The organism is Desulfovibrio sp. An276, from assembly GCF_002159665.1.
Taxonomy (GTDB): domain Bacteria; phylum Desulfobacterota; class Desulfovibrionia; order Desulfovibrionales; family Desulfovibrionaceae; genus Desulfovibrio; species Desulfovibrio faecigallinarum.
On sequence record NZ_NFJC01000022.1, the window covers coordinates 1 to 52586 of the forward strand.

The 52586-nt window shown below is 55.3% G+C and carries 43 protein-coding genes; 17 read left to right on the forward strand and 26 right to left on the reverse strand.

Annotation, left to right across the window (positions count from 1 at the left end):
- On the forward strand, nt 1-185 hold a 185-nt coding region (locus B5F76_RS15150; protein ID WP_204218366.1), incomplete at its 5' end, for a hypothetical protein.
- Nucleotides 186-219: 34 nt separating this feature from the next.
- Nucleotides 220-1917, forward strand: coding sequence for a sensor domain-containing diguanylate cyclase (locus B5F76_RS09555; protein ID WP_087353760.1), 1698 nt, complete (start codon nt 220-222; stop codon nt 1915-1917).
- Nucleotides 1918-2013: 96 nt separating this feature from the next.
- On the opposite strand, the gene B5F76_RS09560 is transcribed toward B5F76_RS09555, so the two are convergent.
- The 5 genes from B5F76_RS09560 to B5F76_RS09580 all read right to left on the reverse strand — a co-directional run bounded on the left by B5F76_RS09560 (nt 2014) and on the right by B5F76_RS09580 (nt 8080).
- Nucleotides 2014-2790, reverse strand: coding sequence for a tRNA1(Val) (adenine(37)-N6)-methyltransferase (locus B5F76_RS09560; RefSeq protein ID WP_087353764.1), 777 nt, complete (start codon nt 2788-2790; stop codon nt 2014-2016).
- A gap of 3 nt (nt 2791-2793) precedes the next feature.
- Nucleotides 2794-4923, reverse strand: a complete 2130-nt coding sequence (locus B5F76_RS09565) for a peptidase U32 family protein (RefSeq protein WP_087353768.1) — start codon at nt 4921-4923, stop codon at nt 2794-2796.
- Nucleotides 4924-5001: 78 nt separating this feature from the next.
- Nucleotides 5002-5787: a DsbA family protein gene (locus B5F76_RS09570; RefSeq protein WP_087353771.1), complete on the reverse strand. Its 786-nt coding sequence runs from the start codon at nt 5785-5787 to the stop codon at nt 5002-5004.
- Nucleotides 5788-6095: 308 nt separating this feature from the next.
- Nucleotides 6096-6800: a hypothetical protein gene (locus B5F76_RS09575; protein WP_087353773.1), complete on the reverse strand. Its 705-nt coding sequence runs from the start codon at nt 6798-6800 to the stop codon at nt 6096-6098.
- Entirely contained in the window at nt 6800-8080 is a 1281-nt protein-coding gene (locus B5F76_RS09580; protein WP_087353775.1) for a sulfite exporter TauE/SafE family protein, read from the reverse strand. Before B5F76_RS09580 ends, B5F76_RS09575 begins: the two co-directional genes overlap by 1 nt.
- A gap of 684 nt (nt 8081-8764) precedes the next feature.
- Between B5F76_RS09580 and B5F76_RS09590 the strand changes: the two genes are divergently transcribed.
- Together B5F76_RS09590 and B5F76_RS09595 are read left to right on the forward strand one after the other, a co-directional pair.
- A complete protein-coding gene (locus B5F76_RS09590) occupies nt 8765-10303 on the forward strand; it encodes an MFS transporter (protein ID WP_087353781.1) in 1539 nt (512 codons plus the stop codon).
- A gap of 304 nt (nt 10304-10607) precedes the next feature.
- A complete protein-coding gene (locus B5F76_RS09595) occupies nt 10608-11381 on the forward strand; it encodes a ParA family protein (protein ID WP_087353784.1) in 774 nt (257 codons plus the stop codon).
- Nucleotides 11382-11387: 6 nt separating this feature from the next.
- Here B5F76_RS09595 and B5F76_RS09600 read toward each other — a convergent pair whose 3' ends face one another.
- Nucleotides 11388-11927 carry a hypothetical protein gene (locus tag B5F76_RS09600; protein ID WP_087353786.1) on the reverse strand — a complete coding sequence of 180 codons (540 nt, stop codon included), beginning with the start codon at nt 11925-11927 and terminating at the stop codon, nt 11388-11390.
- Nucleotides 11928-12018: 91 nt separating this feature from the next.
- Between B5F76_RS09600 and B5F76_RS09605 the strand changes: the two genes are divergently transcribed.
- Entirely contained in the window at nt 12019-12990 is a 972-nt protein-coding gene (locus B5F76_RS09605; RefSeq protein WP_087353789.1) for a ParB/RepB/Spo0J family partition protein, read from the forward strand.
- A 226-nt stretch (nt 12991-13216) separates the two neighbouring features.
- A complete protein-coding gene (locus B5F76_RS09610) occupies nt 13217-14005 on the forward strand; it encodes an MBL fold metallo-hydrolase (protein WP_087353792.1) in 789 nt (262 codons plus the stop codon).
- A gap of 71 nt (nt 14006-14076) precedes the next feature.
- On the opposite strand, the gene B5F76_RS09615 is transcribed toward B5F76_RS09610, so the two are convergent.
- From B5F76_RS09615 to B5F76_RS09660, 10 genes are all read right to left on the reverse strand, one after another.
- Complete coding sequence (locus tag B5F76_RS09615) at nt 14077-14556, reverse strand: Lrp/AsnC family transcriptional regulator (protein ID WP_204218367.1); 480 nt, start codon at nt 14554-14556, stop codon at nt 14077-14079.
- Between the two features lie 4 nt (nt 14557-14560).
- The gene (locus B5F76_RS09620; RefSeq protein WP_087353796.1) at nt 14561-15865 is read right to left on the reverse strand and encodes a transcription antitermination factor NusB; all 1305 of its coding nucleotides are present in this window, start codon (nt 15863-15865) and stop codon (nt 14561-14563) included.
- On the reverse strand, nt 15865-16845 hold the full coding sequence (gene fmt / locus B5F76_RS09625; protein ID WP_239407014.1) for a methionyl-tRNA formyltransferase: 981 nt from the start codon (nt 16843-16845) through the stop codon (nt 15865-15867). The genes B5F76_RS09620 and fmt overlap by 1 nt, the downstream gene beginning before the upstream one ends.
- The gene (gene def / locus B5F76_RS09630) at nt 16818-17339 is read right to left on the reverse strand and encodes a peptide deformylase (RefSeq protein ID WP_087353879.1); all 522 of its coding nucleotides are present in this window, start codon (nt 17337-17339) and stop codon (nt 16818-16820) included. Before def ends, fmt begins: the two co-directional genes overlap by 28 nt.
- 186 nt (nt 17340-17525) lie before the next feature.
- Nucleotides 17526-19388, reverse strand: a complete 1863-nt coding sequence (aspS, locus tag B5F76_RS09635; protein WP_087353802.1) for an aspartate--tRNA ligase — start codon at nt 19386-19388, stop codon at nt 17526-17528.
- 11 nt (nt 19389-19399) lie between these two features.
- Nucleotides 19400-20638 (reverse strand): histidine--tRNA ligase, encoded by a 1239-nt coding sequence (hisS, locus tag B5F76_RS09640; RefSeq protein ID WP_087353805.1) that lies wholly within the window; start codon nt 20636-20638, stop codon nt 19400-19402.
- A gap of 193 nt (nt 20639-20831) precedes the next feature.
- Nucleotides 20832-22223 carry an amidophosphoribosyltransferase gene (purF, locus tag B5F76_RS09645; RefSeq protein ID WP_087353808.1) on the reverse strand — a complete coding sequence of 464 codons (1392 nt, stop codon included), beginning with the start codon at nt 22221-22223 and terminating at the stop codon, nt 20832-20834.
- 64 nt (nt 22224-22287) lie between these two features.
- Nucleotides 22288-24753: a DNA gyrase subunit A gene (gene gyrA, locus B5F76_RS09650; RefSeq protein WP_087353812.1), complete on the reverse strand. Its 2466-nt coding sequence runs from the start codon at nt 24751-24753 to the stop codon at nt 22288-22290.
- A gap of 53 nt (nt 24754-24806) precedes the next feature.
- A complete protein-coding gene (gyrB, locus tag B5F76_RS09655; protein ID WP_087353816.1) occupies nt 24807-27215 on the reverse strand; it encodes a DNA topoisomerase (ATP-hydrolyzing) subunit B in 2409 nt (802 codons plus the stop codon).
- Entirely contained in the window at nt 27215-28372 is a 1158-nt protein-coding gene (locus B5F76_RS09660; RefSeq protein ID WP_162608792.1) for a DNA polymerase III subunit beta, read from the reverse strand. Before B5F76_RS09660 ends, gyrB begins: the two co-directional genes overlap by 1 nt.
- A 1976-nt stretch (nt 28373-30348) precedes the next feature.
- Here B5F76_RS09660 and B5F76_RS09670 point away from each other — a divergent pair.
- The 3 genes from B5F76_RS09670 to B5F76_RS09680 all read left to right on the forward strand — a co-directional run bounded on the left by B5F76_RS09670 (nt 30349) and on the right by B5F76_RS09680 (nt 34668).
- Nucleotides 30349-32256 carry a peptidylprolyl isomerase gene (locus B5F76_RS09670; RefSeq protein WP_162608793.1) on the forward strand — a complete coding sequence of 636 codons (1908 nt, stop codon included), beginning with the start codon at nt 30349-30351 and terminating at the stop codon, nt 32254-32256.
- A gap of 193 nt (nt 32257-32449) precedes the next feature.
- The gene (gene glmS / locus B5F76_RS09675; RefSeq protein ID WP_087353829.1) at nt 32450-34276 is read left to right on the forward strand and encodes a glutamine--fructose-6-phosphate transaminase (isomerizing); all 1827 of its coding nucleotides are present in this window, start codon (nt 32450-32452) and stop codon (nt 34274-34276) included.
- A 146-nt stretch (nt 34277-34422) separates the two neighbouring features.
- Nucleotides 34423-34668, forward strand: coding sequence for a hypothetical protein (locus tag B5F76_RS09680; protein WP_087353832.1), 246 nt, complete (start codon nt 34423-34425; stop codon nt 34666-34668).
- A 9-nt stretch (nt 34669-34677) separates the two neighbouring features.
- Here the strand turns inward: B5F76_RS09680 and cls are convergent, their stop codons facing one another.
- From cls to B5F76_RS09730, 10 genes are all read right to left on the reverse strand, one after another.
- Nucleotides 34678-36093 carry a cardiolipin synthase gene (gene cls / locus B5F76_RS09685; RefSeq protein WP_087353835.1) on the reverse strand — a complete coding sequence of 472 codons (1416 nt, stop codon included), beginning with the start codon at nt 36091-36093 and terminating at the stop codon, nt 34678-34680.
- Nucleotides 36094-36158: 65 nt separating this feature from the next.
- Nucleotides 36159-38486 carry a hypothetical protein gene (locus tag B5F76_RS09690; RefSeq protein WP_087353837.1) on the reverse strand — a complete coding sequence of 776 codons (2328 nt, stop codon included), beginning with the start codon at nt 38484-38486 and terminating at the stop codon, nt 36159-36161.
- A gap of 138 nt (nt 38487-38624) precedes the next feature.
- The gene (locus B5F76_RS09695) at nt 38625-39401 is read right to left on the reverse strand and encodes a tetratricopeptide repeat protein (RefSeq protein WP_087353840.1); all 777 of its coding nucleotides are present in this window, start codon (nt 39399-39401) and stop codon (nt 38625-38627) included.
- 128 nt (nt 39402-39529) lie between these two features.
- Entirely contained in the window at nt 39530-40117 is a 588-nt protein-coding gene (locus B5F76_RS09700; protein ID WP_087353844.1) for a tetratricopeptide repeat protein, read from the reverse strand.
- 2 nt (nt 40118-40119) lie between these two features.
- Nucleotides 40120-40266, reverse strand: coding sequence for a CcmD family protein (locus tag B5F76_RS09705; RefSeq protein ID WP_087353847.1), 147 nt, complete (start codon nt 40264-40266; stop codon nt 40120-40122).
- Nucleotides 40267-40321: 55 nt separating this feature from the next.
- Complete coding sequence (ccsA, locus tag B5F76_RS09710) at nt 40322-41032, reverse strand: cytochrome c biogenesis protein CcsA (RefSeq protein WP_087353851.1); 711 nt, start codon at nt 41030-41032, stop codon at nt 40322-40324.
- A complete protein-coding gene (locus B5F76_RS09715) occupies nt 41032-41706 on the reverse strand; it encodes a heme exporter protein CcmB (RefSeq protein WP_087353854.1) in 675 nt (224 codons plus the stop codon). The genes ccsA and B5F76_RS09715 overlap by 1 nt, the downstream gene beginning before the upstream one ends.
- Nucleotides 41700-42362 carry an ABC transporter ATP-binding protein gene (locus tag B5F76_RS09720; RefSeq protein ID WP_087353857.1) on the reverse strand — a complete coding sequence of 221 codons (663 nt, stop codon included), beginning with the start codon at nt 42360-42362 and terminating at the stop codon, nt 41700-41702. Before B5F76_RS09720 ends, B5F76_RS09715 begins: the two co-directional genes overlap by 7 nt.
- Nucleotides 42359-44281, reverse strand: a complete 1923-nt coding sequence (locus tag B5F76_RS09725) for a heme lyase CcmF/NrfE family subunit (RefSeq protein ID WP_144268455.1) — start codon at nt 44279-44281, stop codon at nt 42359-42361. Before B5F76_RS09725 ends, B5F76_RS09720 begins: the two co-directional genes overlap by 4 nt.
- Nucleotides 44282-44360: 79 nt before the next feature.
- A complete protein-coding gene (locus B5F76_RS09730; protein WP_087353863.1) occupies nt 44361-44783 on the reverse strand; it encodes a cytochrome c maturation protein CcmE in 423 nt (140 codons plus the stop codon).
- A gap of 715 nt (nt 44784-45498) precedes the next feature.
- On the opposite strand from B5F76_RS09730, the gene B5F76_RS09735 reads away from it, so the two are divergent.
- The 8 genes from B5F76_RS09735 (at nt 45499) to B5F76_RS09770 (ending at nt 52388) form a co-directional block, all read left to right on the forward strand.
- Nucleotides 45499-46293: a cytochrome c3 family protein gene (locus B5F76_RS09735; protein ID WP_239407015.1), complete on the forward strand. Its 795-nt coding sequence runs from the start codon at nt 45499-45501 to the stop codon at nt 46291-46293.
- A 19-nt stretch (nt 46294-46312) separates the two neighbouring features.
- Nucleotides 46313-47566: an electron transporter RnfC gene (locus B5F76_RS09740; protein ID WP_144268456.1), complete on the forward strand. Its 1254-nt coding sequence runs from the start codon at nt 46313-46315 to the stop codon at nt 47564-47566.
- A complete protein-coding gene (locus tag B5F76_RS09745; RefSeq protein ID WP_087353866.1) occupies nt 47563-48519 on the forward strand; it encodes an RnfABCDGE type electron transport complex subunit D in 957 nt (318 codons plus the stop codon). Before B5F76_RS09740 ends, B5F76_RS09745 begins: the two co-directional genes overlap by 4 nt.
- Nucleotides 48520-48530: 11 nt before the next feature.
- Entirely contained in the window at nt 48531-49100 is a 570-nt protein-coding gene (rnfG, locus tag B5F76_RS09750; protein WP_342633809.1) for an RnfABCDGE type electron transport complex subunit G, read from the forward strand.
- 9 nt (nt 49101-49109) lie between these two features.
- Entirely contained in the window at nt 49110-49796 is a 687-nt protein-coding gene (rsxE, locus tag B5F76_RS09755) for an electron transport complex subunit RsxE (protein WP_087353871.1), read from the forward strand.
- A 3-nt stretch (nt 49797-49799) separates the two neighbouring features.
- Complete coding sequence (locus tag B5F76_RS09760) at nt 49800-50378, forward strand: electron transport complex protein RnfA (protein ID WP_162608794.1); 579 nt, start codon at nt 49800-49802, stop codon at nt 50376-50378.
- Nucleotides 50379-50509: 131 nt separating this feature from the next.
- A complete protein-coding gene (rnfB, locus tag B5F76_RS09765) occupies nt 50510-51388 on the forward strand; it encodes an RnfABCDGE type electron transport complex subunit B (RefSeq protein WP_087353873.1) in 879 nt (292 codons plus the stop codon).
- Between the two features lie 10 nt (nt 51389-51398).
- The gene (locus B5F76_RS09770; RefSeq protein WP_087353876.1) at nt 51399-52388 is read left to right on the forward strand and encodes an FAD:protein FMN transferase; all 990 of its coding nucleotides are present in this window, start codon (nt 51399-51401) and stop codon (nt 52386-52388) included.
- Nucleotides 52389-52586 lie beyond the last annotated feature (198 nt).

The window sequence follows — 52586 nt, forward strand, 5'->3', positions numbered from 1 at the left end:
AATTATTATACCCCCCCCCCCCCGAAAAATTTATTGTATTTTTACAAGCAATATTTAAAATTTTTATGTTTTTGACAGGATTTGCTATTGACAGATCCCATAAAAAGGTTGGAAAAAAGCGCCATCAATATCATGTCACCACACTTTGGCCTCCCCCTGCCTTATACTCCTTAAACTTTCGGTAGCACATACAGTTCACTCTTCTTCCGCTATTTTGCCATGAAAACTCTCGCAGCAAAACCTCGCGTCATTCAGCTGTCTGCCCCGGATCTCACCTATGAATGGGATGTCCGCAACAATATCATCTTTCTCACGAAAGGTATAAGGGAAAAACTGCACCTTGGCCCAGCCCCTGTCATTTCCAGGGAAGAGTTCACAAAACACATTCCCATAGAAAATTCGGAAGCCAGGGAGAATGTGCTTAGGGAAATGCTTACAGGCAACAGTATCGCTATACAGGAACTTGTCTATCCCTTTGATTCTGTCATCCTGCATTCCTACCTTTTTGTCGTGCACAGGGAAGCCAACGGAGCGGCACGTACGATCATCGGCAATGTCTCAATCCAGGAAGAAGTTTCCTACACTCCATCCTACTCCTGCGACGACAAGGTTTTGCTCCACGGTTTTCTGCGCTACGACGTAAAAAACAGGACAATTACTCTGGACAGCAACTGTGCAGCCCTTCTTGGGTACGAGGAGACAACACCCAAGAATATCAGCCTTCTTGAATTTCGCGCCATGGTCAATCCCGAGGATCTCAATGGCCTGGTTTTGCGTGCACAACTCATCTTTGAGCACAACCAGTGGGGCAACGACTTCGAAGACATCCTACGCCTGCGCAGACAGGATGGCACAGAAGCGCGCTTTCTTCTCCATATTTCCATCCTGGCGCGCAATGAACGTCGACAGGCTACAGAAGTAGTCGGCAGCCTGCGCATAGTAGACGAATTCACCCACCCGGTGCGCAATACCAACCTCATTCAGGCAATCAGCGCATCTGGAGATGGCCTCTGGGACTGGGATGTTGTTCACAACACCGTTTCCTATTCTCCAAGATACCTGTCCATGCTCGGCTATACCCCGGAGGAGTTTCCTGCTGTTCCCGAAAGCTGGATGAACAGTATTCATCCGGATGATGTAGAGCGGACAGTGAGTATGCAGCTTCTGGTCATCGACTCGCCCCAAAACGGTGACAGCTTCGAGTGTTCCTACAGAATGCGCCGCGCAGATGGCACTTACGCTTGGATACTGGGCAGGGGCTATGTCTCCCACAGGGATGCCAACGGCAAGGCCACCAGACTGGTCGGTCTGCACACGGACATTACCACTCCCCAGGGAAACAGAGCCAGACTGGAAGATGCCGTGAACACCGATTCTCTCACCGGTGCCCACAGTCGCTGGTACTTCAACTCGGAAGTTCAGCGTGTCGAGCAGGCCCATATTCGTCCCGCAAGCATACTTGTTTTCGATCTCGACGGCCTGAAACTTGTGAACGACTACCTGGGACATGATTGTGGTGACCGCATGATCAGGGAGTTTGCCGCACTGTTGCGCCAGAACGTGCGGTCTTCGGATTGTGTAGCCCGCATGGGCGGAGATGAATTTGCCATCCTGCTCCACAGATGCCCAAAAGGAAAGGCACGGGAAATCATGGAAAATATCGCAAAGGACGTGGCAAGACACAATCTGCATCCGGACGCCATTCCCCTGCATGTCTCCATGGCGGCAAGCACTGCCAGCTGTATGGACACGACGCTTCTGGACACCATAGTAGATGCGGACAAGGAAATGCTGCGTTACAAGCACCTGCGCAGAAAGACAACGCTCAAGTCCATCAAGGACTACATCGAAAGGTACACATGCCAGCTGGTCACCCTGGACATCGAACGCTATCAGGGCAACCTGGCTGACAAATAGTCCTTCTCAATCATTTAAAGACAAATGACGGGGCTCATGTTTGATCTTTTGTCTTGTGTTTCACGTGAAACTTTTTGTCTCTTTGCTGCACAAGCATCAGCGCAGCCAGGGGCAGAAGGCATGCGCAGAGTCGGTTGCCTTCTGCGTGCCCTGCGCGTCTCTTTCATAGAGAACAAGGTCCGGCAGTATGACGCAGTCCGCTTTGGCGTCTTTTTTTGCCTCGCAAAGAACCCTTGTTGCCTCTCGATTGGCAAAGGGGCGCATTACTTTCAGGGTACGCAAGCCAAAGCCCCCTGATTTCAGGCAGGACACAAGATGGGAAAGCCTTTGCGCTGGATAGATCACAAAAAGCCTGCCATGGTGCACAAGAAGCTCTCTAGCTGCCCTGAAAAAAAGTTCCAGGCTGTCGTGTCCCCTGCGGGCGCCTTCGTTGAGGGCCTTGTCGGACACAAGTCCGCTCCCAGCTTCCCAGTAGGGAGGGTTCATCAACACAATATCGCACAAGGGACGAGTATACGGCATGCGCTCCACAAGATCATGGCAAAAAAAGGTGCTGCGCTTTGAAAGCCCAAGAAGAGCGCCATTTTCCAAAGCGCAGTCTACAAGCTGTCTTTCCCTGTCCACACCCAAGACCTTTGCCTTCTCCAGCAAAAGGCAAAGCCCAAGGGAGGAGGCCCCGCAGCCGCAGCCAAGATCGGCAGCTGCAAAAAGTCCCCTGCTCTCAAGGCCAAAAGCCTGATTGCGCAGGGGATTTTTGGGCATTGCCGGATGCCTTGCCAGGGTTTCCCTGACAAAACAGGGAAGCAGAAGGGCGTCCAGTGCAAAGCGCATGGAGCCCTGCGGCTGCTTCAGACCATTCGGAAATGTGTGCATGCCTTATAAAAGAGGATTTTCCCAGTTGAAGAGGCCAGGCCTTGGCTGCCTTGGCAGACTCTGGGGCGGCCTTTCCTGCAGGGTCACGGAAAAGCTGTAACCGGCCTTTTCTAGTTCCGGGCGCTTTTCGGTCAGATCCATTTCCCAGCCAGGATAGAGCCACACATTCTGGCCGTATTGCCTGGCCCAGAAAAGCTCACCCTTGGGAGAGGCGAAGGGCTCGTTCAGGCGCACGCCCAAGGCACCAAAACGACTGATGCCCACAGGCCACGATCCTTTGAGAACGTACCCCAATGGCAAAGCACTCAGGCGGGGAAGAGAGAGCATAAGCTCCCTGTTGAGTTCCGGGGAAACGATGGCAGCCTTGAAGCCCATGTCGGCGTAGAGAGCAATGGCGCGGTCGTTTGCTATGTTGCAAAACGGCCCTGCCACAAGAAAGGCGTTTTCGTCCCCGCGCATCTTCTCGTCAAAGAGACCCAGCTGCCAGGGAGCGTTCAAGACAAAGGTTCTGGCCCCTTCCCTCCACAGGCGCACAATCATGCGCTGATAGTCCTTTTCCTCCTCTGTCCACAAAACAGGGGGCAGCCACCAGCCAAAGCGCCGCACTGCTGTTCTGGAAAGCTCTGCGGACTTGGGGGTGAGCCACAGACAGGAGAGGAAGTTTCTGGCCCCCCTGGTTTCCTTGCCCTGGGGCAGGCTTGCGTGCACTGTCATGGCAGGCACATAGACCTTCTTGCAGGGCGCAAGAGGGGCAAGATCGACGTCCACATTTGTTGTTCTGCGTTCCGGCAGGCTCTCAAGCCTTGCCTTCCACTCGGAAAGTATGCGTTCGAGCTCCACTTCCCTGCGATCTATGAGGTAGACGGCAACTCCTGCCTTGGGCGTCTTGTGTCTTGGCACGCGCAAATAGTAGGTCCCGCCCTTTGGCGTCTGGCGAGTGACAGGGAGGGTCGAATGCCAGCGCTCGTCCTCTATCCCTATGCGCAGATAATCGTGCACCTTCAAATCCTGAAAGGGTTTCACGCAAGGTACACCGTTGGCTGCTATGGCAACCTTGCCAATGAGCAGGCCAGAGCTTGTCTGGCCTGAGGGATTGACTGGCACAACCTGTCTTCCGGGCAGGAAGCGGGCATGGGTTGCTGGGCGCCCGAGGGCCATTTCCAATATGCCCACTGCCATTTTCCTGGCCTTGCTGTCCGTGGGGTTGTCACGCAATATGCGGTAGGCAGTCACGGTGTGGTAGACGTAATGGGGGCCCTTCTTGCGTCCCTCTATTTTCCAGGAAATCAGATGGGGAACGCCAATGAGCGTTTTTGTCAGCACATCCACTGACAGGTCTTCGCAGGAAAAATAACGGCCGGACTGGTTCTTGCCCACTCTTGCGTCATGTCCCCTGCCCCTGGTCTGCGCACCCTGCCTTCTGAAGCCTTCCTGGCCCTTTCTCTCGTCCTGCTGCCTCTGCTGCTGAGCCTGCAGGATTTCCGGCCCCTGCGCGTACACCCTGCGACAGGGCTGCACGCATCTGCCGCGCAAACCGCTCTTGCCGCCCATGTAGCTGGACCAGTAGCAGCGTCCGGAAACACAGTAGCACAAGGCACCGTGCACAAAGCTTTCCAGCTCCAGATCCTCAGGACAGGATTCGGCCATAAAGCGAATCTCATCGATGTTGAGCTCGCGCGGGAGCACAACCCTGTTGGCCCCAAGCTCGCGGGCAAGGACAAGCCCTGCCGGATGGGTCACGTTGGCAAGGGTCGACAGGGTTATCGATCCTGTAAAGCCTACGTCCCTGGCTACCTTCAGCATGGCCAGATCCTGAACGATGATGGCGTCGCAACCAACCTGATTTTCAAGGCGATACAGAAGTCGTGCTGCAGCCTCCACCTCGTTGTCCTTGATCAGATTGTTCATGGCAACTGTCACCCTGGTCCCGTTTTCATGGGCAAGGTCCGTAAGCCGTGAAAGTTCTGTCAGTCCGAAATTCTCGGCCTGCATACGGGCAGAAAACTGCTTGAGCCCCAGGTAGATGTTGTCTGCGCCTGCAGCAAGGGCAGCCAGAAAGCAGGATGTGTCCCCTGCGGGAGCAAGGATTTCCGGCCTGTCACAGGTAGGTCTGGGCAAATCTGGTCTTGTCAAGGGTATACCTCGTTATGGCGGAACAGCACGTGTTCCAATAAGCGTCTTAAAGCCAGGGAACAAGGGAAGGGAAAAGGTCTAACGGTTCAGCTCTATTTCAATGGCCCTGCGAAACATGTTGATGGGTACGGCCCCGCGTATGACCAGGTTGTTGACAAGGAAGCAGGGTGTTCCCTCTATGCCGAGCCTGTCTGCATCATCGAGATCTTCCTTCAGGATCCTTGCCACAAGCTTCTGCCTGCGGGCGCTGTCCATCTTCTTCATGTCCACGCCGATTTCCATGGCGGCCTCGCGCAGGTATTCCTCTCCCTTGCCTATGAGCTTGTCGTAATTGTCAAAAAGCAGGCGATAGAATTTCCAGGCCTTTTCCTCGCTCTGCTGGGAGATGGCCACAAAGTACTGCGAGGCAAGCCCCGCTATGCCCTGGGGATCCAGGGGCATGTTCTTGAAGACAAAGGAGACCTTGCCGGAATATTCCTTGATCAGCTGCTCCACTGTCCTTTCCGCCCTGCGGCAATAGGTACAGGTGAAGTCCGAGAAGGCAACTATCTGCACCTTGGCGTTCTTTAATCCAACCCTGGGACGATTTTCCGTCTTGACGTCCTTGGGAATTTTGGCGTCCTGGGCCCACTGCTTCTCAAGATTGGAAAGCTTCTTGCTGTCCGATCCCATCTGGGCAATGTCAAGAACTGTCTCGCAATGCTCCCTCAAGAAATCCAGGAGCACTTCCGGATGCTCGCGCAAAAGCTCCTCAAGAGCCGGCCTAAGATCCTTCGGGCTTATTTCCCCAGCCTCTGCCCTGGCCGGCGTAGCTGCAAAAAGGGACAGGGCCAGAAGGGTCGAAAGGGCAAGCTTTCCTCTCATCAGTCTCTCCTATGTGGGCAAAACCAGGGATCTGTCCCGTGGCAATTGTTTTTCGCGTATTTTCCTGACCAGCACCTTCTTCTCTCCCTTGCAGTCTTCACTCCCCTTTTCGATCCACGAAAAAAAAGAAGAAAAACGTGCAATAGAACAGGGGTGTTGAGCCTTGGAGCAGGACTGGATCAAGAGAGATACGTACAAAATCAGCCCCTGTCAAAGGTTTTGCAAACCTGAAAAAGGCTCAACACAAAAGGCCCCCGCACACGCAGGGGCCTTCAAAAAAATCGGAAAGTCAGGGAAATTGCCTGTTTCTACTTGTGCATGCTCAGGCCAATGCCTTCAAACAGTTGGAATATGCCAAAGCCATACCAGAGGGTATAGAGGATGTAGAAGACAAGCATGCCTACGATCAGAGGAATATGCTCCTTCACCTTGGTAATTTCTATCATGTAGAAATTGTTGCCTGGCTCAAGAGCCTTCTTCAGGGTCACGTCGACAATCTTTGCGTACTCTATGTGTCCCTGCTTCTGCAGTTCCTGAATTGCGGGATGCAGAAGGGACCACCAGCACTTAGCCACCTGCAGGGCAGGCATTCTGTACTTTTCCTCAATGGGCTTGTGCTCGTTGTAGTAGAGGGTATCGCCCACGTCGGCAGCAGCGTTGAGGATGCTTCCAAGATCACCCTTGAAATGCAGGCGACCTTCCTTGTCGTAGTTGGCCTCGGCACCGACAATGCTCAGCACGCGGGCCGCACCATAGCTGTACTTGTGTTCCAGGGGAACATTGACTTCTATTGTCTTGCCTTCCACAGCGTCGATTTCCTTGCGAACTTCGGGAAGGAAGTAGGAGGAGCCCTTGGCAAGGGAGTTGAAGACGGAATCTGCAAACTGCAGGCCGGTCAGCCTGTTGCCATAATTATCGTGCAGCATGGGGAACAAGAGATAAATGCACACTGCAAAAAAGGAACCGACCATGACTATGCCGGCCACAAAGTGTTTTCTGCTGCGAATCAACATTAGCTGCCCTCCTCTCTAAGCTTTTTGATGTTCAGGACAAACTTGCTGATCACCCAGAAACCGAAGAAGGCAACAACAGCCCAGAAGATGATGTTGCCGACAAATTCGATACCGTTGACAAGATTGGCTGGCAGGGAAATCACTTCCATTTCGACCAGCTTCTTGGGAAGGGTGGCAACTCTGTTCACAAAGCCTGCCAGAATGGACATGGCGTAGAAGCCACGGATCTGCGCGCCCTTGACGACCTTGGTGGTGAGAGCGCCAATCTGGATTCCGAGGAGGGATCCGAGCAGCATGCCGACGGCCAGAGTGTAGAACACGTAGCCGTAGATGGCGTACTGGCCCACAGCGGCAAAGCCGGCGGTGAAGATGATCTGGAAAATATCCGTACCCACTGTCGTCATGGCGGACACGCCAAATACGTAGACGAACATCGGGAAGGTGACAAAACCGCCGCCCACGCCCATGATGGCTGCGAGCATGCCCACAAAGACACCGCCAAGGGCGATGATCCAGGCGGAAATGCGACGTCCGCCGGGCACTGCCTGCTCGTCAAATGTGATGGTGGGAGGAATGTGCAGGGACTGCAGCTTGAGAGAAATGGCCGTCCTGTTGGCTGTGGCAGGATTGGAGTCTGTGGGCGCCTTGGGCTTGTTCTTGGGCACAATCCTGTTGGTCAGGCGCAGATAGTCGTACAGCGCATAGAAGCCGAGGAAGCCCAGAAGAAGTGCGTAGATGACCGTGATGAAGACGTCCGAGAGGATGGGGCTGAAATTGTAGAGCCCCTTGTTGATGGCGCCACCCACAAAGGTGCCGAAGATGGAACCGACCAGGAAGGCCATGGCCAGACGCACGGACACGTTGCCCAGCTTCTTGTGGATGGTTGTGCCCATGATGGCCTTGGCAAAGATGTGAAAGAGGTCAGTACCCACAGCCAAGATACCCTTAACGCCAACTGCCATCAGAGCGGGTGTGATGATGAAGCCACCGCCTGCACCAATACAGCCGGTGATAAGTCCTGCAGCCACACCTACTGCTATGGACGTAAGAAAGATGCTCGTGGTGTAGAAGGAGGGCGCATAGGCTGCCTTGCCTCCGAGCATCTCGTGTTCAAAGTAGGCCTCTGCACAGCAAACTGCCAGGATCGGCACTGCCAAGGCCAGGACGATAAGAAGTTTTTTTCGGTTTTTCAGGATGGAAGTCGATGCTTCCAGATCCCAACGGGCATAGGCTTGCGATCCCGCCAGGAGAAACTCGTACAATTGTCTGCCAATGCTCATGAAAACCCCCTTGCTTGTTGCGCATCTCCACATGCGCATTTCTTCACACAAAAAGGAAGAAACAGTTTCGTCTACCATGTGAACTTTTTTCTGTGAACCCCCTCAAGAAACAATGAAGTACTCTCTCGGGCAGCATAAATTTTCCCAGACTCGGCATCACAGCACAAAAAAATTTGTGATCACGGAATATTATATTTTTAACACATAGCTCCCCAAATATGGAAAAAAACTTTTTGCGCGATTGTAAATTTTCCGACCAGAAATTTTGACACTATCTTGCCTCGAACATGCGCAGCAGACACTGTTTGTAAATTTATACATAAATTACAAAGCATTATAAGATTTACACAGTGTAATATCGGATATTTTTTAACACACATTAGAGAAATTTTTCACAAATAAGAAAAATATGATTTCTATGCTTGTATTTTACCCTGCAAAACTAAAGACTACCTGATTTGCACAGAGCCAAACCCGCACTTCATGCAAACGGGGACTGGCAAAGCGCTCCTTTTTGTGAAAAACTTCCTTCTGTTGCCTGGCAAGTCAAGCGACTGCAAAAAAAATGTTTCCTGGCGTTTGCGACAGAGACGGCAGTGATACAGGACAACAAATCTCTGTTTCACGTGAAACAGTGCCGGACATGGGGGATCGGCAGGCTTGGTATCCACAAGGGAGGCGCACATGCCAAAAGAGATTGAGGCTCAACACATATTTGTCCCGGCCCTGGGCATTTTCCTCGGCGTCGCCCTAGTCATCATTGATTCGACCCTGGTCAATGTTGCCCTGCCTGTCATGGCAAGGGAGCTGCATATAAGCGACGGAGCAGCCACGTTCTTTGTTCAGGCCTACCAGATTGTGCTTCTTATCCTGCTCTTTCCGGCTATTGCCCTGTCACCCCTGGTCGGCTGCAAGCGTTTCTTCCTTTGCGGCATAGCTCTCTTTGTGGCTGCGTCTCTAGGTTGCGCACTTTCACGAACACCTAGCAGTCTCTGCCTTTTCAGAATCCTGCAGGCTGTGGGCGGATCAGCCATGCTGAGTGTCAATATTGCCCTCGTAGAACGCGTCTTCAAAAAAGACAGGCTTGCCACAGGCATAGGCTTCAATACGGCCACCATATCCATATCCATTATCATCGGCCCTGCCCTGGGTGGCTTCATGCTCACGCACGTGTCCTGGCCCTGGCTCTTTGCGATCAATTTGCCTCTGGGGCTTTTGGCCCTGCTTGCTGCATGGAAGCATGTGCCTGGTGAACAGAACACCCGACTTGCGCGGGAGCATCTGCGGGAGTTTGCCGTCATCCTTGGCCTCTCGATTCTGCTCTTTGCAGGCTTCCTTGCCTCTCTCGGTGTCTTTTCCTGGGGACTTCCCTGGCAGATCCTGCCAGGCACACTGCTTCTCCTTTTGTGTGGTGCAAGGCTCCTCGTACGACAGCAACGCGTTGGCAGTCTCGTTCTCTTTCCGGAGCATGTCCTCTTGAACAAGCCCTTTTTGTTCTCTCTTCTTGTCACAATTGTCTGTTTCATGGCCCAGTCGGGAACAGTTCTTGCCATGCCCTTTGCCTTCATGGAGGGACTGGGCTTTGATATACAGGACACAAGTCTTTTGCTGGTTGCCTGGCCTGCCCTGCACAGTGTGACTTCGCTTGCGTCAGGGAAGCTGGGCAAACTTGTTCGCAGGGGAAACAGGGCTGTCCTGGGCATTATTCTTGGCGCTTGCGGGATAGTGCTTTTTGCCTTTGCGCCAGACGCTTCCATCAGGCGTCTTGCGGCAGTTGTCGCCCTGTGCGGACTGGGATACGGGCTTTTTCGGCCACAAAACTCGACAGCCATGCTCATTCTTGCCTCTGCCGGCATGCTTCTTTGCACGGCAGGAATACTGCTGCTTGCCCTTGTCCCAGCCCCTTCCTTCTGGCGCATGGCCTCCATTGTCGCCCTGTGCGGACTGGGATACGGACTATTTCAGGTGCCAAACGAGACAGCAACGCTCATGTTTGCCGACGCCTTCGACAGGGCAAGAACAAGCTCGCTTATTTCCTTTTGCAGAACGCTGGGCCAGACCCTGGGCACCATGGTTACGGCAGGCTGTCTGCTCAAGGCCCCCTTCAACCTGGAACTCCCCTTCCTGCTTGCTGCCCTTGCGGGAGGCATGGGCGTCCTTCTCTCTCTTGTGCGCGCAGTGAAGTACGGAAACGTTCTGGACAAGGGTGCCCCGGGAAATTGATGGGATCTTTTCAGGAAAAGTGTTGTTTTTTGTCCGAAAACTTGAAAAAGGCCACAAAAAATGTACAACAAGTGCCCGCATAGCACAAAAAACAGGCGCTCGGCTGTCTTGACCAGCCCTGGGCTATTGCTTAGGAATGGGTTTGGCGTCCCATTGTTTCACGTGAAACAATGGGGACACAGCTCTCCCCGTCTCTCTGCTCTTCCTGGGGAAAACTTTCCACAAAGCGAAGAGAGCCAAAAACAGCAAGAAAAATACGGAGCAAAAGCTTGCAATATATCCAGACAACAAGAGAGGTGGTCCTATGAGCAGGATCATCTGTGTCGCCAATCAGAAGGGTGGCGTGGGAAAGACCACCACCTCCATCAATCTTGCCGCATCCCTGTCGGTTCTTGAGCGCAAGACCCTGCTCATAGATTGCGATCCCCAAGCCAACGCGACCAGTGGCCTTGGCATAGCAACATCGGGCCTCTCTGCAGATCTCTATTCCGTTTTCTACAATCCCACTCCGGAATCTGTCCGCTCAGCAATCATCAGCGTCAGGTCGCCCTATCTGGATGTTCTCCCGGGCTCGATCAACCTTGTTGCCGTGGAAGTGGAGCTTGTGGGCGAGATTGCCAGGGAATTCTTCCTGCACAACGTCATATCCCAGGTGGCAGACGACTACGATTTTATCGTCATCGACTGCCCTCCTTCCCTGGGCCTGCTCACCCTCAACGGTCTTTGCGCTGCAAGCGAGCTGCTCATTCCCCTGCAGTGCGAATACTTTGCCCTGGAAGGCATAGCCAAACTCATGGCCACCTATTCCAAGGTACGCAAAATCAACCCCGGGCTTGGCATTTTAGGCGTGCTGCTCACCATGTTTGACACGCGCAACCGTCTTTCGCACGACGTCATGGAGGAAATCACCAGCAAGATGCCAAGATACATGCTGAGAACCAACATTCCGCGCAACGTGCGCCTTTCCGAAGCTCCAAGCCACGGAAAGTCCATCATACACTACGATATCAAGTCCAAGGGCGCCATTGCCTACATTGGCCTTGCTCAGGAAATTCTGCACCGCAAGGCCATAGCCTAAAAAAGGTCAGGGCCTGTAGGGCATGGTGTGCTCGCACACAACCTCGTCCCTGAAATGCTTGAGACGTATGGTTGCGCCACAATGCGAGCACTGGAAGACCAGAAGACCCCCAGTGTTGGCGTTGCTCAAGACAAAGGGGTGTCCGGGATCGGTGCGCCAATCCTCTGTATCTGTCCCGCAGCCAGGGCAGTGCACCTTGCCGCTGTAGTCATAGTCGCAATCCCAGTGCATGAGGAATTCCCTGAAATCCTCCAAATCCTCGTCGGCAACGCCTCCGTGCTTGAAAAAGAGCTCCTTTTCGCCTGAACGCAGGTCGTACTTGACCTCGTTCCACAGCTCTCTGCTCAGCACATAGGCAAAGGTCTTGCCATCGGGCCCAAGACAGGGACTGATGTGTGCCGGCAGCTGGCTTGCCGGACCAAGCATGGGTAATCCTCCCTGCAGGGCGTCCGCGCAGCGCTGTCCCAATTCTGCGGAGATGAAGAAGCATTCCTTCTGATTCTTGACGTCCTTCATGTGGACTATGTGCGTTTCCAAATCAAACATTATGATATAACCTCCAGCTCTCTTAGGGCCTGCCCGATTGTAGCCAGGGCTTGGCGCAGGACGAGAGATTTTTGAGAACAAGGAGCAGACAGTGTCTTCTTCCAAAGGACTTGGTCGCGGGCTTGATGCCCTCTTCCCTGCGGACCTGCAGTCTGCAGGCATTGACTCCGACATACGCACAAATCAGATCCTCAATGTCCCCATTGACACTCTGGTCCCGAACCCGGATCAGCCAAGGAAGAGCATGACCGACCAGGGGCTTGAGGAGCTTGCCAAATCCATAGCGCTGCAGGGAGTCATTCAGCCATTGCTTGTGCGCCGAAGCAGGGAAAAAGGCAAGTACCAGATTATTGCCGGAGAGCGCCGCTGGCGCGCTGCCCAGCTGGCTCACCTGAGTGAGGTTCCGGTGTTCCTGAAGGATTTGAGCGACGAGGATGTGATGCTTGTCGCCCTTATAGAAAACCTTCAGCGCGAGGATCTCAACGCTGCCGAAGAGGCGAGCGCTCTGCAGGAACTCAAGGACAAGCTTTCCATCACCCAGGAAGAGCTGGCAAGGCGCCTTGGGAAAAGCAGATCCATGATAGCCAACTCCCTGCGCCTTTTGCAGCTGCCAAAGGATGCTCTCACGGCCCTGAGGGAAGGACGCATCAGCGCAGGCCATGCCCGCTGCCTTCTTCCCTTTGTAGAAAACGAGCAGACACTGTTGGCCTTTTTGCAACACATCCTGGACCACACGCTCACGGTGCGCGAATGCGAGGACATTCTGGCTTCCTGGAAGACAGGACAGCCACTTCCTTGGCAGGGCGAAAGCCCACAGGTTGCTCCAGAGCCCCAAAAACCAAGGACACGCACGCCCAAAAGCCCGGTGTTCAAGAAGCTGGAAAAGGAACTGACAAGTCTTGTCCAGTGCAAGGCAAAAATCAGCGGCAGCAACGAAAAGGGCAAGATCACCTTCCAGTACAAGAACGAGGAGGAGCTGCAAAAGCTTCTGTCTGCCCTTGGCATGAGCGCGCAAACAGCTGAGACCGCTGAAGACAGCGAATCTGGAGAGAGCGCAGAATAGATATCTTTCACATTGGCAGGGCCCGGGCCCTGCCTTTTTTGCACTCTTTTTTCATGGCTGCTACAAGTTTCAAGTCCTTGCGATTTCTGGCAGCACTTGCAAAAAGCAAGGAATTAAGCCCTTCTTTGTTGCTCGCACTCTGTCCCCTGTGCCCATCCATGAGGTAGTGCCTTGCGAAACAGTTTCCCTATGGGGAACAAAAGAAGCACGCTCTTTTGGAGGAAACATGCGCATCGAACAAATTCGCAACGCGACCATCAAGATACACTATGCCGGCAAGACCTTTCTTGTGGACCCCTGGCTCGCGCCAAAGGGCAGCATGGGCTGCTTTGCAGATTTGTCCACGTTCAGGGTCTGTCACAAGGAGCAGGCGCGTATTCCCATGCCCATGTGCGCTCTCCCCTTCCCTACGGAAAAGGTCCTTGAGGATGTTGACGCCTACATTGTCACCCACGTGCACCCGGACCACATCGACATGAATCTGGACGGCACAATCAAGGACTATCTCAAGCGTGACGTTGCCACCTTTGTCCAGAGCGATGAAGACGCGAGCGTGTTGCAAAAATCCGGCTTTGGGGATGTCCGGACCCTTGGCGCAAATTCCTCCTTCGGAGACATACAGCTTGTGAAAACGCCTGGCCTGCATGGAACACTCAAGCCCTGTGGTCCCTCCTGCGGCGTTGTTTTCAGACACCCGGAAGAAAAAACTCTCTATGTTGCAGGCGACACCATCTGGTACAGTGAGGTGGAAAGATCCCTTGCCAGTTTCAGGCCAGACGTAGTTGTTCTCAATGCCTGTGCTGCGGAACTGGAAGACTATGGCCGCCTTATCATGGACGATCACGATGTCGCCATGGTGCACAAGGCCGCTCCCTGCGCCAGGGTCATCGTAAGCCACATGGACACGGTAGCCCACGCCAGCATCACCCGTGCCACCATGCGCGAAAGACTGCAAAAGCTGGGTATTTGGGATGCCATCCTTATGCCCGCGGACGGAGAATCTCTGTCCTTCTAACCTGCAGGTAGTCAAAAAGGGCCGTGCACATCGCAGTGAACGGCCCTTTTTTGAGCTTTTGGTTCAAGATATCAGGCATTGAGCTCTGGCAGGGAACTTTCCTCAAGCACAATATCGACCTGGAGCGGCACGCGCTCTTCCATCTTTCCCAGAATGTTACGCATGACTTCCATGTTCAGAAAGTAGATGTCGAAAAACGTGCTTCTGGAACCGGTGAGCCTGTAGGAGTGCAGGATGCGGCACTTGTCCCGTGTGCAAAGCCCAACAAAGAAGGCGCAATCACTTTGGGAAAACTGACCGCGCACAAGGGCGTGCACACGATAGCCAAAGACTGAGCAGTTCACATTCACGGTGTAGCGCTGCAAGATGCCAAGGTCTTCGAGTCTCTCCACCCTGTTGCGCACTGCCTGGGCTGACAAAAACACACGGCTTCCGATCTCCTTCATGGTCACGCGCGAATTTTCGCGCATGCATTCCACAATGCAGCGATCGATCTCGTCGAGTTTTGCTTCCTTCTTCTCCCTTCCTGCCACGCCCTGCCTCCACTTCACACCATCACAGCTTTCGCAAACAAGCTGCGTACATGCCTTCCCACTGTCCCATTGTCCGCCATTCTCCCACAAGTTCGGCATGGTTTTCGGAAAGCACATCGCGCACAAGCTGTTCGTTTTCGCTGCGTGTTACAGTGCAAGTCATGTAAATGACCTGTCTTCCCTGCTGCACAAGCGCAAGGGCCCTTGCAAGAAGCTTCTTCTGTATGGCCGTGTGTCCCTCAATATCCACATCCTTCAGCTTGATATCCGGACGTCTTGAGAGAACGCCAAGCCCGGTACAGGGCACATCGAGCAAGATGTCGCCCTGCCAGGACGTGAAGGGAGGCCTTGTTCCGTCAGCCTGAAAGACAAGGGGGGCCGCAAGCCCCAGTCGCTCGCATTCTCCGGGAAGACCGCGCAGACGCCTGAAGCTTGTGTCCGAGGCAAGCCGAACTTCAATTCCTTCTTCCAGCAAAGCGCATGTCTTGCCGCCAAAGCCTGCGCACATGTCCCAGAGGGGCACGTCCTTTTCAAAGTCCGGACTTGCCAGAATCAGCTGCGAGCCTGCGGCCTGCAGACTTGCCCTGCCCTCCCGGACAAGTTCGGCTGTCTCCAAAAGCTGGCCCCCAGCGCAAAAAAGCCCCTTCTGTCCTGCCCTGCCAGGCAGAGCCTGCCAGCCCTTCTCGCACAATGCGGCAAAAAGATCTTCAAAACCTTCCTTTAAGGGATTGAGACGCAGGGACGCCACAGGGCGCGTGAAACTCTGCAAAAGTGCCGCTCGTGCATTTTCTTCTCCGAGCTCGCGCAGGAAAAGCCTTCCCATTTTTTCGGGAACACTCGCAAGGCGCAGGAAGGCAGAAAAATCGTCCCTGTCCCTCTTGTCCTTGTAAAAGCTCTCCTCAAGGGGAGCCCCTTCCAGACGAAGGAGGGAGCGCAAACCCCAGTTGGCAGCTGCCCCCATGCCCTTGCCGCACAAAAAGCTTATGTCCGCCACTGTTTCGTGGACTATGGCATAGGCAGGTGCCTTTTGCTGAAAGAGGAGTGCCGCACAGGCTGCCACAAGCAGGCGCTGCACCACCTTGGGAAAATGTCCAAACTTTGGGTAGATGCGGTGAAGCACGTATAGACAGCGCACTTCACTGCGCACAGCAGTGTAGACAAGATCCGTGGCCTGCCTGCGTACTTCCTCAGAAAGCTTCAGGGAGAGCAGGGTCTCCGAAAGGGCTGCCTGCAAAGGAACATTTCTTTCCAGGGCATCCCGCACAAGCAAATAGACCTTGCGCGCGGATGGCCCAAGCCTTGCCACCTTGCCGGGACCGGAGGCCATTACCTGTCTCCCGAAACGATATGGCCGACCCGGACGAGATCCTTCGAAGCCAGGCGCAGGCCGTTCACAAACGAGGCTGCGTCCATGCTCTTCTTGCCCTGGGGCTTTAAGCGCACAATATCAAGCAGGCCATCCTCGCAGGAAATGCACAGTCTGCCCTTTTGGGCAAGAACACATCCTGGCTCGCAGTCCGAAGGTTCGCCTGCCCTCACTTCTTCGAGAACAACACCAAGACTTGTTCCAGAGATATCCAAAACGGCATGGGCGCCAGGATCGGGTGTAACACCCCTGATATGGGCCTCGACACTTCGGATGGGTCTTGCAAAGTCGATTGCGCCGTCGCTTTTCAAAATCTTGGCTGCGTAGCTTGGCTCTCCCTGCTGGGCTTTAGGCGTACAGCTTCCATCCTCTATGCCATCCATGACGGAAAGGAGCATGGGCACTGCCATGGGTGCCATCTTCTGCAAGAGGCTTCCCGCGGTTTCCCCTGCGGTGGGAAGTTCGTACATGCTGTAGACAGGGCCCGCGTCAAGCTCAAGCTCCATGCGCATGATGCTTATGCCGGTCCTTGTCTCGCCGTTCATGAGGGCACGCTGCACAGGAGCGCTGCCCCTGTAGGCAGGAAGGAGCGAGGTGTGCACATTGATGGGTTCGCGGGCAGGAATATCCAGCACGCTCTGGGGCAAAATCATGCCGTAGGCAGCGACAATCAGATAGTCCGGAGCAAGGGAGGAAAGATAGACCTGCTCTGCCTCATCCCTTTTGAGAGATACGGGCTGGCGAACCTCAAGGCCTAGCCCAAGGGCAAGCTCCTTGACCGGGGAGAAAACAAGCTTCTTGCCCCTGCCAGCCGGCCTGTCCGGCTGCGTGTACACAGCCTTGATCTCTACCTTTCCCGAACCAGCAAGGCCTGCCAGTATGTCCCTGGCAAAGGCAGGCGTTCCCATGAAGACTATGCTTCTTGCTTTCTCTTGAGCCACTTCTTCACCTTGGTATCGTAAAGCGAACGTCTGAGATGTCCAATCTTGTCTATGAAGAGCACGCCCTTCAGATGATCCGTCTCGTGCTGCACAATGACGGCCTCGAAGCCCTCGATGTCACGCTCGTGCACAACACCGTCAAGGTCTGTGTATTTCAGATGGATGGAGCTCGAGCGCTTGACGTCCGCCCTGTATCCGAGGGGAACGGACAGGCACCCTTCCCTCTCGCTCACAATGGTCTCGCCGGTCAGGGTCACCTCGGGATTGATGAGGACAACCGGATGCTTCTCTTCCTCCTTGTCCGAGGGATCGTAGACGACAATCTGCTTCAGGATGCCAACCTGGGGCGCTGCAAGACCCACACCTGGAGCATCGTACATGGTTTCCAGCATATCGCTGGCAAGTTCGCGTATCTCGTCTGTAATGTCCTCCACGGGTTCGCATGGTTTTGCAAGCAAGGGATCCGGGTAGAGGACTATCTTGCGTAGGGCCATATTGCCTCCGTCCACAAGGGAAAACAAAACCGGAAAAGGCCTGGGCGCTTCTTCCGGTTTCCATACTCTTTCCCGCTCCCTGCAAGGCCTCTGTTTGCTGGAAAACCGTAGGCCTGCAGGACACGGGTTTTGTGCCGGCTCCCTTCCCTGGGGAAGGGAAGCCGGTCTTCAGGATTGTGTGCGGCCTTACTGAGCAGCAGACTCCTGGCTTTTTGCCTGCTCCGCCTTCTTTTCCGGAGCCTCGCGCAGGCGAATGCCGAGCTCGCGCAGCTGGGCCTGGGAAACCTGGGAGGGAGCGTTGGTCAAAAGGCAGGTTGCCTTCTGTGTCTTGGGGAAGGCAATGACGTCGCGGATGCTCTGGCAGCCGGTCAGAAGCATGATCAGACGATCCAGGCCAAAGGCAATGCCGCCGTGCGGCGGAGCACCAAATTCCAGGGCGTGGAAGAGGAAGCCGAACTGCTCCTCTGCGCGCTCGTCGCTGAAGCCAAGGGCCTCGAACATGCGCATCTGTGTTGCAGCGGAATGAATACGGATGGAGCCGCCGCCCACCTCGTTGCCATTGAGCACCATATCGTAGGCCCTGGCCTTGGCACGGGCCGGATCAGTTGTCATGAGCTCCATGTGGCCTTCCATGGGAGCGGTAAAGGGATGGTGGCAGGCAACGTAGCGGTGCTCTTCCTTGTCGTATTCGAAGAGTGGGAACTCAGTGACCCAGAGGAAGTTGAAGCTGTCCTTGGGGATGAGATCGAGCTTCTGGGCAATGTGCACGCGCAGATTGCCGAGGGCTGCGTTCACCATTTCCGGATCGCCTGCCTGGAAGAAGAGGATGTCCCCGGTCTTTGCATCAAGGCGGGTACGAATGGTCGCGCGCTCCTCCTCGGACAGGAATTTGGCTATGGGAGACTGCCACTCGGTGTCGGACTTGATCTTGATCCAGGCAAGGCCCTGGGCGCCGTAGATGCGCACAAAGTCCGTAAAGGCGTCAATTTCCTTGCGGGTCAGGCTTTCTCCGCCATCCACCTTGATGGCCTTGACCATGGGGGCCTGGGCGAAGAGCTTGAAGCCGGAATTGCGCACAGCATCCGTCAGCTCCACAAGCTTCATGCCAAAGCGGGTGTCGGGCTTGTCCACGCCGTAGTCGCGCATGGCCTCGTCCCAGGTCATGCGCGGGAAGGGAAGCTTAAGATCCTTGCCGATCACGTCCTTGAAGACGCGCTGCATGAGCCTTTCGGCCACGCCCATGACGTCGTCCTCGCGCACAAAGCTCAGCTCCATGTCCACCTGGGTGAACTCGGGCTGACGGTCTGCACGCAGGTCCTCGTCGCGGAAGCAGCGCACGATCTGGAAGTACTTCTCGAAACCGGAGCACATAAGCAGCTGCTTGAACAGCTGGGGAGACTGGGGCAGGGCGTAGAAGGAGCCCTGGTTCAGACGGCTCGGCACAAGGAAGTCGCGTGCGCCTTCGGGAGTGGACTTTGTGAGGAAGGGGGTCTCAACCTCGAAGAAGCCCTCCTCGTCCAGGAAGTGGCGGATGGACTGCATGGCCTTGTGGCGCTGAATGAGGTTCTTCTGCATGCAGGGCCTGCGCAGATCGAGGAAACGCCAGGCAAGACGCAGGTTTTCGCCAGCATCGCATCTGTCCTCAATGGCAAAGGGCGGTGTCTTGGAGGTGTTCAAGAGCTTCCACTCGTACACCACCACTTCAATGGCACCAGTCTTGAGGTTGGGATTGGCCATGCCCTCGGGGCGCTCGCGCACCCTGCCCTTGATGGCAATGACGTACTCAAGGCGCAATATGGCTGCCTGCTCGTGAGCCTCGGGTGCCACGTCCGGCGAGAAGACAACCTGGGTCAGACCTTCGCGATCGCGCAGATCAACAAATATGAGACCTCCGTGATCCCTGCGGAACTGAATCCAGCCCATGAGGCAGACCTCGCGGCCCACATCTTCGGCCGTAAGGTGGCTGCAGCTGCATGTTCTGGTCCAGTCGCCAAGATCGGTGATGTATTTGGCGTGTTCCAGCTGGAGATCCTGAATCTGTTCACTCATAACATATTTCCTTAACGAGATATTTCCTGGACAAGCTGGTCAAGGGACACTTCCTTTTGTTCGCCCTTGTCCATGTCCTTGACGGCTACTGTCTGTTTCGCCATTTCGTCGCTGCCGAGAATGAGCGTATAGCGGGCGCCGGACTTGCCGGCCTGACGCATGGAGCTCTTCATGCCGGCAACGGCATAGCCCATTTCGCCCTTGAGGCCGGCAAGGCGCAGATCGCGCACGATTTTGAAGCCCGCGTGCAGGGCGTCGTTGTCCATGCAGACCATGTAGAAGTCCTTGCGCTCTGCCTCACGCTCGCCAAGCAGAAGTGCAAGGCGTTCCATGCCGCAGGCAAAGCCTATGCCCGGCACATCTGGGCCGCCAAGGTTGCGGATGAGGCCGTCGTAGCGGCCACCGCCGGCAACTGCGGTCTGGGCACCGATGGCATTGCTCTGCAGCTCGAAGGTCGTGCGGCAGTAGTAGTCGAGGCCGCGCACAAGGCAGTGATCCTGCACAAAGTCTATGTTGTTTTCCTGCAAAAGTGCCGTGACTGTCTCGTAGTGGGCCTTGCAGTCATCGCACACGTAGTCGAGGAAGACAGGGACTTCCTGCATGAAGGCCAGATCGTGATCCTTCTTGCAGTCAAGGACGCGCAGGGGATTGGTATGCAGGCGACGCTTGCAGTCGTCGCACAGATGCTCCTCGTGGCGCGTAAGGTATTCCACCAAGGCCTGCCTGTACTTGGGACGGCAATTTGGGCATCCGAGATTGTTCATGTGCAGGGAAAGATCCGAAAGACCCAGCTCTGTCACATAGTGGATGAGCAGAGAAATGATTTCAGCGTCCGCAGCAGGGGCATTGGTGCCCAAAAGCTCGCAGTCCACCTGATGGAACTGGCGCATGCGGCCCTTTTGCGGGCGCTCGCAGCGGAACATGGGACCATAGGTGAAAAGCTTGGAAACACTTTCCCTGGCGTGCAGGCTGGCGCTTATGTAGGCACGCATGATGCCGGCAGTCGCCTCCGGGCGCAGGGACTGATTCACGCCGTGGGCGTCCGGAAAGGTGTACATTTCCTTTTGCACCACGTCTGTTTCCGTGCCTATGGAGCGGGCAAAAAGCTGCGTATACTCCATGATGGGCACGCGCACTTCCTGAAAGCCGTATGCAGAAAAGACGCGCCTGCATGTGCTTTCCATGAATTCGAACACGCGGCTGTCCTTGTCGAACATGTCCGCAAAACCGTTTATTCTCTTGATGCTCATACTCTGCTCGAAAAATTGGGGGCTGTCCCCTTTATAAAGGCACAATGCAAACCATGATTGTGCGACTGCAAAAACCTGTCCCGAGACTTATGCCACAGGGACATGCACAAAATGCCTGCCCAAAGGCTGTCCTTCGAGGGGCTGGTATGATGCAGGGGCGCTTCCCCTTTGTCAAACGAAAGCTTTTTGACGTTTAGCTCTCAAGCCCGAACTTGCCTGCGCACGCACACGGATCAACAGGATAGTCCCCGTCGAAGCAGGCAGTACAGTAGTGGTCCTCGTGCATGACCGAGCGAAGGAGGCCCTCCTTGCTCAGATAGTGCAGGCTGTCCACGTCGAGCTTTTTCCTGATTTCCTCAATGCTGTTGCCGGAAGCAATGAGCTCCTTTGGCGAGGCAAAGTCTATGCCGTAGTAGCAGGGGAACTTGACCGGCGGACAGGAAATGCGGATGTGCACTTCCTTTGCGCCGAGCTCGCGCAGCTTCTTCACGCGGGTGATCATGGTCGTGCCGCGCACGATGCTGTCGTCCACAATGCAGATGCGCTTGCCCTCGATCATGGCGCGCACGGGATTGATCTTCACGCGCACGCCAAAGCTGCGCATGCTCTGGCTTGGCTGAATGAAGGTGCGGCCCACATAGTGGTTGCGGATCATGGCGTGCTCGTAGGGAATTTCCGCGCTCTGGGCAAAGCCCACTGCAGGGTACACGCCGGAATCCGGGAAGGGCATGATGAAATCCACATCCGGGGTGGACTCATGGGCAAGCTGCCAGCCCATCTGCTTGCGGCACTGGTAGACCTGTTCGCCGAAGATGTAGGAGTCGGGCCTGGCAAAATAGACCAGTTCGAAAATGCACTGCCTGGGCTTTTCGGGCAGATCATCGCTCAGCATGAGGCTCATCTCGCCTTCCGGGGAGATGACGTACATTTCGCCTGGGCGTATGCCGTGCTCGTATTCTGCGTCCATCAGATCGAAGGCACAGGTTTCCGAGGCCAGCACAGGAGCGCTGTCAAGGCGCCCCAGGGACAGGGGATGGAAGCCGTAGGGGTCACGCACGGCCACAAGAGTGTCATCTACAAGGAAGAGGAGGCAGTAGGAGCCCCTCAGTCTGTTGCAGGTGGCCTTGATGGCATCGATGACGTCGTGTTTTGCCAGCTCGCGCACAAAGACATGCATGATGACTTCGGTGTCGCTTGTGGCCATGAAGATGGCGCCATCGTTTTCCAGCTCGCGGCGCAATTCCAGGGCATTGACCAGATTGCCGTTGTGGGCAATGGCAATATTCTTGTCCTTGTAGTGGATAAGGAGAGGCTGGGCATTGACTATGGACGGCCGCCCTGTTGTCGAATAGCGCACATGTCCAAGGGCAATGGGGCCGGCGAGCTTTTGCAGATGCTCTTCGGCAAAGACATCGGGCACAAGGCCCATGCCCTTGTGCTGATGACAGTGTCCGTTCTCGTCAAGGCTGACAATGCCGGCACTCTCCTGCCCCCTGTGCTGCTGGGCATAGAGACCAAAGTAGGTGAGACGCGAGGCGTCCGGATGTCCGTAGACGGCAAACAGGCCGCAGCTGTGATGAATCATGTTGCTTTGCTCCCAAGGACCCTCTTGTCTTGAGGGTTGCGCTCAAAAGGTGAGCTTGTCCTGTCTAATCCCAGGAATCTGTTTCCACCGAGACCGTGGCGCCATCGTCGATGCGATCGCAGGCAACAACATGGGCACCGGGATCAAGGTTGACGACCTTGACGCCCATGGTGGCCCTGCTGCGTGAAATCACGTCGCCAACGCTGATGCGAATGATCTTGTTGGTAGACGTCAGAATGACAAGGCCGTCCTTGTCCGTCACGGGCATGGCTGCCACGACATTGCCGGTCTTGTTGGTCAGCTTGAAGTTGATGATACCGCAGCCACCGCGGGACTGCAGACGATAGAGATCCGCAGAGGAACGCTTGCCGTAACCCCATTCCGAAAGGGACATGATGGTTGTGGTCATGTCCGACCCCTTGAGGATGACTGCAGCGACAACCTCGTCGTTCTTCTTCAGACTGATGCCCTTGACGCCGGTCGCGTTGCGCCCCATGGCCCGCACATCGGAGCACACAAAGCGTATGGCGTAGCCGAGTTTGGTAATGAGGACCGTGTGATCGTCCTCGCGCAGGGGACGCACAAGAACAAGGCTGTCGCCTTCCTTGAGGGACAGGGCAATGATGCCGTTCTTGTTGTGGCGGGCATAGAGCGAGGCCTGGGAACGCTTGACCATGCCTGTCCTTGTCACGAAGAAGAAGTACTTGTCATCCGGGAAATGACGCACGGCAAGCACATTGGTGACATTCTCCCCTTCGCCCAGGGGGATGAGGTTGTTGATGTGCATGCCCTTGGCTGTGCGGCTTCCCTCGGGCACGCGGTGCACCTTGAGCTGGTACATGCGGCCCTTGTTGGTGAACAGACACAGGCACTGATGGTTGGTCGTAGTCAGGAAATCCTGCACGAAATCGTCGTCGCTTGTGTACAGGCCCGAGATCCCCTTGCCGCCGCGATGCTGCTGCTGGTAGTTCTCGAGGCTTGTACGCTTGATATAGCCCCTGTGCGAGAGGGTGATCACCACATCATCGTCGGCAATAAGGTCTTCGAGATCGATATCGCCGGCCTCGTCCTGCACGATGACACTGCGGCGCGGAGTGGCATAGGTGGCCTTGATGGCTGACACTTCGTCACGAAGGACGCCTCGCAGCACATCCGCATCAGCAAGGATGGACTTGAAGTACTCGATATTCTTAAGAAGCTCGTTGTATTCGCTCTCTATTTCCTCGCGCTGCAAGCCTGTCAGGCGCTGCAGACGCATGTCCAGGATGGCCTTTGCCTGAACTTCGTCCAGACCAAAACGGTCCATGAGACCGATCTTGGCCTCTTCGGGGCTCTTGGACGCGCGTATAAGTCGCACCACCTCGTCGATATTGTCGATGGCAATGCGCAGGCCGCGCAGGATATGCGCCCTGGCTTCGGACTTTTGCAGATCAAAGCGCGTTCTGCGTATGACGACTTCCTTGCGGAAATCGAGGAAGCAGGCAAGAGCCGTCTTCAGATTGAGCAGAATGGGCCTGTTGTCCACAACGGCCAGCATATTGATGCCGAAGCTCGTCTCAAGGGAGGTATACTTGTAGAGGGAATTGGTTATGATGTCCGGGATGACACCCCTGCGCAGATCAAGGACTATGCGTATGCCCTTGCGGTCGGACTCGTCGCGCAGATCAACCACACCGTCGATCTTTCTCTCGTTGACAAGGTTGGAGATCTTCTTGACGAGCATGGACTTGTTCACTCCATAGGGGATCTCGCGGATCACTATGGAGTGGGCATTCTTGCCCCGTTCCTCGACCTCGACCTTGCCGCGAATCTTCACTGTGCCGCGACCTGTGCGATAGGCGTCTGCAAGGCCCTTGCCAGAGAAGACAAAGCCCTTCGTGGGAAAATCCGGGCCCTTGACGTACTCCATGAGTTCGTCCACGCTGGCGTCTGGGTTGTCGAGAAGGACAACCAGGGCATCGCACAATTCCCCAAGATTGTGGGTGGGAATGTTCGTTGCCATGCCGACCGCGATACCGGAGGAGCCGTTGAGCAGAAGGTTCGGCACCTTGGTGGGCAAGATGGAGGGTTCGTCCAGGGAGCCGTCATAGTTGGGACGAAAATCGACGGTATTCTTGTCAATGTCTGCCAGAAACTCCCCGGCAAGGCGGGACATGCGCACTTCGGTATAACGCATGGCTGCAGGAGAGTCGCCGTCAATGGAACCGAAGTTGCCCTGGCCGTCCACCAGGGGATCGCGCATGCTGAAATCCTGGGCCAGACGGACAAGGGCGTCGTACACGGCGCTGTCGCCATGGGGATGGTATTTACCTATGACGTCACCAACGACGCGAGCCGACTTCTTGTGCGCCCTGTTGTAGACGTTGCCGAGCTCTGACATGGCGTACAATATACGCCTGTGCACAGGTTTGAGACCATCTCTGGCGTCGGGAATGGCTCGTCCTATGATGACCGAAAGGGAATATTCGAGATAGGATCTGCGAAGTTCCTTTTCTATGTCTATCTGGTTATCTGCAAGTGTGCTGTTCACTGTATCCTCTAAACTGAAGTCTGTAATGCAATAACGCTAAGACAACATCAGGACTAGATATCCAAATCCTGGACCTTCAGGGCATTGCGTTCGATAAAGGCACGCCTGGGTTCCACCCTGTCGCCCATCAGTTCCTGGAATGCGTCGTTGGCTTCCTCGGCATCCTCGACCTGGACCTGAAGGAGAACACGGTTTTCCGGATTCATGGTGGTCACCCACAGCTGTTCGGGGTTCATTTCGCCAAGGCCCTTGTAGCGCTGAATGGCGTAGCCCTTGCGGGCCTCGTCGAGAACGGTCTGCAAGAGACTGAAGCTGTCACCAACCGGCACTTCGCTTCCTCCGTCGCGCTTGAGCACAAAGTTTGCGCCCCCGAACTCCTGCCTGAGTTTCTCAAAGAACTTCCAGCCATTCCTGTAGGTGCGCGAGGAAAAAAATTCCATGGCCCGTCTTGTCTGATGGCTCTGCTCGTTGCGGAAGATGGCAAAAATGCGCTCCTCTTCCTCCTCGCCGCCAACATTCATGAGGGAACACGTGTAGCCGTGATCTTTAAGCCACTGACCCACGGGGCCGGATCTGTCCGCAAGCTGTTCCGGAGAACTAATCTGTTCCGGACAGGTCACAAGGGCAAGATAGAGAGTGCGGGGAAGGCCGGTGAGTTCGGCATTGTCGACTGCCAGCTGCATCTGCTCAATCTCGCGCAAAAGCTCAATGAGCTCGCTCCCTTTAAGCAGGCGATCGTTGCTTGTGCCAACGACAATGTTTTCTCCTACCCGGTTCAAAAGGAAGGCGTTCAGTTCGGCGTCGTCCTTGATGAACTTCTCGAATTTGGCGTTGTGCACGCGGTAGAGGGGCGGTTGGGCAATATAGACATGGCCCTGCTCCACCATTTCCGGATACTGGCGGTAGAAGAAGGTCAAAAGCAGGGTTCTGATGTGGGCACCGTCCACATCGGCATCGGTCATGATGATGATCTTGTCGTAGCGCAGCTTGGACAGATCCGTGTCGTCCTTTCCTATGCCAACGCCCATGGCCGTAATGAGGGATTTGACCTCGTTGTTGGCGAGCATCCTGTCGAGACGGCAGCGTTCGGTGTTCAATATCTTGCCGCGCAGGGGCAAGATGGCCTGATGCTTGGGATCGCGTCCCTGCTTTGCGGAACCACCTGCCGAATCGCCCTCAACCAGGAAGAGTTCGCTGTCAGCGGGATTCTTGCTCTGGCAGTCCGCGAGCTTGCCTGGCAGGGCATTGTCGCTCAAGGCCCCCTTGCGGCGCACGATTTCCTTTGCGCGCCTTGCCGCTTCCCTGGCTCGTGCCGCGTCCACGGCCTTGCCCACTATCTGGCGGATGTCCTTGGGATTTTCCTCGAAATATCTGGAAAGTCCATCGTAGACAGCGCCGGAAACAATGCCGGCTATCTCGGAGTTTCCAAGCTTGGTCTTGGTCTGGCCCTCGAACTGGGGATTGGGGAGCTTTACGGAAATGACCGCGACAAGGCCTTCTCTGGTGTCCTCGCCCGAGAGCTGCACGCTCTTCAGTTTCTTGACAAGGTCCTGCTGCCCCTTGATGTAGTTGTTGATGGCGCGGGTGAGGCCTATGCGGAAACCGGAAAGATGCGTTCCCCCCTCGCCTGTCCTGATGTTGTTGGCGTAGGAATAGACGGTTTCCTTGTAGCTTGTGGTGTACTGCAGGGCAAAGTCCACGGTGACATTGTCCACGACACTCTCAAGGAAGAGTACGGGATGCAGGGTTTCGTCGCCTTCTGCCAGGGCCTCTACAAACTGTCTCAAGCCTCCCTCTGCATGGAAGACATGATGTTCCTGCGTCCTCTCGTCCTCGCATTCGATGGTGAGGCCCTTGTTGAGATAGGCCAGTTCCTCGAAGCGCTTGCGTAAAATGTCGTAGGAATACTCCGTGGTCTCGAAGATTTCCTCGTCCGGCTTGAAGTGCACCTTGGTACCGTGTCCGTGGGCATGGTTGTCCACTATTGTGAGTTCATCCACGGGCACGCCGCGCTCGTAGTGCTGACGATAGGCCTTGCCGTCGCGACGTATGGTCACCTCAAGCCATTCGGACAGGGCATTGACGCAGGAAACGCCCACGCCGTGCAGGCCACCGGACACCTTGTAGCTGTTGTTGTCGAACTTGCCGCCAGCGTGCAGTTTGGTCATGACCACCTGTACCGCAGGGACATGTTCCTTGGGATGCTCGTCCACGGGGATGCCGCGGCCGTTGTCGCGCACAGTGACGCTGTTGTCTGCATGGAGGGTGACCTTTATCTCGTTGCAGAAACCGGCCATGGCCTCGTCTATGCTGTTGTCGACAACTTCATAGACAAGGTGATGCAGACCCCGGGAGTCCACCGAACCAATGTACATGGCCGGTCTTTTGCGGACAGCCGCAAGGCCCTCGAGAACGGTAATGGAGGACGCGTTGTAATTCGTTTCCATTTCAGTTTCTGCCATTAGGCATCCTCCTCCTGGTAATAGGTCTTGCTGACTACCTGCATGGGCATGGCAATGATATAGTAGTCCCTGTCATCGGCAGCTGCAAAGCAGCAGGGGCCTTCCTGGCTGGACAGCTTTACGACAATGTCGTCTCCGGGCAGATGCGAAAGCATGTCGATGAGCGTCCTTGTCACAAAGGCCACCTCGGGCACACCAGTGTCGCACTGTGCGGGAATGGTCTCCGTGGCCGAACCCGTTGTCTTGTCGCTGGAGTTCAGGGTTATGCTGTCTGCGGCAATGGTCAGATAGACGCAGATCTGTTCCTTGGTATTGAAAATCATGTTGCGCGAAAGCGCATTGACAAGGTCTGCCTTCTTGGCCCTGATGACGGAAGCGTCTGCCTGATTGGCCTTGCTGATGAAAATGGAGTAGTCGATAAACTTGAGCTGGGTCAGCGGCACGCTGAACATGTCGCGATCGTTCTTGTCGCGAATGTAGAAGCGCTTTTCGCCAATCATGATCTCGATTTCGTCCGTGGAAAGCAGCTTCTTGATGTCGGCAATGTACTTTTTCTGGATCTTGATGCCTTCCTCGGGAAGCTTTGCCAAAAGCTCGTCGTTTTTGAGCATCGTGATGGCAAACTTGTTGCCGTCAAGACCGCAGAAATCGATGCCGCCACTGCCATTGGGCTTTATGCACAGGCAACCGAAGCTGCTGTCCTCGTCATCGCTGATGCAGAAGAAAATCTTTTCGATGATGTCGCCAAAGCTTTCACCGTTCCACACAAGGCTTTCGCCCTCCGGATAGCGCGAAAATTCCTGGAACCAGGTGGATGAGGACGCGGGCAGCTTGTAGGTACGCCTTCCTTGAGTGATGACAACAGTGCCGTTCTTGTCGTCTGTTTCGATGTGAATGAGACCGGCAGGCAGGGAGCGAATGAGTTCGCTTATGGAACGGGACTGCACGCCTACAAGGCCTTCTTCCACAACCTCGGCCGGATAGGTGCCGATATACTCGGTACTGCCATCGGTTGTCATGAAGGCAATGGTGCCGTTGGCCTTGCTGGCCTTGAGCCACATGGTCCGAAGGTACGAGGTACCGGACTTGCTGGGAGTGATGTTGTTCGCCTTCTGGATTCCCTGGACGCAATGTTCTGTATTAAGTGTAATTTTCATATATCTCTTTACGGCCGCAGCCTTTGTGTAAAGGCCTCTTGTTGACGGCTGTCTCCTTGGTGAAATGGCAGAGCAATACGGAAAAAAGGGGTGGTGCAGTGCATTAAAGGCAACGGAAGCTCCGTTGCAAGCAAGCCTACGGAGCGGGAAAGGGAACATCCGGAAAGAACGTGTTGCCTGTCGAGGATACCCCTGCGTATTTGGAGATTTCCCTCTGAAGAAAGGTATCTACTGCAATGAAAACATTGCCCGACAGGCCATGCAGCAGAATTTTCCCGGACAGTGAAAAATAGCAGAAGAACAAGCGGAAATCAAGCGATGAAAGTGTTGTCAAGTATTTGTTTTTTTTAGTCAAAAAGAGCTTTTTGAGGCATGCCTTTCGGCTTGCCTTTGGAAAGATACCCTTCTTTCCGGGTGACAGGGCTTTCCCTGAAGGGCATGCGCATGAATCATCCCTGCCTCGCCTGCTTTTGGGCCCGCACACAAGTCCTGCCCTGCCTGCGCGTTCCCAATGTTCCAAAGCGGCAGGCAAATGCCACTGTCCAGTCCCTTCAACGTACACGCATTCGTGCTCTCCCTGGAGCGTCCTCTGTATGGCTTTCTTATGGCTTCTCTCGATGACACCGGTAGCTTGGTCGACTGACTGCTCTCTGGCTTGTTGGCAGGTCCCTTGGCTCTTTCCTTATGTCTTTTGTTTAAAAGAAGAGAGAGGAGGGAGATCAGGTCTCTGTGCGTTTGTCTCGAAAACGGTTAAGTCGCTGAAATTATTGAAATGATAATGTTCCTAACTGGAGGCAGTTTGGAACAATTGGAACATTTTACGAACATTTTGAAACAGGGGTGCAGAAAAGAGTGTGAGTAAAATGTTCCTAACCAGGAGGAAATGTTCATAACTTTAAAAAATGTTCCAAAGTTGTCGGTTACCATATTAAACTACCTGAATTGTTTAATAAAGAGGTGTTCGACAAGGGGATGATCTTTCAAGCCTCCAACGTGTGCGTAAAAGTAAAAAATTGTAATGATATCAATGTGTTTAGAAAGATAACACAGGCATGTGGACCTGCCTTTCCCCTGGAGCCATGTGCACGAGCTTCCACCATGACAGGGGTGCCCAATGTGCCGTTTTTGGGGCAGACCCGGGCCAGGTAGGTCTCGGCCAAAGTTTGGAACAATGTGTGTAATAAGAATAACTACTTGAAATTATTGTTGTTTGTAATACAGCTTTACCTCGAAATTGTTTGTAAGTCGGATAAACAAGTAATATTATTGTATTTATTATGACCCTATAAAATATGGCATGTTGTTTCAAAATAGGTCATTCATCTGAAATTCTTGATATTTTTAACGGATGTTTGAAAAACAATGTTGATAATACACTCAATGCGTTGATTTTATTGCGTTTTTTTGTGTTCGCAAAATGTTTCAAAAATGGACAAGTCTTTAAAATCATTGAAGATATCTGTCATCCAGTGAGACAAACGGCGAAACCAGGAAAAATACAGGAAAATACAAGGACTTGGCCGAAGTCCGCACAGGAGCCGATCCTAGAGCTAGGGGCGTGCCCGGCAAAAGAGGGTATGCAAATAGCGTAACATTGTGTATTTTTTTTCTTATTTTTATAGCCAAGACCATGGTACAGGTGTGGGAGATAGCCCTGCGGGCAACAGCATATTGCGCCAGGGGCTATCGAACAATTGTCGCTAAATAGGATAAGTGTTTGGTTTTATTGGATTGTTGTGGTTATAAAATGTTCCAAAGTTGTTCCTAACTTGTTCTTAATACACGCAAGATATTGATTTTTCGTTGATTATTTGCTTGCGCTCGACAAGAGTCGGCAGGGTCTGGCGTCCGAGGCCCCCTGGCTTGACCCTGCAATGGTTCTTGAAGTTTGCACCCAAGACAGCTATAAAAATGTTTCTTTTGATTGCCGCTTAGTGATTGCCTCTTACGCAAACAAGCCATCTCAAGGTGATTCAATGCTTGATATTATTCGCTCCAATGCCCAGTCCTTCTGGGTCAAAGTGGCCTTTGGTGTCATTATCCTTGTCTTTGTCTTCTGGGGCATAGGCAGCTTTACAGATACCGGCAATGTGAACATTGTCGGTACCGTGAATGGTGAGCCCATCACCTATCAGCAGTTCGAAATGTCCTATCGCAGGGCAGAAGAAGCCATCAATCAGCAGTCGCCCAGAAGGACCTGGACGGCAGAGGAAAAGAGCCAGCTCGGGCGACAGGTTTTCCAGCAGCTGGTGGTGGAGAGGCTGATTGTTCAGGAAGCAAGGCGCAACAATATCGACATTTCTCCCTATGAGCTTCGTCTCTATGTTGGCCAGCTCAAGGAATTCCAGGATGCGCAGGGAAAATTCGATCCCGAACGCTACAAGAACGTGCTTGCTGCCATGCGTCAGACACCTGCCTCCTTTGAAGAGGATCTGACAAGACGCCTGCTCATAGAAAAGACCGTTGCCTTTGTCTCCCAGGGCAGCTGGACCGACAGCCTCGAGGCCAGGGCGCGTTTCAACTTCCTGCGCCAGAAGAGGGTGATGGAATACATCTATGTGCCCGCCACCCCGAAGGAGAGCCAGGAAATCGCCGCCGACCAGATTGCAAAGTTCTACGACGAACACAAGATGGACTACGCCATCCCCCAGAAGGCGGATGTGCAGTACATCGAAGTCAATCCCCTTACCCTGGTTTCGGCAGAGGCCATCACCGATGAGCAGGCTCGTGCCTGGTACGAAAAGAATCAGGGCAGGTTTGTCGAACCCGAGACCATCGAGGTCTCCCATATCCTTGTGCCAGTGGAACAGAATGCCCCGGCCGAGGATGTGAAGAAGGCAGAGGAAAAGGTGGCTGCCATACAGAACGAGCTTGCTTCTGGCAAGGCCTTTGCGGATGTGGCAGACGCGTACAATCCCAAGAATGCCGCGGACAAGGGCGGACGCGTTGGCTGGATAAGCCACGGCATGACCGTTCCTGCCTTTGACAAGGCTGCCTTTGCGGCCAAAGAAGGCGTTGTCACTGCCCCTGTGCGCAGCGAATTCGGCTTCCACCTCATTCTTGTGACCGGACGCAAGGCCGAGGCTGTCAAAAAGTTCGAGGACGTCAGGGCCGAGATTCAGAAAACCCTTGCTGGCGAGGCGAGCAGGGACAAGCTTGGCGATGTGCTTGATGCCCTGGTCGAGGACAACATTCTCGGCAAGGATCTGGCAGCGTCCGCCAGCGCCAATGGCCTGACCCTCAAGTCCAGCGGACTTATGAGCAGTGACGAGATACAGAAGACCCTGGGCATCAATGCAGAGGGCGCTTCTTCCATTATGTCCAAGGGGGCAAACCAGCCCGTGGACATGCCCCTCACTGCAGGGGACAAGTATGTGGTTGTCCGCGTGACAAAGACCTCGCCCGCCTCCTTCAAGCCCCTTGAAGAGGTAAAGGCGGATGTAGTGACAAGGATTCGCTCTGCCGATGCTCTGGCGGCAGCCATGAAGGAGCTAGAGACTGTTCTCAAGGGTGCAGACAAGGGCCTTGAAGAGTCCTGGAAGAGCAAGGTTGTCGTTTCTACCGCAGTGGACAGGGGTTCTGCTCTCGCCCCCTTTGCATCGCAGCCCGAACTTGACGATGCCATGTTCACCACTGCTCCCGGCAGCTGGCTCCCCGGTGTCTATGCTGTGCAAAAGGACAAGGAACAGGGTGCTCTTATTGCCAGGGTGGCAAAAATCGAGGATCCCTCAGCCCAGGAATGGCAGCAGTTCGAGCCCATCATGATGAATCTGACCCAGCGCGAACGCCAGGACGGCGTCTATCAGGCCTTCATGGAAGACCTTGCCAGCAAGAGTAAGATTGAGGTTCGCAATCAGGACATCATAGATCGCAAGAACATGTAGGTTTTTGAAATTTTGGGACACTGTCCACCTTGGGTGGCAGTGTCCTTCAAGTACAGGCCCATGCCCTGCTCTGCATGCGCATCCATATCTTTCCCTGGCAAAAGTCCTCAAAAAAAAGCGAACAAAAGGAACAGGACAGGCTTTTGGGAAATTCTCCCGACAAGAACTGGAGGGAGATTGAGGAGACAAAACAATGTGTGGAATAGTCGGCTATGCCGGACACAGACCGGCAGTGCCCCTTGTTGTCGAAGAACTGCACAGGCTTGAGTACAGAGGCTACGATTCCGCTGGCGTCGCCTGCGTACAGCAGGGCAAGTTCCGCGTGGTGAAGGCAGAGGGCAAGCTCAATGCCCTGGAAAGGCTTTTGAGCACCGAACCTCCTTCGACTGCCACCACCGGCATGGGACACACCCGCTGGGCAACGCACGGGGAACCCTGCGTGCGCAATGCCCATCCCCACATGAGCAATTCGGGAAAGCTGGCCATTGTGCACAATGGCATCATCGAGAACTACCTTGAGATCAAGAACGAGCTTTCGGCGAAGGGCTATGTTTTCAATTCCGACACGGACACGGAAGTTCTGGTGAATCTCATCGAGGACTGCCACAAGAATGAGCCGGATCTTCTGAAGGCTCTTTCCCTGGCGCTCTCACAGGCTCATGGCGCCTATGCCATCTGCCTCATGAGCGTGGAGGATCCCGATGTCTTCCTCGCTGCCCGCATGTCCGCTCCGCTCATTCTCGGCGTTGGCACAGGGGAAAACTTTGTAGCCTCCGATATTCCGGCATTTTTGCCCTATACCCGCAAGGTTGTCTTCCTGGAAAATGGCGAAATAGCCCGCGTGGACAAGAACAGCTTTGCTGTTTTCCGTGTCGAGGATCTCGCTCCTGTGGAACACAGGGTGGAGACCATCGAATGGGATGTGCAGTCTGCCCAGAAGGGCGGATACAGGCACTTCATGCTCAAGGAGATCTTTGAGCAGCCCGATATTCTGAATGACAGCATGACAGGCCGTCTGACGCCGGCAAGGGATGGCGTCAGGATAGCCGAGCTCGACGATTTTCCAGTGCCGAGCAGGCTCACCATAGTAGCCTGCGGTACCAGCTCGCACGCAGGGCTCTGGGGCAGGCACATTCTCGAATCCATGGCGCAAATCCCTGTTCAGGTGGAGATAGCCTCCGAGTATCGCTACAAGGAAAGGTTGCTCTTCAGCCAAGACGAGATGGTCCTTGTCATAAGCCAGAGCGGCGAGACTGCCGACACGCTGGCTGCTCTGCGCAGAGCCAGAGAATGCGGCGCCAAAGTTATTGGCCTATGCAACGTGGTCGGCTCGTCCATAGCCCGCGAGGCAGATCGCGTCCTCTATACCCAGGCAGGACCCGAAATAAGCGTTGCCTCCACCAAGGCCATGTGCAGCCAGATGCTTGTGCTGACCCTCATGGCTCTCTACTGGGGAAGCAGAAAGGGGACTGTCAGCCCCGAGGCTCTTTGCGGAATCGTCCATGACATTCTCGCCCTTCCGGAAATCTTGCAGCGCGAGCTTCCGGGCATGCACGAAAAGGCCAAGGTCCTGTCCAGAAAGTATGCTCAGGCGAAGAACTTCTTTTATCTTGGCCGCGGCCACTGTTATCCCTTGGCCCTTGAAGGCGCCTTGAAGCTCAAGGAACTCTCCTATATCCATGCCGAAGGCTATGCTGCTGGCGAAATGAAGCATGGTCCCATAGCCCTTGTAGACAGCACCTTCCCCACCTTTGCCATATGCCTCGACGACGCCCTGCTGCCCAAGGTCAAGTCCAACATAGTGGAAGTGCAGGCACGTCAGGGCAAGGTCATAGCCCTGACCAATCCCGGAACGGAACTTCCTGCTGAAGATCTGTGGATTGTTCCAAAGATGGATTCCCTCATGTCCGGCTTTATTGTGCTGCCTGCCCTGCAGCTGTTCAGCTACGAGATGGCAGATTACCTTGGCAAGGACGTGGATCAGCCGCGTAATCTGGCCAAGAGCGTGACAGTCGAGTAGAAGGCGATTTTTGGGCGAACTCTAGAAATGCAAAACAAAAGGGCTGTGTGTGCGTAGAACACATGCAGCCTTTTGATTTTTCTGTGGATTTGGAAGTCGTAGATAGGGGAGAAGGAGAGTCAGCCAGCGTTGTCTGAGGAAGAGCCGTGGACAGCGCCGAAGGTAGCAGCGCTCATGTCTGGCGTATTGCCTGTGCCCTGCAGCTGCCGGCAAGGGGCTTGGCCGAATCCCGAAGGATTTTTTCTACGACAAAAATGTGCCGTCAAAAACATGCCCAAGTCCTTGTTATAAATAATGATTTTGACGTTTTTGGCTTTGAAACTCGAGCGTTTGCAAAACAAAAGGGCCTTGCGTGTGCGCATATCGCACGTAAGGCCTTGGTAATCCTGTGAATCCGCTGCTCACAGATAGGGAGAAAAGAGCCAGAACAGGGAACTTCTGAGTTTTTGAAAAAGGCTTTGCGAGAGCACGTCTTCGAGATGGATTTCCCTGCTCCTTGCCATGACATCATGGCAGAAAGCTGTCATTTTTCGGTTGAAGTCCCTGTCGAAAATCTCGGAATTGAGCTCGAAATTGAGCCGCAGGCTTCTGCTGTCGTAGTTTGCCGAACCTATCTGGCAGTAGTAGTCGTCAATGCATAAAAGCTTCGTATGCGCAAAGGGCGGTGGCTGGTAGAAGATGCGCACACCCGCCTGCAAAAGCTCTGGCAAGACACGGAATGCAGCCCAGTGCACATAGGGCAGATTGTTCTTTTCCGGCAGTATGATGCGGACATCTATGCCTTTTTCGGCAGCAATGCGCAGATTTGCCATGATTTCTCTGGTGGGAAGAAAATAGGGAGTCATGACAGTGACGGAGGAAATGGCATTGCTGATACTGCCGGCTATGAGCTCGTTCAATGGATCAGAGCCTGTACCCGGACCATCCAGCACAAGGCGGCAATAGCAGTTGCCCTGCTCTTTCGGCCTGACAGCGGGCAGCATCTGGTCATAGATATTGGTGGCAAATCCCCAGTCCAGTATGAAGGAACGGTAGAATTCGAGAACAATGGGGCCCATGCATTTGAACTGTATGTCCTGGGCTGCCTTTGGATTGTCGTCCGTGACAACGTGATAGTCTGCGATGTTCATGCCCCCGGTGAAGGCCACATCATCACAGACCATGATCTTTCTGTGATTGCGCAGATTGATCATGAGATTCGGGGGGACAAGGCTGGGAGGCAGGAAATAGGCGGTCTTCACGCCATTCTTCGCAAGCTCCTGGACTGGCGATCTGAAGGAATAGAAGCGCCCTATGCCGTCCAGAAGGACGCGGACGTCTACACCCCGCTTGGCTGCCGCAATCAGCGCCCTGGCAAAGTCTGCACTGACCCTGCCGTTGTTGAAAATGTAGGTGACTAGGAAGACGTGGTGCTCTGCCCTGTCAATGGCCGCAATCATTTCAGGATAGGCGGCATTGCCGTTGAAAAGGGGCTCTATGCTGTTGCCCGGAGTAAGATGGTGGGTTGTGAGAGAGCGTCCCAGCTGCTCCATGCGACGCAAGAAGAGAGGGATGGCGGGTTCTTCCTTGGGAAGGGGCGGATGGGCGTACTTTGGCAGCATGTCTGCCTGCTTGCGCATGATGGCAGATGCCCTGCTCTGGGTTCGGCCTATGCCGAAGAGAATGTAGAGAAAGAGCCCCAGAACAGGCACAAAGAGGATGAGGCCGGCCCAGCCAAGGGCGGAGCGCGGATCCCTCTTGGTCAAAAGAATGTGGATAATGCCCACCCAGGCGAGCAGGTGAAAGGCGAACAGTCCCAGAGATATTACCAGAAGCATGAACGGTTCCCCTTTTTGTCCGATATGAGAGGGACCGGGATTTCTCCCGGTCCCTCACAAGAGAATCAACCCTTGAAACGCGTTTCTATGGATGAGGCCAGCTGCAGCAAAAGGTCGCGTACGGCTGTCCTGTCCCCGCTTTTGGCTGCCTGCAGCACAAGTCCGGCCATGCGGGCCACTGGCTGCACGTCCTTCGAGTATTCTGCAATAAGGCTTGTCTGGCGCACAACCTCGTTCATGTCGTTGCGCATGAAGGCAGAGCGGGCGAGGCTTGCGCTTTGCACAAGCCTCGCCTTGAGCGAAGCCGAGCCCTGGGGCTTGCCACCAGACGGGGCACCCATGCCGAAGAGATCGGGGATCTCGCTCTCTTCTTCCTTCAAAGCTGTTTCTACGGGGGCTCCCAGCTCAGTCACATCGGACTGCGTGTCAGCCTCCCTTTGTCCCTCCCCTGCCAGATCCTGTTCGAATTCCTCCAGGGTGTTGATAAGGGCCTGATCGTCTATGGGCAGGGGCAGGGCATGGGTAAAGCCTGCGTTGCCAAGATCACCCCAAGTGGAATCGTCTTCCGTGTAGGCAAGAAGGAGCGGGCTCCAGCCCTGCTTGTCGCACAGTTTGGTGATGGTCTCCAGATCCTTTGCCACACTTGCGCTGGCAAAGGCACCTTCGAAAACATACATCTTTGCGGGGAGCTCCCTTGTCAGGGCAATGGCATCCTGCATGCTGTCTGCGTCGCGAATGTAGCAGTCGTGCCTGCGCAGAACATGAGAGAGAACTGCCAGGAAGGCTGTATTCCCTGAGACGGCAATGACGGACATCTTGCGGGCGTTTTCCCTGGCCCTTGCGTCGTTTTCCTCAAGCTGTACAAGCTCGTCTGCCAATGCCTGGGCCGCCTGCAAAAGGTCCCGCGAGCTCTTGTGGCAGGAGGAGGGAAAATCGTCCTTGCCAACAAAGTCCGTCAGGACATTCTGTACATTGCGCAGGGGATTGAGGATGGATGAATAGAGGGTCTGTTCCCCTTGCGGTTCTTCCTTTGGCCTTTCCTCAATGTCTTCGCTTCCGACAGGTTCCGGCTCTCCGAGAAGAATGGTCTCGCTTGAGGGAGCCATGTCCAGGGACAGGGAAGGAGAGGCTGCAAGAGCTGTTGCGGGAGATGCGAAGGAAGCAGCCATATTGTTTTGAGGCTCTTCCTTTTGTCCCATTGCCAGAAGAACCAGGGCTCCAAGGCCTACGCCAAGATGGGGAAGCGCAGCAAGAAGCTCCGGGTCAAAGCCCGAGCGCAGGCCGAGCAGGCCAGCAACTGTGGCAAGGGGCGGAATGGTCGTGGCCATGAGGAAGCGCACAGAGGAGCGTGCTCCCACAACGCAGCCCCACACTGCGCTGGGTATGAAGATGACCATGGCAAGGGGCCAGACTTGCGTGAGCCTTGCGATCCACTGGAAGTTGGGAACAAGGGGAAGAAGCGTTGCAGCGGCTCCTGGCAGGCAGAGCAGGATGAGCTGTACGTCCAGGGCTCGCGAGACCTCCCGGCTGTGCAAAAAGTGCCTTGCAACGTGCGGCCAGAGCATGAGGGCAAGGCCGGCAGTGGTCAGGGAGGCGAGAGTCTTTGCAGAATAGCCCCCGGTGGCAGGAGCAAGTCCGCTCCAGGCCTGTACGCTACAGGCAGCAAGGAAGAGCAGGGCCCACAGGCGCCACTGTCCGGGCTCTACGAGGCCCTTGAAAAGGCAGAGGATAAAGACAACGGCCAGGACCACCAGGGGGGATTGCTGGTAGAGAGCGATGCTGTCGCTGGCGGAAAGGGCGTCCGCGACAGTGCGCAGCACAGGGGAGAACCAGAAGCCCGGAATGCCGTCCACACGCAGGTAGCAGACAATGGGCTGGGCACTCTGCCTTGGCAGCTCAAAGTAGTTGCCCTTGGGCTGTATTTCCTGCCATTCGAGTGCGCCATTGGCAAAGCTTGGCGTATAGAGAATGGGAGTGCCGGGAGTGGAAGATCCCATGTCCAGCAGGATGGCCTGTGTCTGCGTGCCCTCGGAAACAGGCTGCAGGACAAAGCGCAGCCACGTAATACCCGGAGTTCCGTATACGGGCATCCTTTCCGGAGCAAAGAGTTCATACTTGTCGCGCAACTGCTCTGAAGAGGCTTCGGTGATGTCCAGCGCATAGGACGAGTCGATATAATACTCGAGATAGGGGACAAGAGGCATCTTGTCCTGCAGGACAAGGCCCGGGACAGTGTTCTGCCTGTCGGGAACAATCGAGCGTTGCAGCTGGGCAATATCCGGCTGTGCCTGCGGCTGGGGTTTGCCGGAGGAATCCGGAGCGGCCACTGCATCTGCCATGCCAAGGAGGACAAGACAGATGATGAGCAAGAGACATTTCCTTGAAAGGGACATTTTATTCCTCATGTGTCACAGACACAGGCATTTTCGTCAATCCACAGTCGCCCCATCCGCCGACTGACTCCGCAACCGATGGATAGGGGGCGTGCGGATGGCCCTCCCGGCAGGGGGAGGGCTCAAACCGAATGGGGGCTATTTGCTGTTTTGCTGTGCATCCCGGATGAGATCCGTGACGGGCTTGCCGTTGGGCGTTTTGGCATCAGGATCCTGCCGTACAAGTTCCTGCCAGCAGGCTATGCCCTCTTCGTGCCTGTGCAGATCGAAGTAGAGAACAACGCCCTTGTTGTACAGGGAGACAAGGTGCCCTGGTGTGATGGCCTGCGCTTCCTCGAAGCAGGCCAGGGCCTTTGTGTACTGGGCAGTTGCCCTGTACATGACGCCAAGGTCCGTGAGCACATTGCTGTCCTTTCTGTCCAGGGCAAGGGCGTGCTCGTAGGCGGCAATGGCGTTTTCCGGCTGGTTGGTATCAAAGTAGAGATGGCCCAGGTGGACCCAGTCGTCCCTGTTCTTGCCGTCCTGCAGGACCTTTTTTTCCAGCTCTGCGATATGCTGCTGTGTCTCGCGGGAAATCTGGGGTTGCTCCTGACGGGCCTGTGGCTGTGGCTGAGCCTGTGTTTGCGGCTGCGACTGGTGCACCATATTCTGGGCAGGTGCCGGAGCCATGTGCTGGCTCAAGAAGGAACCCGCCAGGATACCCACGACCAGGGCAAGGGAAAGGGAAAGGATGAAGACAGGGTAGCTTAGGACCAGCACGCGGGCTGGCCTTGTCTCTTCGGTCAGGGGAGAAAGCTTTGTCTTGGGCTGTTTGTCCATGAAGGTCCTGCCTTGTATGGCGTCTTTGTTTGCAGTTTCGAGGTTGCAGTTTCGTATTGGGCTGAAATGATCGGAAAGTTCGGTGTTGCAGGCCATGTTTTGCGGGAAAGGGTGCACTTGCGCCCTTTCCTCCCCAAACCGGCCGCAGCAGCTAAGTACCGTGCCAAAAAGAAAGATGCAAGGCCACTGGGGTCTTGCATCATGCACAAGGAAAAGGCCCCTTGCTACCTTGCCGAAGGGGCAGCGCTGTCCTTTTGCGCCTTCGTTATTTCCGCTTCGATCTGGGCTTTCTGGGCGGGGGTGATGTTCGGGTTTTCCAGGGCCTTTTGCCAGTGGGCAAGGGCCTTCGGAATGTCGTTCAGATAGTAGCGATAGAGCGTGCCTGCGCTTGTGCGCACCTCGACTCTGTCCTGAAGCTTCAGAGATTCTTCCATGAGGGAGGCAGCCTTCGGATAGTCCTTGCGCACATTGGCTATATAGCCCTTGAGATAGGGAACGTCTGCGTTGTTGACGTCAAGAACCTGGACCTTGTCGAGGAAGACTTCGGCCTCGTCGAGATTTCCTTCCTGCAAAAGCATGATGGCAAGCTGCAGCTGGACTTTGGGATCGTCCGGATTGTCACCAGCCTTGCGCATGAGCTGCGCCATGGGGGACTCTTCCACTTGGGGCTTTGCTGCCTGCTTATGCTGGACTGGGGCTACGTGCTGCACAAGGGAGGGGTTTTGCAGCCTCTCCATCAGGGTGATGCCGACCATGAGCACAAGGCCTGCGCCAAGTACTGCCACAAGGATATGCTGTGCTGTCTTGTTCATTTCTAGTTGTCCGAAGAGTCCTGGTTCAGGGACTCAAGCTGGGCTATTTTTCTGGCAAGGCTTCTCTGCGAGGCGGCAAGAAAGGCCAGATAGCCGCCAAGACCAATCCATACGGCGATTCCGGCATAGACGACCCATGGTTCTGTCATGAAAAAACTCCTCGAAGGGGAATGCACAAGGGGAAAGCTGGACTTTTCCCTTTGCCTACTCTGTATTGCCGTTCTGCTCTTCCCTGTTTTGCGCAAGGAAGATCAGTTCTTCCACCCGTTCTTTTGCAGCGAGCTGATTGATGCGGACAAGGACAAGGCCAAGCCAGAAAACGCCCATGGCTGCCACGGAGAAAAGGGCCACAAGTTTCATTTCCGGTTCAAGCCCCCCACCCTCGCTGGCAAAGACTGCCGGATGGATGGAGCGCCAAAGGCGCGCGGAGAAGAAAACCAGTGGCACGTCCGCGAAGGCAATGATGCCAAGCACTGCCCGTACCATCTTGCGGCGCTCGCTCGAAAGATTGAGGCTGCCGAGCAGGAGATAGCCCATGTAGATGAACCACAATATGAGGGCTGTGGTGAGCCTCGGATCCCAGGTCCACCAGACACCCCAGGCCTTGCGGCCCCAGAGCATGCCTGTGACAAGGGTGAGGGTGGTGAAAAGAAGGCCAACTTCCACCAGGGCCTGCGAGAGCCTGTCCCAGTGATCGCCTCCCCGCACAAGGTAGGCTATGGATGCGACAAAGACCACCAGAAAGCTTGCCAGCGCCCACCAGGAGAGGGGAAGATGTATATAGAAGATTTTCTGTATCTCTCCCATGATGGCTTCGGTTGGCGCATACATGAAGATGAGCCACCAGGATGCGGCAAGAAGCAGGCCACCGACAAGGGCCAGGACGGCGCCAAGGGCAGAGGAGGTCTTTGACATTATTCGTCTCCGCTGTACACGAAACGGAAAAGCAAGAGGGAAAGGGCAAGGAAGATGGCGTCAAAGGCAGCGGCAAAGCCGAGCCAGCGGAAGATTTCCTCACCGGCCTGTTCGCCGAACATGGCGCCAAAAACCTTGATTGCGGCAAGAAGGAGAGGCGCAAGCAGGGGAAAGACCAGAAGGCTCAAAAGCGACTCCCTTGCTGTCTGGCCTTGCGAAAGTGCGCCCAAGAGGGCTCCCATGCAGACCATGCCTGTATCCGCAAGGATAAGCATGGCAAGGCCAAGGGGCCAGGATTGGGAAAGGTGCTGCGCAAGAAAGACTATGATGGCCGGAAAGAAGAGCACTTGGGCCAGGAGTATGAGAAGAAGTCCTGCGAGTGCCTTGCCCAGAAAAACGCCGGTCACGGGTGCTGGCGAGAGCAGAAGGCTGGTCCTTGCCCCGTTTTGCTCCTCGAAGGCAAAGAGCATGTTGAAAACCAGCGTCTGGCAAAAGAGCGAGGAAAGCCAGAAGATAGCGGCAGCAGTCTGTCCGGAGGCAATTTCGCCGTTTTTTTGCGAGAGGCTGAACATGAAGACCAGGAGCAGTCCGAGCAGTATGGACTGAACAAGACCTGCTCCCCTCAAGGCGAGGGAAAGGTCCTTGCGGGCAAGGGCCAGGGCTAGTTTCAGCATGGTTTGCCCTCCTCTTCCCCTGCGCTGTCCTCCTTTGGACTTTCCAGACGGTGCAGGCCCTTCCCCCTGACTTCGTGGACTACGTCCGCAAGGTTTGTATCATTTGCAAGGTGGCTGACCCAGAGCACGCAGGCACCCCTGTCCCTGGCCTTGCGCATTTCCACGTAGAGCATTTCGCGCGAGGCTTTGTCGAGGCCTGTTTCAGGCTCGTCGAAAAGGCAGATGCCCGGTTCAAGCAAGAGCACACGGGCCAGGCTCAGGCGCTGGGTCATGCCGCGGGAAAAGACCCCTGCCCTTGTGTCCGCAAAGGCCGCAAGGCCGACATGGGAGAGCATATCGAGGACTGTTTTCTCGCTTGCAGGCTGGTTGTAGGCCTTCTGCCAGAAGAGGAGATTCTCCCTGGCAGTGAGGTTCGGGTAGAGAAAGGTGCTGTGACCAAGGTAGCCGACAAGAACGTCCTCGTCGGCAAAGAGGATCTCACCGGACGTGGGGCGGACAAGGCCGCCAATCATGCGCAAGAGCGTCGACTTGCCGCTGCCGTTTTTGCCGATCACAAGATGAATGGCCCCGGAGGCAAAGCTTGCGGAGACATTCTTGAAGAGTATGCGCAGGGCAAAGTTCTTGCCCAGATTTTTCAGGGTAATGGCGTCTGTCATGGTTGCCTGTGGGCTATGCTTGCCTCTTCTTCCCTATCTGTGCCATCTGCCTCGCGCCTCTTTTTGCGTGCGAGATTTACGAGGGGCAGGAAGGACATGATGGCACCGCCAAGCCACAGCCAGCTGACCAGGGGTTCTATGGAGATCTGCACGACCATGCGTCCCCTGTTGTCGAGGCCCGAGACGGAGGCGTAGACTTCCTTGCCGAAGCTGCTGGCAACATCTACCTCGGAGAAGAGCATGCCCTGGAACTTGTCGTAGGCGCGCTTTTCCGGAGTCAGGATATCCTTGACCTGACCTTGGTTGTCGATGACCTCAAGGGTGGCCCTAAGGTACTCGTAGTCGGTTCCTCTGCCTGTGGTAGCGCTTTTGAGACGGATCTCGTAGGCGTCAATCCTCTGCGAGGCCCCTTCCTCAAGGACCATATCCTGGGTAACCTTGTAGGGACCGGAAAAGGCAATGCCAAGGGCGCACAGGGCAACGCCAATGTGAGTGCCAATGCTGCCAAGCCGGAAGCCAGATTTCTTGCCGATAAACAGACTGCCGAGCAGGATGGCACCAGCAGCAAACTGTGTCACCAGGGGATGGATCTTTTCGTAGTTCAGATAGAAGGACAGGCCTGCCACAACAATGCCGCCCAGGATGGCAATGACAAGCCCCTTCTGGTTTGCAATGCCCCACTTCCAGGAAAACCAGGGGCACAGGGCCAAAAGCAGGAGCAGAAGGCTTGCCAGGGGCAGACAGACGCTGTTGTAGAAGTTGGCGTCAAGGCCCATGGGGGCAGAGCTCCACAGGCGGCTTATCACGGGCCACATGGTGGCACAGAGGATGATGAAGCCCAGGATCAGGAAGATCCAGGCAGTGAGCAGCAGGGCACCTTCCCTTGAGAGCGGATTTTCAAGCTCACCCTCGCCCTGTTTGGAGAAGAGGACTACAAGCAGTGTCACAACAAGGGAAAAGGCTATGAAGACAAGCAGGGGCACGCCCACAGGACCTTGACCAAAGGCGTGTACGGAATCGATGACGCCGCTGCGCACAAGGAAGGTGGCAAAGAAGCCCGAGATAGTGGTGAGGCTTATGAGAAGGGTATTGGTCCTTGTCAGCTTGCCGCGGCTGCGCTCGATAATGAGTGTGTGCAGGGTAGCTGTGCCCACAAGCCAGGGGATGAGAGAGGCGTTTTCAACTGGGTCCCAGGCCCAGTAGCCGCCCCAGCCAAGTTCCATGTAGGCCCACCAGGCGCCGAGCATGATGCCGGCAGTGAGAAAGCACCAGGCAGTGATGAAGAGCACCCTTGTCGTCTGGTACCAGGCCTCGCCCCCTTCCCTTCCTGTGACTGCCTGGGCCAGGGCCATGCAGGATGGCACAGTGAAACCGCCGTAGCCGAGGAAGAGCAGCGGGGGATGAAGAATCATGCCCGGATTTTGCAAAAGGGGATTCAGACCGCGCCCGTCGGATGGAGCGGGCTCAATCTGCATGAAGGGATTGCTCCACAGGGCAAGAAGGGTGGCAAAGAAGGCCGTGGTGGCAAAGAAGAAGATCCAGAACCACAGCCTGGTTTTGGCAGGCACTGTCCGGTAGGATTTGGTCAGGGCAAAGACGGAGCCCATGATGGCAACAGAAAGCGCCCAGAAAAGCAGCGAACCCGGTTGGCCTGCCCAGAAGGCAGCAAGCTTGTAGAAGATTCCCAGGGCATCGTCCGTGTACCCTGCCACATACTCAAGGCTGTAGTCGCCGATACTGAGCGCATACAGGAGTATGACGGAAGCAAGGCCAAATCCTCCGGTAACAAGGATATGGCCTTTTTCGACAAGGGCAGGAACCCTGTTTCTTGGGTTGCCTGCCTGGGTGAGCCCGTAGCCTGCCGCAAAGACTGAGGTCAGCTGGGCAACAATGAGCAGAATGAAGGCAAGGGTATACATGGGCGGACTATTTTCCTTTTCAGTCAGTGCGCTTTTGGGACGGGGATCCGTCTCAAAAGCGTCCCCCAAAAGGGGAAAATCAGGTTCGGTTTTCCTTCTGGTACTTTGAGGGGCACTTTGTCATGAGCACCTTGGCCTGGAAGGAACCATCTGCCTGGACACCTCCTTCCACAATGACCTCCGCGCCATCCTTGAAGGTGTCGGGCACAATGCCCCTGTAGGCCACGGGCATTGTCTCTCCCTGGTTGTGCTGATCCACCAGGGTGAAGAGCACGCCAGGACCCTCCTGCTGTTCCTGTATGGAAGCAGGCTGTACTGTGCCGAAAAGGCGAATGTTGCCGAGCTTGGATCTGTCCTGGGCCTTGGCTTCTGCCACGTCCAGGAAGTAGGTGCTGTTTTCGCTAAGACCCGAGAAGATAAGCCAGCCCACACCACCCAAAAACAGCAGGGCAATGAGGGCGTACATACAGGTATTCTTGTTCTTGCCTTTGGGCTGGGCCATGCCGAACCTCTCTTGCAGGGGTGCAAAAAAAAATTTTTTCCGAGTTTGTCCGATTTTACATGCTCATTTGTCAAAGTGCAAGTAGTAATAAAAATCAATCTTGTTAAATATCCAAAAATAGGAGCAAAGAACTTTGTTTGAAGGTTAGTTGCCCGATATAAAAGGTTTTTTCTGTCACAGTCTGGGTGGTTCGGGCTCAAAAAAGAGCCTTTTTTTGTGGCAATTGTCACAAGAGACCGCATTTCCCGGAAACAGACGTCATTGGGCTGCACAAGCGGGCAAAAAACTGTCCGGCACTGCAACAGGAGGATTTTGGACACGCTGCTCTGACATCCGGAGGATGAGTTGCAGGAGCTTTTGCTCCAAACAACACTGATGAGAGAAAAAAGAGTATGGGCAAGGGAGATATCTTCTTTACGCAAAAGAGAAAGTAGGACAAAAAACAGCCCTTTTTGACTGGCCCCTGGGCAGGCTTGCGTCATGCAATAGCAAAAAGGTGCTCTCAAAAACACTGTTTGATTGGTTAAACAGTATTTGTGTTTTTCAGATACTCTGTGCACTTTTTCACAATATACAATGAAGTTTTGAGTAAAAGAAGAAAAAAACTCTCTTTTATCCCTTTCATTAGTTTATTGTCTGTGTTAGGACAGATCACAGTAGCCTCATTGTGAGACTTGCAACCAGTTTTTTTCTTTTCTAACGGGGGTATTGCACTGTGCTCAACAAAAAGTTTTTGCCCATAGTGCTCTTGACGACCGTTCTGGCAGTGGTGGCGCTGGCTGGCTACCTCCTGCCCGAGGATGGCAAGGCTGTGCCCACGCGCATTGCCATGCAGAACACCGGAGGACCAGTAGTATTCGAGCACAGCAAGCATATCGAGGATGTCCCCTCCTGTATGACCTGTCACCACGACATGAGCCACGGCGCAGCCGAGCCCATGGCCTGCAACGACTGTCACGGGATTGCTGTGGTGGACGCTGCCTTTGTGGCGGATCATCAGAAGAGCTTTGCAAGGGAAAGCTGTGCAGTCTGCCACCACTACCAGCCTGGCAGGCAGGACTGGGGACATGACAGGCACAGCATGGATTTTGGTCTTGAGTGTGCAAGCTGCCATCACGAGGACACGTCCATTGAGCCGGAGCCGGCAAACTGCGCGGACTGCCACGAGGCAGGTGCAGCACCCACGGGCAAGCCCGCAGAGGAAGGGGTACCACCGAATCTTGCCGACGCAGTGCATTCAAAGTGTGCAGCCTGCCACCAGGAATGGTTCGATCTGAAGGCCAGAGGGTGTGAGAAGTGCCATTTTGACAAGGTTCCCGAGGGTGAAGTGCCAGCAGCACGCAAGCATGCGAATCTTGAAACCATGAGCTGCAAGTCCTGCCACGAGCAGGCGCCGGACAAGCTCATTCCCGGACGAATGCAGGCGCATCACGCTTCCTGCATGGGATGCCACAATGAGCTTGGCAAGGGTCCCCGCACAAACAAGGACTGCAAGCAGTGCCACATGTAGGCAAGGGGGACAAATAGCCATGAAAGAACTGTTTACCATGCTGCCGGATCCTCGCTTCCACCTTGTGAGCAATGTGCGCGAGCGTTTCCTGACTGCCCCTGCCCCGACCTTTGTACGCCTGAACAGAGAGGGCTTTGTTCTCGACGAGGGCGTGCGCAAGAAGATGCTGATCCACCCCTACATGCATCTGGCAACGCACCCGAGTCCCCTAAAGGGCGATCTCTTTGCTCCCATCTTTGGCGAAATCACCGATGTCACGGAACGCAGCATCTTTGCGAAAAGTGTTGAGCCCAGCCCGGAGCTTGTGGCTGCCTGCAAGGCAGTTCCGGAAACGGACATCCTCGCTCTCGAAGAAAGGGGAGCCGAGCTTGCGGTTATTCTGAAGCATCTTGGCCTCAACACAAAGTCCCTTGGGCAGGACTGCGAGACACTGGTCGTAAACGGCCTCAATCCTGACCCTGGTGTCACCTGGGCCGAGCCCATGCTTTTGACCCATACGAGAACGCTTTTTGCCGGCATGGCCATGCTCAGAAAGCTTAGCCCTGCAAAACGCATAGTCCTGGCAGCACCGACGGAACTGAAGCTCAGGTACCACGACATAGAGGTGGTCAATGTGCCGTCGCACTACCCCGCAAGCGTGAATGCCCTTGTGATCAAGGCTGTCACAGGCAGGGAACGTCCGGACGGTGTGGGCATTGTTGGCATACACAATGTCTGGAGCCTCGGCCGGGTGGCCATGACGAAGAAGCCGCTCATCGAATCCGTCATCACCATAGGCAGCCTCAATGTCAGCTCCAACTACATAGTGCGCGACGGAAGCACTCTTGGGGAGCTCCTCGAACACGCCGAAATCAGGCTCAACAGTGGGGATACGCTCGTTCGCGGCGGCCCCTTGCGCGGCGAAAGCATAGACAAGCTCGATCGCAGCGTGACCAAGGGCAGCACGGGTGTCTTCCTGGTGGAAAAGGGCACCATCCCTCCCATGCAGGGGCACAGCCCCTGTGTGTCCTGCGGCTCCTGCGTGGCAATCTGTCCGGCACGCCTTCGGCCGGACATGCTGAGCCGCTACGCGGAATTCGGCCTGCACAATCGCTGCCTTGAACAGTACATCACTTCCTGCCTCGAATGCGGCCTGTGTGGATACGTGTGCATAGCCCGCAGACCTGTGCTGCAGTACATACGCCTTGCCAAGGCCAAGCTGGGGCTTGGCGTGCTCAAGAGCGATGGCCTGTACGCACCCCAACCCACAAGCAATGAGGAGAACGCATCATGAGCACGTTAAGCCAATCTTCCCTGCTGCTTGCCATGTCTTCTCCTCCGTATTGGCATTGTGGCAGGACAGTGTTGCGCAGGAGCCTGGATCAGATTCTGGCCCTGCTTCCGGCCCTTGCCATGGCCATTTTGAACTGGGGGATGCCTGCCCTGCGTGTTGTAGCCCTGTCGGTGGTCGTCTGCGTCCTTGTGGAGGCCGCCTGCTGCCGCATCATGCATCGCAGGCAGACAGTGCAGGACTTTTCCGCAGTGGTCACTGGCATGTGCCTTGCCTTCCTTTTGCCTGCAGCCTCGCCCTGGTGGTTGGTGGTCCTTGGGGCCAGTGCTGCCATGCTCTTTGGCAAGATGCTTTTCGGGGGCCTTGGCGACAACCCCGTGTCCACACCCATAGTGGGCTGGGCCATTCTCTTTGTCTCCTATCCCCTGTTCATGGATCCCAACATGGTCCAGCTTGCCACAAGCTATGAGGATCCCCTGGCCATTCTCAAATACCTGGGCGTGGAAAGGGCTGGCGAGATTTCCCTTACGGATCTTGTGCTTGGCAGGCAGATAGGCGCCCTTGGCGCAAGCCAGATAGGCGGCCTTTTGGTAGGCGGCTTCTATCTGCTCATGCGCGGCGTCATCCGCTGGCAGATTGTGGCCGGCATGCTGTGCGGCGTGCTGCTTCCCTTTGCCATCCTGCATGCGGCAAGCGATGTTCCCACCATGGGCCCTGCCTTCCATCTGCTCACCGGCTCGGTGCTCTTCTGTACCTTCTTCATAGCCACGGATTCCAATGTGGCTCCCACGCACACACTGGCCATGCTGCTCTACGGCGCCACCTGTGGCGTCATGGTCTTCCTCATCAGGACCTTTGGCAGCTACACGGACGGCGCCCCCTTCGCGGTGCTCGTGACTTCCCTTCTCACGCCGTACTTTGATCTGATACGGCCCAAGCCCTTCGGAGTGCGCTAGCTATGGGTGGTATGATACGAACAATTGTGGTGCTGACCCTGTTCTGCAGCGCCTCGGGCTTTATTCTTTCCTATCTGAAGGATCTGACTGCGCCCGCCATCGAGGAACAGCTTTTGGTCAATGTGCAGGGCCCCGCGATCACGTCGGTCTTCAACAGGGCCGAGAACAATCCCGTCTCGGACAGGCATACCTTCGAGACAGGTGACGGAAAACGTGTGGTTGTCTTTCCCTGCTTTGTGGGCAACAGGCTCACGGGCGTTGCCATCGAGGGTTTTGGCAAGGGATACGGCGGCGACGTGGGCGTCATTGTCGGCTTCAACGTGGAAAACGACAGTCTGGCTGGAGTGGGCATGACGGTTCTCAAGGAAACACCCGGCCTTGGCATGAGGGTGCGTGAACCTGCCTTCAGCGACCAGTTCCGCAATGCCTCATTTCCCGTTGCCCTCTCGTCTGCCGGAGGTCGCATAGATGCCGTTTCCGGCGCCACCATCTCCAGCAATGGCGTCATCGAGGCTGTCAACAAGGCCAATGCCGTCTATAAGGAACTGCGGCCCCAGATTCTGGCCCAGTGGGACAAGTAGGAGCGCACCATGGCATTCGTGAAAGAACTGAAAAAGGGTCTGTGGGAGGAGCTGCCTCCCTTCCGCCTCCTGCTGGGTCTGTGCCCCACCCTGGCAGTGACCAACTCTGCAAGCAACGGCCTTGGCATGGGTGTTTGCGTCATCTTCGTTCTGACGCTCTCCAATGTACTGGTCTCCATGTGCCGCAACTTTATTCCCAAAACGGTGCGCATTGCCTGCTTCATCGTTATTGCAGCCTCTCTTGTTGTGGCCCTGGAACTTCTCATGCAGGCCTATACCTACCCCCTGTACGAGTCATTGGGCATCTTTGTGCCCCTTATCGTTGTGAACTGCATCATCCTTGGCCGCGCCGAGGCCTTTGCTGCCAAGCACAACGTGATAGACAGCCTTGCCGACGCCATAGGCATTGGCATTGGCTACACCCTGTCCCTGACCTTTTTGGGCTCCATTCGCGAGATTCTCGGCAAGGGCACCTTCTTTGGCATCGAGCTTTTCGGAGACAGCTTCGAGCCCTTTACCATCATGGTGCAGGCTCCGGGCGCCTTCATTTGCCTTGGCCTCATCCTGGGGGGCATGAACTGGCTGAATGCCCTGCAGGCCAGACGCAGGGGCTCGTCGTCCTTCACAAGCATAGGCTGCCAGGGCTCCTGCAGCGGCTGCGCTGCCTGCAGTATGGCCAAGAAGAGGGAGGGATAGTCCGTGAGCGACATACTGACAATTTTCATAGCGACGATTTTTGTCAACAACATCCTCTTGGCCCAGTTCCTTGGCAACTGTCCCTACCTTGGCTGCTCCAGGGAGAAGGGCGTTGCCGCAGGCATGGGCAGTGCTGTGGTCTTCGTCATCGTCGTTGCCACCCTGTTTACCTGGCTCATGCAGCACTACGTGCTCAATCCCCTTGAGATCGGCTATCTGCAGACCATTGTCTTTATCGTGGTCATCGCGGCACTCGTGCAGTTTGTGGAAATGTTTTTGAAAAAGATGGTGCCCCCGCTCTACAGCTCGCTTGGCATCTACCTGCCGCTCATCACCACAAACTGCGCAGTCATGGGCGTGACAATCCTTGTCCAGCGCGAGGGCTTTACGCTCTTCGAAAGCCTCTTCAATGCCCTTGGGTACAGCCTTGGCTTCTTCTTGGCGCTCATGCTCATGGCGGGCATACGCGAGAAGCTCGATACCTGCAGGCTGCCCAAGACCATGATTGGCACACCCATAGCCCTGGTCATGGCCGGCATCATGTCTCTGGCCTTCATGGCCTTCAAGGGCATGGCGCAATAGGACACTTGCCTGCATGTCTTAGGGAGAAGGGTGTGCCCTGAACTTTCGGAACATGCTGCACAGTTGCGAGGAACAAGAAAGGAGGCGGCGCTTCCTCCCCACACAGAACAGGGGTTTTTCGCCGAAAAACGATGATACTATATTCTGTACTGGCCATGTTCGGCCTTGGCCTTGTGGCTGCCGGCTTGCTGGCAGTGGCCTCCAGGGTCTTTTTTGTCAAGGAAAATCCCAAAGTCGAGGCGGCACTGGAAATATTGCCTGGCGCCAATTGCGGCGGATGCGGCTTTCCCGGCTGCGAGGGCTATGCCAAGGCCGTGGTCAACGATCCGGCCATTCCGGCAAACCGCTGCTGCGCATCCCCGAAAGAAGCCATTGTCGCCCTGGCAGAGCTGACCGGAAAGGTGGTTGCCGAGGCGGAGCCCCTTGTCTCCATGCGCCGCTGTGACATCTACCACGGACAGGTTGCCACCACCTTCGAGTACCGCGGCATACCGTCCTGCGCTGCGGCTACACCCCTGCGTGGTGGGCAAAGCGCCTGCAACAACTCCTGCCTTGGCTACGGCGACTGCGTGCAGGCCTGCCCCTTCGAGGCCATGAGCATTGTGGGAAACTTGGCCTGCGTTGACGTTGAGCGCTGCACTGGCTGTGGCGCCTGCGTGAAGGCCTGCCCGCGCGGAGTGCTGGAGCTTGTACCCAAACGCGCCAGGGTATGCGTGCCCTGCAACTCCAGGGCCAAGGGCAAGGCGGTCATGGAAGTGTGCGAGGTGGGCTGCATCAAGTGCGCAAAGTGCATACGCACCTGTCCGGCCAAGGCCATACGCCTGAAGGACGGCATCATAGAAGTGGATCACAGCCTCTGCCTGTCCTATGGAGAGGAATGCGGCATGGCCTGCGTGAATGCCTGTGCGCGACAAATCCTCCGCCCCATCGATCTTCTGAACACGGGGCATTTGTGCAAGAACGCTCCGGAAGGCTCAACAAATCCGGACAACGAACAGGCCGTTGCCTGAGGAGTCATCCATGTCCAAGAATGAAATATCCGGGCTTTCCAGGCGTCATTTTCTGGCAGCCATGGCTGCAGCAGGCCTCGTTCAGGCAACGTCTCCCCTGGTTGCGGCGAAGACGTTTGGTTATCAAGAGACGGCCCTTTTCATGGGCACACTGGTGCGCATTGATGTGGCAGGCGTGTCCGAGGCAAGGGCAGAGGATGCGGTCGAGCACGCCTTTGCAAAGGGTCGCGAGCTCGAAGCTGTGCTTACGCGCTTTGACTCGTCCTCTCCCCTGGGTGTTTTGAACAGTCAGGGAAGCCTTGAAGACGTTCCGCCGCAGCTTTCCCTCATGCTGGAAAGAAGCCGCCTTGTGCACAGGCTGACGGAAGGTAGCTTTGAACCGAGCATATTGCCGCTTTTGCAGGCCATGCAGGACGCGTCTGCAAGAGGCGAGCAGCTTCACTCGGATAACGCAGGAGAGCTCTTGTCCCGCGTGGACTACACAAGGGTACAGACCGGGAATGGCGTTCGTCTGGGAGAAGGCATGTCGCTCACCCTGGACGGCATAGCCAAGGGCTACATTGCTCAGGAAATGAGCAGGGAACTTGCAAGGATGGGCTGCCCCAACCATCTGGTCAATGCCGGAGGCGACATAGTGGCAAGCGGGAGGCCGGACCATGCCAGGGCCTGGAACATTGCCATACAGTCTCCCTTCTCAAGGACCAGGGTGCGCGGAAGCGTGCAGCTGAATGGAGGCGCACTTGCCACCTCGGGCGTCTACGAGCAGAGGCTTTCCGGGGGAAGAAGTCATCTTGTGATTCCCCGCACCCTGGAGAGGCTCGATGCCGTGTCCGCCACTGTCTGGGCACCGGACGGGGCCATGGCCGATGCCCTGGCTACGGCCTTTTGTGTGCTCCCGTATGCGAAGGTCCTGCAGATTTGTTCGTCCCTGCGCGATGTGGAAGCCATGATTGTGCTTTGGGACGGAAGCCTTGTGTGCTCGCAGGGCTGGCCTGCCTGATTCGAGCAAAAGACATAACCGAAAGCTCCCCGGAAATCCTTGTATTTCCGGGGAGCTTTCAATTTTGCACTCTTCCTGTACCCTGCGTGTTAGGGCGTGTTGACAAATTCATGTGAGTGTTCCAGTAGGAGTACTTACTACACAACCTTCGCCCACATTAACATATTGAAAATATGGAAATAAGAGGAGAATGACAGA

Bases quoted from the DNA above. Each gene is read 5' to 3' on its own strand.
- B5F76_RS09590 (WP_087353781.1), top strand. From the start codon at position 8,765: ATGCCAAAAGAGATTGAGGCTCAACACATATTTGTCCCGGCCCTGGGC.
- def (WP_087353879.1), bottom strand. From the start codon at position 17,339: ATGGCCCTACGCAAGATAGTCCTCTACCCGGATCCCTTGCTTGCAAAA.
- rsxE (WP_087353871.1), top strand. From the start codon at position 49,110: ATGGCATTCGTGAAAGAACTGAAAAAGGGTCTGTGGGAGGAGCTGCCT.
- B5F76_RS09690 (WP_087353837.1), bottom strand. From the start codon at position 38,486: ATGTCCCTTTCAAGGAAATGTCTCTTGCTCATCATCTGTCTTGTCCTC.
- B5F76_RS09745 (WP_087353866.1), top strand. From the start codon at position 47,563: ATGAGCACGTTAAGCCAATCTTCCCTGCTGCTTGCCATGTCTTCTCCT.
- B5F76_RS09580 (WP_087353775.1), bottom strand. From the start codon at position 8,080: ATGAGCATTGGCAGACAATTGTACGAGTTTCTCCTGGCGGGATCGCAA.
- B5F76_RS09740 (WP_144268456.1), top strand. From the start codon at position 46,313: ATGAAAGAACTGTTTACCATGCTGCCGGATCCTCGCTTCCACCTTGTG.
- hisS (WP_087353805.1), bottom strand. From the start codon at position 20,638: ATGAGCATCAAGAGAATAAACGGTTTTGCGGACATGTTCGACAAGGAC.
- glmS (WP_087353829.1), top strand. From the start codon at position 32,450: ATGTGTGGAATAGTCGGCTATGCCGGACACAGACCGGCAGTGCCCCTT.
- B5F76_RS09660 (WP_162608792.1), bottom strand. From the start codon at position 28,372: ATGAAAATTACACTTAATACAGAACATTGCGTCCAGGGAATCCAGAAG.
- gyrB (WP_087353816.1), bottom strand. From the start codon at position 27,215: ATGGCAGAAACTGAAATGGAAACGAATTACAACGCGTCCTCCATTACC.
- purF (WP_087353808.1), bottom strand. From the start codon at position 22,223: ATGATTCATCACAGCTGCGGCCTGTTTGCCGTCTACGGACATCCGGAC.
- B5F76_RS09725 (WP_144268455.1), bottom strand. From the start codon at position 44,281: ATGTATACCCTTGCCTTCATTCTGCTCATTGTTGCCCAGCTGACCTCA.
- B5F76_RS09570 (WP_087353771.1), bottom strand. From the start codon at position 5,787: ATGAGAGGAAAGCTTGCCCTTTCGACCCTTCTGGCCCTGTCCCTTTTT.
- B5F76_RS09770 (WP_087353876.1), top strand. From the start codon at position 51,399: ATGTCCAAGAATGAAATATCCGGGCTTTCCAGGCGTCATTTTCTGGCA.
- B5F76_RS09720 (WP_087353857.1), bottom strand. From the start codon at position 42,362: ATGACAGACGCCATTACCCTGAAAAATCTGGGCAAGAACTTTGCCCTG.
- B5F76_RS09595 (WP_087353784.1), top strand. From the start codon at position 10,608: ATGAGCAGGATCATCTGTGTCGCCAATCAGAAGGGTGGCGTGGGAAAG.
- B5F76_RS09610 (WP_087353792.1), top strand. From the start codon at position 13,217: ATGCGCATCGAACAAATTCGCAACGCGACCATCAAGATACACTATGCC.
- B5F76_RS09670 (WP_162608793.1), top strand. From the start codon at position 30,349: ATGCTTGATATTATTCGCTCCAATGCCCAGTCCTTCTGGGTCAAAGTG.
- B5F76_RS09730 (WP_087353863.1), bottom strand. From the start codon at position 44,783: ATGGCCCAGCCCAAAGGCAAGAACAAGAATACCTGTATGTACGCCCTC.
- B5F76_RS09700 (WP_087353844.1), bottom strand. From the start codon at position 40,117: ATGAACAAGACAGCACAGCATATCCTTGTGGCAGTACTTGGCGCAGGC.
- B5F76_RS09560 (WP_087353764.1), bottom strand. From the start codon at position 2,790: ATGCACACATTTCCGAATGGTCTGAAGCAGCCGCAGGGCTCCATGCGC.
- rnfB (WP_087353873.1), top strand. From the start codon at position 50,510: ATGATACTATATTCTGTACTGGCCATGTTCGGCCTTGGCCTTGTGGCT.
- B5F76_RS09575 (WP_087353773.1), bottom strand. From the start codon at position 6,800: ATGTTGATTCGCAGCAGAAAACACTTTGTGGCCGGCATAGTCATGGTC.
- B5F76_RS09600 (WP_087353786.1), bottom strand. From the start codon at position 11,927: ATGTTTGATTTGGAAACGCACATAGTCCACATGAAGGACGTCAAGAAT.
- B5F76_RS09715 (WP_087353854.1), bottom strand. From the start codon at position 41,706: ATGCTGAAACTAGCCCTGGCCCTTGCCCGCAAGGACCTTTCCCTCGCC.
- rnfG (WP_342633809.1), top strand. From the start codon at position 48,531: ATGATACGAACAATTGTGGTGCTGACCCTGTTCTGCAGCGCCTCGGGC.
- aspS (WP_087353802.1), bottom strand. From the start codon at position 19,388: ATGAGTGAACAGATTCAGGATCTCCAGCTGGAACACGCCAAATACATC.
- ccsA (WP_087353851.1), bottom strand. From the start codon at position 41,032: ATGTCAAAGACCTCCTCTGCCCTTGGCGCCGTCCTGGCCCTTGTCGGT.
- B5F76_RS09620 (WP_087353796.1), bottom strand. From the start codon at position 15,865: ATGGCCTCCGGTCCCGGCAAGGTGGCAAGGCTTGGGCCATCCGCGCGC.
- B5F76_RS09705 (WP_087353847.1), bottom strand. From the start codon at position 40,266: ATGACAGAACCATGGGTCGTCTATGCCGGAATCGCCGTATGGATTGGT.
- B5F76_RS09695 (WP_087353840.1), bottom strand. From the start codon at position 39,401: ATGGCCTGCAACACCGAACTTTCCGATCATTTCAGCCCAATACGAAAC.
- B5F76_RS09555 (WP_087353760.1), top strand. From the start codon at position 220: ATGAAAACTCTCGCAGCAAAACCTCGCGTCATTCAGCTGTCTGCCCCG.
- cls (WP_087353835.1), bottom strand. From the start codon at position 36,093: ATGCTTCTGGTAATATCTCTGGGACTGTTCGCCTTTCACCTGCTCGCC.